Origin of the sequence: Flavobacterium algoriphilum (assembly GCF_048158655.1) — a bacterium.
Classification (GTDB): domain Bacteria; phylum Bacteroidota; class Bacteroidia; order Flavobacteriales; family Flavobacteriaceae; genus Flavobacterium; species Flavobacterium algoriphilum.
In genome coordinates, this window is sequence record NZ_JBLNKY010000007.1 from 115,343 (window position 1) to 173,013 (window position 57,671).

At 32.8% G+C, this 57,671-nt stretch carries 56 protein-coding genes (2 of these 56 running past the window's edge); 26 read left to right on the plus strand and 30 right to left on the minus strand.

Annotated elements, in window-relative coordinates; translation table 11 throughout:
• The 3 genes from ACM55G_RS12545 to ACM55G_RS12555 form a co-directional block, all read left to right on the plus strand.
• Positions 1-706 carry the final stretch of a glycoside hydrolase family 28 protein gene (locus ACM55G_RS12545; protein ID WP_416844282.1) on the plus strand. The gene continues 983 nt to the left of window position 1, outside the view, so the window shows 706 of its 1,689 coding nt (coding positions 984-1,689); the start codon falls outside the window, past its left edge; its stop codon occupies positions 704-706.
• A 177-nt stretch (positions 707-883) separates the two neighbouring features.
• Positions 884-1,771: a carbon-nitrogen hydrolase gene (locus ACM55G_RS12550; protein ID WP_416844283.1), complete on the plus strand. Its 888-nt coding sequence runs from the start codon at positions 884-886 to the stop codon at positions 1,769-1,771.
• A gap of 2 nt (positions 1,772-1,773) precedes the next feature.
• Positions 1,774-2,817, plus strand: coding sequence for an agmatine deiminase family protein (locus ACM55G_RS12555; protein WP_416844284.1), 1,044 nt, complete (start codon positions 1,774-1,776; stop codon positions 2,815-2,817).
• Between the two features lie 75 nt (positions 2,818-2,892).
• Here ACM55G_RS12555 and ACM55G_RS12560 read toward each other — a convergent pair whose 3' ends face one another.
• Complete coding sequence (locus ACM55G_RS12560) at positions 2,893-5,160, minus strand: M1 family metallopeptidase (RefSeq protein WP_416844285.1); 2,268 nt, start codon at positions 5,158-5,160, stop codon at positions 2,893-2,895.
• Positions 5,161-5,333: 173 nt separating this feature from the next.
• Here ACM55G_RS12560 and ACM55G_RS12565 point away from each other — a divergent pair, with 173 nt between their 5' ends.
• The 3 genes from ACM55G_RS12565 to ACM55G_RS12575 all read left to right on the plus strand — a co-directional run bounded on the left by ACM55G_RS12565 (position 5,334) and on the right by ACM55G_RS12575 (position 7,423).
• Positions 5,334-6,185 carry an aldose 1-epimerase family protein gene (locus tag ACM55G_RS12565; protein ID WP_416844286.1) on the plus strand — a complete coding sequence of 284 codons (852 nt, stop codon included), beginning with the start codon at positions 5,334-5,336 and terminating at the stop codon, positions 6,183-6,185.
• A gap of 18 nt (positions 6,186-6,203) precedes the next feature.
• Complete coding sequence (locus tag ACM55G_RS12570; RefSeq protein WP_416844287.1) at positions 6,204-6,755, plus strand: GNAT family N-acetyltransferase; 552 nt, start codon at positions 6,204-6,206, stop codon at positions 6,753-6,755.
• A gap of 116 nt (positions 6,756-6,871) precedes the next feature.
• A complete protein-coding gene (locus ACM55G_RS12575) occupies positions 6,872-7,423 on the plus strand; it encodes a DUF3575 domain-containing protein (RefSeq protein ID WP_416844288.1) in 552 nt (183 codons plus the stop codon).
• Between the two features lie 2 nt (positions 7,424-7,425).
• Here the strand turns inward: ACM55G_RS12575 and ACM55G_RS12580 are convergent, their stop codons facing one another.
• Positions 7,426-7,656, minus strand: coding sequence for a VF530 family protein (locus ACM55G_RS12580; protein WP_416844289.1), 231 nt, complete (start codon positions 7,654-7,656; stop codon positions 7,426-7,428).
• Positions 7,657-7,725: 69 nt separating this feature from the next.
• Between ACM55G_RS12580 and smpB the strand changes: the two genes are divergently transcribed.
• Complete coding sequence (smpB, locus tag ACM55G_RS12585) at positions 7,726-8,178, plus strand: SsrA-binding protein SmpB (RefSeq protein WP_035671685.1); 453 nt, start codon at positions 7,726-7,728, stop codon at positions 8,176-8,178.
• Between the two features lie 82 nt (positions 8,179-8,260).
• Positions 8,261-9,310: a Fic family protein gene (locus tag ACM55G_RS12590; protein ID WP_416844290.1), complete on the plus strand. Its 1,050-nt coding sequence runs from the start codon at positions 8,261-8,263 to the stop codon at positions 9,308-9,310.
• Between the two features lie 28 nt (positions 9,311-9,338).
• Here the strand turns inward: ACM55G_RS12590 and ACM55G_RS12595 are convergent, their stop codons facing one another.
• Positions 9,339-9,980: a protein-L-isoaspartate(D-aspartate) O-methyltransferase gene (locus ACM55G_RS12595; RefSeq protein ID WP_416844291.1), complete on the minus strand. Its 642-nt coding sequence runs from the start codon at positions 9,978-9,980 to the stop codon at positions 9,339-9,341.
• A 144-nt stretch (positions 9,981-10,124) separates the two neighbouring features.
• Here ACM55G_RS12595 and ACM55G_RS12600 point away from each other — a divergent pair, with 144 nt between their 5' ends.
• The 8 genes from ACM55G_RS12600 to ACM55G_RS12635 all read left to right on the plus strand — a co-directional run bounded on the left by ACM55G_RS12600 (position 10,125) and on the right by ACM55G_RS12635 (position 17,401).
• On the plus strand, positions 10,125-11,090 hold the full coding sequence (locus ACM55G_RS12600) for a Gfo/Idh/MocA family oxidoreductase (RefSeq protein WP_416844292.1): 966 nt from the start codon (positions 10,125-10,127) through the stop codon (positions 11,088-11,090).
• A gap of 6 nt (positions 11,091-11,096) precedes the next feature.
• A complete protein-coding gene (locus ACM55G_RS12605; protein ID WP_416844293.1) occupies positions 11,097-11,693 on the plus strand; it encodes a hypothetical protein in 597 nt (198 codons plus the stop codon).
• A 1-nt stretch (position 11,694) separates the two neighbouring features.
• Positions 11,695-12,582 carry a 3-hydroxyacyl-CoA dehydrogenase family protein gene (locus ACM55G_RS12610; protein WP_416844294.1) on the plus strand — a complete coding sequence of 296 codons (888 nt, stop codon included), beginning with the start codon at positions 11,695-11,697 and terminating at the stop codon, positions 12,580-12,582.
• Between the two features lies 1 nt (position 12,583).
• A complete protein-coding gene (locus ACM55G_RS12615) occupies positions 12,584-13,240 on the plus strand; it encodes a YggS family pyridoxal phosphate-dependent enzyme (protein WP_416844295.1) in 657 nt (218 codons plus the stop codon).
• Between the two features lie 93 nt (positions 13,241-13,333).
• Positions 13,334-14,695, plus strand: coding sequence for an exonuclease domain-containing protein (locus ACM55G_RS12620; protein ID WP_416844296.1), 1,362 nt, complete (start codon positions 13,334-13,336; stop codon positions 14,693-14,695).
• 27 nt (positions 14,696-14,722) lie between these two features.
• Positions 14,723-15,550, plus strand: a complete 828-nt coding sequence (locus ACM55G_RS12625; protein WP_416844297.1) for an ion transporter — start codon at positions 14,723-14,725, stop codon at positions 15,548-15,550.
• Between the two features lie 157 nt (positions 15,551-15,707).
• Entirely contained in the window at positions 15,708-16,625 is a 918-nt protein-coding gene (miaA, locus tag ACM55G_RS12630; RefSeq protein WP_416844298.1) for a tRNA (adenosine(37)-N6)-dimethylallyltransferase MiaA, read from the plus strand.
• A gap of 35 nt (positions 16,626-16,660) precedes the next feature.
• Entirely contained in the window at positions 16,661-17,401 is a 741-nt protein-coding gene (locus ACM55G_RS12635) for an acyl-[acyl-carrier-protein] thioesterase (protein ID WP_416844299.1), read from the plus strand.
• 138 nt (positions 17,402-17,539) lie between these two features.
• Here ACM55G_RS12635 and ACM55G_RS12640 read toward each other — a convergent pair whose 3' ends face one another.
• From ACM55G_RS12640 to ACM55G_RS12710, 15 genes are all read right to left on the minus strand, one after another.
• The gene (locus ACM55G_RS12640; protein ID WP_416844300.1) at positions 17,540-18,256 is read right to left on the minus strand and encodes a response regulator transcription factor; all 717 of its coding nucleotides are present in this window, start codon (positions 18,254-18,256) and stop codon (positions 17,540-17,542) included.
• Positions 18,257-18,260: 4 nt separating this feature from the next.
• Positions 18,261-19,844, minus strand: a complete 1,584-nt coding sequence (locus ACM55G_RS12645) for a sensor histidine kinase (RefSeq protein ID WP_416844301.1) — start codon at positions 19,842-19,844, stop codon at positions 18,261-18,263.
• 59 nt (positions 19,845-19,903) lie between these two features.
• Complete coding sequence (gene coaE, locus ACM55G_RS12650) at positions 19,904-20,500, minus strand: dephospho-CoA kinase (RefSeq protein WP_416844302.1); 597 nt, start codon at positions 20,498-20,500, stop codon at positions 19,904-19,906.
• A gap of 1 nt (position 20,501) precedes the next feature.
• Positions 20,502-21,500, minus strand: a complete 999-nt coding sequence (locus ACM55G_RS12655; RefSeq protein ID WP_416844303.1) for a glycosyltransferase family 2 protein — start codon at positions 21,498-21,500, stop codon at positions 20,502-20,504.
• A gap of 396 nt (positions 21,501-21,896) precedes the next feature.
• Positions 21,897-22,721: a bestrophin-like domain gene (locus ACM55G_RS12660; RefSeq protein WP_416844304.1), complete on the minus strand. Its 825-nt coding sequence runs from the start codon at positions 22,719-22,721 to the stop codon at positions 21,897-21,899.
• A gap of 94 nt (positions 22,722-22,815) precedes the next feature.
• Complete coding sequence (locus ACM55G_RS12665) at positions 22,816-22,953, minus strand: hypothetical protein (RefSeq protein ID WP_416844305.1); 138 nt, start codon at positions 22,951-22,953, stop codon at positions 22,816-22,818.
• A gap of 6 nt (positions 22,954-22,959) precedes the next feature.
• The gene (locus tag ACM55G_RS12670; RefSeq protein WP_416844306.1) at positions 22,960-23,121 is read right to left on the minus strand and encodes a response regulator; all 162 of its coding nucleotides are present in this window, start codon (positions 23,119-23,121) and stop codon (positions 22,960-22,962) included.
• Positions 23,122-23,651: 530 nt separating this feature from the next.
• Positions 23,652-24,842 (minus strand): enoyl-ACP reductase FabV, encoded by a 1,191-nt coding sequence (gene fabV / locus ACM55G_RS12675; RefSeq protein WP_416844307.1) that lies wholly within the window; start codon positions 24,840-24,842, stop codon positions 23,652-23,654.
• 91 nt (positions 24,843-24,933) lie between these two features.
• Positions 24,934-26,586 carry a DNA repair protein RecN gene (gene recN, locus ACM55G_RS12680; protein WP_416844308.1) on the minus strand — a complete coding sequence of 551 codons (1,653 nt, stop codon included), beginning with the start codon at positions 26,584-26,586 and terminating at the stop codon, positions 24,934-24,936.
• 56 nt (positions 26,587-26,642) lie between these two features.
• Positions 26,643-27,527, minus strand: coding sequence for a type IX secretion system protein PorD (gene porD / locus ACM55G_RS12685; protein WP_416844309.1), 885 nt, complete (start codon positions 27,525-27,527; stop codon positions 26,643-26,645).
• 73 nt (positions 27,528-27,600) lie between these two features.
• On the minus strand, positions 27,601-28,818 hold the full coding sequence (gene coaBC, locus ACM55G_RS12690; RefSeq protein ID WP_416844310.1) for a bifunctional phosphopantothenoylcysteine decarboxylase/phosphopantothenate--cysteine ligase CoaBC: 1,218 nt from the start codon (positions 28,816-28,818) through the stop codon (positions 27,601-27,603).
• Between the two features lie 8 nt (positions 28,819-28,826).
• A complete protein-coding gene (locus ACM55G_RS12695; RefSeq protein ID WP_035671643.1) occupies positions 28,827-29,144 on the minus strand; it encodes a DNA-directed RNA polymerase subunit omega in 318 nt (105 codons plus the stop codon).
• 8 nt (positions 29,145-29,152) lie between these two features.
• Positions 29,153-29,947 (minus strand): outer membrane protein assembly factor BamD, encoded by a 795-nt coding sequence (locus tag ACM55G_RS12700; RefSeq protein WP_416844311.1) that lies wholly within the window; start codon positions 29,945-29,947, stop codon positions 29,153-29,155.
• Positions 29,948-30,078: 131 nt separating this feature from the next.
• Positions 30,079-30,966, minus strand: coding sequence for a 4-hydroxy-tetrahydrodipicolinate synthase (dapA, locus tag ACM55G_RS12705; RefSeq protein ID WP_416844312.1), 888 nt, complete (start codon positions 30,964-30,966; stop codon positions 30,079-30,081).
• Between the two features lie 6 nt (positions 30,967-30,972).
• Positions 30,973-31,491, minus strand: coding sequence for a DUF6913 domain-containing protein (locus ACM55G_RS12710; protein WP_416844313.1), 519 nt, complete (start codon positions 31,489-31,491; stop codon positions 30,973-30,975).
• 47 nt (positions 31,492-31,538) lie between these two features.
• On the opposite strand from ACM55G_RS12710, the gene ACM55G_RS12715 reads away from it, so the two are divergent.
• Positions 31,539-32,348, plus strand: coding sequence for a 5'-nucleotidase C-terminal domain-containing protein (locus ACM55G_RS12715; protein ID WP_416844314.1), 810 nt, complete (start codon positions 31,539-31,541; stop codon positions 32,346-32,348).
• A gap of 141 nt (positions 32,349-32,489) precedes the next feature.
• Positions 32,490-33,401, plus strand: coding sequence for a bifunctional metallophosphatase/5'-nucleotidase (locus tag ACM55G_RS12720; protein ID WP_416844315.1), 912 nt, complete (start codon positions 32,490-32,492; stop codon positions 33,399-33,401).
• Positions 33,402-33,708: 307 nt separating this feature from the next.
• Here the strand turns inward: ACM55G_RS12720 and ligA are convergent, their stop codons facing one another.
• The 6 genes from ligA to rpsF form a co-directional block, all read right to left on the minus strand.
• Positions 33,709-35,712: an NAD-dependent DNA ligase LigA gene (gene ligA / locus ACM55G_RS12725; protein ID WP_416844316.1), complete on the minus strand. Its 2,004-nt coding sequence runs from the start codon at positions 35,710-35,712 to the stop codon at positions 33,709-33,711.
• A 76-nt stretch (positions 35,713-35,788) separates the two neighbouring features.
• Entirely contained in the window at positions 35,789-36,262 is a 474-nt protein-coding gene (locus tag ACM55G_RS12730) for a DUF6495 family protein (protein WP_416844317.1), read from the minus strand.
• A gap of 108 nt (positions 36,263-36,370) precedes the next feature.
• Positions 36,371-39,535, minus strand: coding sequence for a TonB-dependent receptor (locus ACM55G_RS12735; protein ID WP_416844318.1), 3,165 nt, complete (start codon positions 39,533-39,535; stop codon positions 36,371-36,373).
• A gap of 95 nt (positions 39,536-39,630) precedes the next feature.
• Positions 39,631-40,074, minus strand: a complete 444-nt coding sequence (gene rplI / locus ACM55G_RS12740) for a 50S ribosomal protein L9 (RefSeq protein ID WP_416844319.1) — start codon at positions 40,072-40,074, stop codon at positions 39,631-39,633.
• A 66-nt stretch (positions 40,075-40,140) separates the two neighbouring features.
• Positions 40,141-40,437 carry a 30S ribosomal protein S18 gene (rpsR, locus tag ACM55G_RS12745; protein WP_331577917.1) on the minus strand — a complete coding sequence of 99 codons (297 nt, stop codon included), beginning with the start codon at positions 40,435-40,437 and terminating at the stop codon, positions 40,141-40,143.
• 5 nt (positions 40,438-40,442) lie between these two features.
• Positions 40,443-40,784 carry a 30S ribosomal protein S6 gene (rpsF, locus tag ACM55G_RS12750; RefSeq protein WP_035671622.1) on the minus strand — a complete coding sequence of 114 codons (342 nt, stop codon included), beginning with the start codon at positions 40,782-40,784 and terminating at the stop codon, positions 40,443-40,445.
• A gap of 166 nt (positions 40,785-40,950) precedes the next feature.
• Between rpsF and ACM55G_RS12755 the strand changes: the two genes are divergently transcribed.
• Entirely contained in the window at positions 40,951-41,646 is a 696-nt protein-coding gene (locus tag ACM55G_RS12755) for a LytR/AlgR family response regulator transcription factor (RefSeq protein WP_416844320.1), read from the plus strand.
• Between the two features lie 8 nt (positions 41,647-41,654).
• Here ACM55G_RS12755 and priA read toward each other — a convergent pair whose 3' ends face one another.
• Positions 41,655-44,105, minus strand: coding sequence for a replication restart helicase PriA (priA, locus tag ACM55G_RS12760; RefSeq protein ID WP_416844321.1), 2,451 nt, complete (start codon positions 44,103-44,105; stop codon positions 41,655-41,657).
• Positions 44,106-44,164: 59 nt separating this feature from the next.
• Positions 44,165-44,599 carry a DUF2147 domain-containing protein gene (locus ACM55G_RS12765; RefSeq protein ID WP_416844322.1) on the minus strand — a complete coding sequence of 145 codons (435 nt, stop codon included), beginning with the start codon at positions 44,597-44,599 and terminating at the stop codon, positions 44,165-44,167.
• Positions 44,600-44,861: 262 nt separating this feature from the next.
• On the opposite strand from ACM55G_RS12765, the gene gcvT reads away from it, so the two are divergent.
• The 3 genes from gcvT to ACM55G_RS12780 all read left to right on the plus strand — a co-directional run bounded on the left by gcvT (position 44,862) and on the right by ACM55G_RS12780 (position 48,796).
• On the plus strand, positions 44,862-45,944 hold the full coding sequence (gene gcvT, locus ACM55G_RS12770) for a glycine cleavage system aminomethyltransferase GcvT (protein WP_416844323.1): 1,083 nt from the start codon (positions 44,862-44,864) through the stop codon (positions 45,942-45,944).
• Positions 45,945-45,950: 6 nt separating this feature from the next.
• Complete coding sequence (locus ACM55G_RS12775) at positions 45,951-47,981, plus strand: S41 family peptidase (RefSeq protein WP_416844324.1); 2,031 nt, start codon at positions 45,951-45,953, stop codon at positions 47,979-47,981.
• A gap of 101 nt (positions 47,982-48,082) precedes the next feature.
• On the plus strand, positions 48,083-48,796 hold the full coding sequence (locus ACM55G_RS12780) for a YebC/PmpR family DNA-binding transcriptional regulator (RefSeq protein ID WP_416844325.1): 714 nt from the start codon (positions 48,083-48,085) through the stop codon (positions 48,794-48,796).
• 178 nt (positions 48,797-48,974) lie between these two features.
• Here ACM55G_RS12780 and ACM55G_RS12785 read toward each other — a convergent pair whose 3' ends face one another.
• Both ACM55G_RS12785 and ACM55G_RS12790 read right to left on the minus strand, forming a co-directional pair.
• Complete coding sequence (locus ACM55G_RS12785) at positions 48,975-50,015, minus strand: PLP-dependent cysteine synthase family protein (RefSeq protein WP_416844326.1); 1,041 nt, start codon at positions 50,013-50,015, stop codon at positions 48,975-48,977.
• Positions 50,016-50,086: 71 nt separating this feature from the next.
• Positions 50,087-52,147, minus strand: coding sequence for a S9 family peptidase (locus ACM55G_RS12790; RefSeq protein WP_416844327.1), 2,061 nt, complete (start codon positions 52,145-52,147; stop codon positions 50,087-50,089).
• Between the two features lie 138 nt (positions 52,148-52,285).
• Between ACM55G_RS12790 and ACM55G_RS12795 the strand changes: the two genes are divergently transcribed.
• The gene (locus tag ACM55G_RS12795; protein WP_416844328.1) at positions 52,286-52,606 is read left to right on the plus strand and encodes a YbaB/EbfC family nucleoid-associated protein; all 321 of its coding nucleotides are present in this window, start codon (positions 52,286-52,288) and stop codon (positions 52,604-52,606) included.
• Positions 52,607-52,672: 66 nt separating this feature from the next.
• Here ACM55G_RS12795 and ACM55G_RS12800 read toward each other — a convergent pair whose 3' ends face one another.
• Positions 52,673-53,695 (minus strand): threonine aldolase family protein, encoded by a 1,023-nt coding sequence (locus ACM55G_RS12800; RefSeq protein ID WP_416844329.1) that lies wholly within the window; start codon positions 53,693-53,695, stop codon positions 52,673-52,675.
• Positions 53,696-53,887: 192 nt separating this feature from the next.
• Here ACM55G_RS12800 and prfB point away from each other — a divergent pair.
• Positions 53,888-54,986 (plus strand): peptide chain release factor 2 gene (prfB, locus tag ACM55G_RS12805; protein WP_416844330.1). Its coding sequence is split into 2 segments (ribosomal slippage): positions 53,888-53,950 and positions 53,952-54,986, totalling 1,098 coding nucleotides; the frame shifts between segments, so codons are not numbered across the junction.
• Between the two features lie 180 nt (positions 54,987-55,166).
• Here the strand turns inward: prfB and ACM55G_RS12810 are convergent.
• Positions 55,167-55,856, minus strand: a complete 690-nt coding sequence (locus tag ACM55G_RS12810) for a L,D-transpeptidase family protein (protein ID WP_416844331.1) — start codon at positions 55,854-55,856, stop codon at positions 55,167-55,169.
• A gap of 255 nt (positions 55,857-56,111) precedes the next feature.
• Between ACM55G_RS12810 and lpxD the strand changes: the two genes are divergently transcribed.
• Both lpxD and ACM55G_RS12820 read left to right on the plus strand, forming a co-directional pair.
• A complete protein-coding gene (gene lpxD, locus ACM55G_RS12815; protein WP_416844332.1) occupies positions 56,112-57,110 on the plus strand; it encodes a UDP-3-O-(3-hydroxymyristoyl)glucosamine N-acyltransferase in 999 nt (332 codons plus the stop codon).
• Positions 57,111-57,277: 167 nt separating this feature from the next.
• Positions 57,278-57,671, plus strand: the 5' portion of a protein-coding gene (locus ACM55G_RS12820; protein WP_416844333.1) for an acyl-CoA carboxylase subunit beta. It continues 1,235 nt past the right edge of the window; only the first 394 of its 1,629 coding nucleotides appear in the window; it begins with the start codon at positions 57,278-57,280; its stop codon lies off the right edge, out of view.

A 57,671-nucleotide genomic window follows, 5' to 3' on the forward strand; every position in this document is an offset into this window, starting at 1 on the left:
TATTATTATAAGAAACAATATCGTGTATCATGGACACGGAGGTGTTACTGTAGGTAGCGAAATGTCTAGTGGTGTAAAAAACATGCACGTATCGAATTGTTCTTTTATGGGAACTGACGTTGGATTGCGTTTTAAAAGCAACCGTGGACGTGGCGGTGTTGTCGAAAACATCTTTATCTCGGATATTTTCATGACCGATATTCCTTCACAGGCGATTTCTTTCGACCTTTATTACGGCGGGAAATCCATTGCAGAAACTTTGGCTGAAGGAGGAAATAAAATTAGTACCAAAATGGTTCCTGTTGATGAAAAAACGCCACAGTTCAAAAACATTTCTATCAAAAACATAACCATTTCCGGAGCGTATCAAGCCGTTTTTTTACAAGGTTTGCCTGAAATGAACCTTGAAAACATCGAAATATCTAATTTGACAGCAAAAGCAGATAAAGGTTTTTCAATCATTGATGCCAAAGGAATAAAACTTAACAATATCAAATTGGACATAAAAGAAAGTAATGTTTTTGACATTTATAATGGTAAAAATATGTCCTTAAAAAATATTGAATTTAATTCGACATCAGCTAAAGCGGTTACTATTAATGGAGCGGCTTGCGAGAAAATTGAATTAGTTTCTTCGCCTAAGTTGGATTATTCCAAAACAACCAGCATTGGAGACACAGTTCCTAAAGGAGCCGTAAAATTATAAACTAATAAAAATTATTTAATAACTTCATGGATAAAGCAACTCCGATTTCTACTGACTTCGGAGTAGTTCTTAAAATCTATTGGGATTACCCTGAAGCAATTTAAAGTTAAAAAACACAGTATCGCTATTTTCTACTCTTTATAAAATTCACTATTTTTGCAGTCTAAAATTTTAGTCATGCCAAATAAGAAATACAAAATAGCAGTCATTCAATTGAATCTTAATGATATTGCCGAAAACAACTTAAAAAAATGTTTAAGTTGGGTTCGTGATGCCGCTAAACTTGGTGCCGAAGTTATTTCGTTGCCGGAATTATACAGCAGTCATTATTTTTGTCAAAGCGAAGATGTAGATAATTTTGCTTTGGCAGAACCATTGTACAGCACTTCTTTTATTGCTTTTAGCGCTTTGGCAAAAGAATTAGGCGTAGTGATAATTGTTCCTTTCTTCGAAAAAAGAATGGCAGGAATTTACCACAATAGCGCATACATCATTGACACGGATGGTTCAGAAGCAGGATTGTACCGCAAAATGCACATTCCGGATGATCCCCATTTTTATGAGAAATTCTATTTTACACCTGGTGATTTAGGTTTTAAAACTATTCCAACTAAAAAAGGAAAGGTTGGAACGCTGATTTGTTGGGATCAATGGTATCCGGAAGCAGCTCGTTTGACGGCTCTACAAGGTGCTGAAGTATTGTTTTACCCAACAGCAATTGGTTGGCATCCAGCAGAAAAAGAGGAATATGGTGTAAACCAACATGGCGCTTGGATGAGTGTAATGAAAGGTCACGCAGTTGCCAATGGCGTGTATGTTGCAGCAGCAAACAGAATTGGTTTAGAACAATACCTTCCAGATACAGCAGGAATTCAGTTTTGGGGATCTTCGTTTATTGCGGGACCACAAGGCGAAATTTTGGCACAAGCCTCACACGATAAAGAAGAAATTCTTATTGCAGAAGTAGACTTGGACTTACAAGAAAATGTGCGTCAGAACTGGCCTTTCTTTAGAGACAGAAGAATAGACGCTTTTGGTGACATAACAAAAAGAGCGATTGACTAACTATGAGTACTACAAATAATAGAAGATTTCCTGCTGAGTGGGAAAAACAACAAGGCATATTGCTTTGTTTTCCACACAATGGAAAAGATTGGCCAGGGAAATACGAAGCTGTTCAATGGGCTTTTGTAGAATTTATAAAAAAAGTGGCCACTTTCGAGCCAGTCTTTTTAGTAGTTGCCGATGAAAACCAAAAAGAAAAAGTCACTACAATGCTAGAAACAGCTGATGTTAAACTGACTAACGTTTCGTACATCATTCATAAAACCAATAGAAGCTGGATGCGTGATTCGGGTCCAATAATCGTTAAAAACGGTGCCGAAAGAGAAGCTTTAAACTTTAATTTTAATGGTTGGGCAAAATATAAAAACATTCAATTAGACAAATTTGTTCCTGCCAAAGTAGGTGAATTTCTAAATATTCCTGTTACTCAAGTTTTATACAAAGGAAAACCGGTTATTGTAGAAGGTGGCGCTATTGACACCAATGGACGCGGTACTTTACTGACTTCGGAAGAATGTTTAATGCATCCTGATATTCAGGTTCGAAATCCAAATTTCAGCAAAGCAGATTACGAAGCCGTTTTTAAGGAATACCTTGGAATTACCAATGTGATTTGGTTAGGCGACGGAATTGAAGGTGATGATACCCACGGTCATATTGATGATTTGTGCCGATTTGTAAATGAAGATACAATTGTGACTATTGTAGAAACAGATCCAACGGATACTAACTACAAACCATTACAAGACAACTTAAAACGTTTGCAAAACTCCAAACTAGAAAATGGAAAATCACCTGTTATTGTGGTTTTACCAATGCCAAAACGCTTGGAATTTGATGGCTTGCGATTGCCTGCCAGTTATGCTAATTTCCTGATTTTGAATAATTCTGTTTTGGTTCCTACTTTTAACGACAGCAATGATAGAAAAGCTTTAAATATACTTTCAGAATGTTTTCCTGATAGAGAAATCATCGGAATTAGCGCTACTGATTTTATTTGGGGTTTTGGAACATTACATTGCCTAAGTCAACAAATTCCTGAATAAAAATTCAAGTTTTTATTTTTGCATAAAAAAAACACCAACATTATGCTGGTGTTTTTTAGTATTAAAACTGTTTAATTACTCTTTAGTAAAAGGTATTTTTCTACCATCACTCAAAATCATTTCTAGGCCATTTTTACTTTCATTAAATTGAAATTTAATTTCCGCTTGTTTAGACTCGAAAGTATCTTTTGCAATTCGTTCAACAGAAAACTTAGGATAATCCGTTATTGCAACATTTAGAATACTGTTCTTTTCTGAAAACACAATTTTCATTGGTGAATTTTTATTAGAATAAGTTCCTAAATATTCATCTAAGACAATGTCAACATCAATCATTCCATTGGTAGAAGTCCAACTATTATTACTTTCATTACTATCTGGAAGTACATGATCAGGATCTATTGTTATACTTTCAATTTCCTCTGTAGAATTATGTTTGAATGACCACTCAATATTTTTTTGCCAAACTTCTACAGGTAACTTAATTCGAGTTATTTTTCCATTTTTAGTTTTTATATCTAAAATTACTGGCATTGCCATCTTTTCGAAGTTTTCAATTGAAATTATAACTCCTTGTTTTGGATCATTTTTTATATATTTAATGGAGTTAATCCCTTGGTCTAAACGCCAGTTATATTGAAACCAACCTCTCCAAAACCAACTTAAATCTTCTCCTGCAACATTTTCGATAGTTCTAAAAAAATCATCGGGAGTTGGATGTTTAAATGCCCAACGTTCTACATACGTACGAAAAGCCAAATCAAAACGCTCCGGACCTAAAACTTGCTCCCGCAAAATCACTAATCCTGAACTCGGTTTTGAATAACATAAAAGGCCAATATTAGCTTCTTTCATGTTATCTGGCGAACTCATAATCGTTTCTAACTTTGGATTGGTATACCTTTCTGCTCTTTCGTGTAAATCAGTAATTTTTTCTTTGTATTCCCCATTATTAAAATCAACAGAACTTAGTGAATTAATAAAGGTATTGAATCCTTCATCCATCCAAGCAAACAAGCGTTCGTTTGAACCCACTACCATTGGGAACCAGTTGTGACCAAATTCATGATCTGTAACTCCCCATAAATCAATACCTTTTGATTCCCATCCACAAAAAACGATTCCTGGATATTCCATTCCACCTTCATTTCCAGCCACATTTGTAGCGACAGGATAAGGGTATTCTAACCATCTTTTCGAATAATTTTCGATAGATGATTTTGTATATTCGGTTGCTCTTCCCCAAGCATCATTACCGGCACTTTCTATAGGATATGCTGAAAGCGCTAATGATTTTTTACCACTTGGTAAATTAATTTTTGCACCATCTAATATGAAGGCGCCAGAAGAAGCCCACGAAAGATCACGTGCATTTTTAATTTTATAATGCCAAGTTTTTTCTGTTTTGAGAGCAGTGCTATTTGCAGCAGCGACAACTTCATCCCCAGAACGAATTAGTACCGTTTTATCACTTTTTGAAGCTTGTGACAAACGTTTTTGTTGCTCAGCAGAATATACTGCTGTGGGATTTAGCAATTCGCCGGAACAAACTACAATATGATTCGAGGGAGCAGTAATATTTACATCTAAATCGCCATACTCTAAATAAAACTCCGAAGCTCCTAAATAAGGGTTCGTGTTCCATCCACGTACATCATCATACACACACATTCTTGGATACCATTGTGCTATTGTGAATATTTTGCCATTTTTAGTCTCCAATACCCCCATTCTATCTGAACCTTCATTAGGAGCTATAAAAGAAAAATCAATTTTAATTTTTACAGTTCCTCCTTTAGCATTCAATCCTTGAGGGATAAAAACTTGCATTCTGGTATCAGAAATTACATATTTAGCAACAATTTCAGTCGCCTTTCCATTACTTGTCGCAATAACTTTAACCGATTTAATTTTATGACCTCCGTCAAAAATTTGACCCTGAGCGCCATTTCGACTTCCTGTAATGGGAACAAGTGCGTTTCCTCTTGAATCTGATTTAAATAAATTTTGATCTAAATTCATCCAAACAAAATTCATTTTGTCCGGACTATTGTTTGTGTAGGTTATAATTCCGGATCCGGTAATTTCATTATTTTGGTCATTCAGTCGTGCCGTTAATTGATAATCCGCTCTGTTTTGCCAATATTCTGACCCAGGCTGACCACTTGCTGAACGCGTAGTTGTTCCATTTTTGGTATAAAAAAACGGGGCAAAGGCATCATGGTAATCATACTTTGATTCTTCGTTAATGGTTGCAGTGATCGGAGTTTGTTGTGCCCAAATAGACGAAACTCCCAATAATAAAGTCAAATTTAATAGGACTCTGAAGTGGCTTTTTTTCATTTTCATTTTATTTATATCACAAATAAATGAAAAAAAAGAGAATTTAAAACTAGTTTCAAGAAAATTAGCTGAATTTTAAAGAAAATAAAATTAATTTCAATCCCAATTATTATTAAAAATTATAAAATATATTTACCATCTAAAATCAATTTTTAAATTAACTGGAACCTATTTTGACTACAACACTTAAAAACTCGAATCTAACCGCTGAAATAAAACACTTTGGAGCCGAATTATGTTCTTTAAAAAATAATAAAAATAAAGAATATATCTGGGAAGGAAATCCTGCTTTTTGGGGCAAGCACTCTCCTCTTTTATTTCCTATTGTCGGTACGTTAAAAAACAATTCTTATCAGTATAATGATACAGAATATCATGTATCCCGACATGGTTTTGCCAGAGATATGGAATTTGAATTAATTGATAAAAAAGAAAATAGTGTTACTTTTTCAATCCACTCTTCTGAAGAAACGCTAAAAGTGTATCCATTTGCATTTGAATTACAACTCATTTACACATTGAATGAAAAAAGTTTACACATTGAATATAAAGTTATCAATAAAGGAGCATCCCAAATTCCATTTTCTATAGGGGCACATCCAGCATTTGCTTTACCCGGAAATTTCGAGAACTATTCTATCGTATTCGAAAAGGAAGAACCGTTAGAATATTATCTTCTTGAAAATGATTTGATTTCAAATAAAACTAAAAAATTAGATGTTCAAAACAACCGAATTCCATTGACCTATCAATTATTCGAAAATGATGCGTTAATTTTTAAAACATTAAAATCAAATTCATTGACTATATTAGAAAATAAAAATCCTGTTTTGAGAGTAAATTTTAAAGATTTCCCAAGTTTAGGTATTTGGACAAAAGTGAACGCACCATTTCTTTGTATAGAACCATGGTTTGGTTATTCGGATACTGCCGAAAATTCTAGAAATCTATTTGAAAAAGAAGGAATTCAAATTCTGAACGCAAATCAAACATTCCATTCTGAATTTAGCATCGATATCCTTTAATTTATAAAGCAACGAAATATGTTATCCATAAATTTTAACCCCTTTCCGAATCTGGAAACCGAGCGTTTACTATTAAGACGTGTAGATGCAAGTGATGTAAATGAAATTTTCGATTTACGCTCTAATTCCGAAACTATGAAATACATTCCCAGACCTTTAGTAAAAACTATTGAAGATGCCTTGGAACACATTGATATGATTGACAATAAAATTGAAACTAACGAGGGAATCAATTGGGCAATTACGCTTAAAAATGACCCAAAACTCATTGGTATTATTGGACATTACAGAATAAAACCGGAACATTTTCGAGCCGAGATTGGTTATATGCTACTACCTGAATTTAATGGAAAAGGAATCATGCCTGAAGCAGTAAAAGAAGCTGTTCGATATGGTTTTGAAGTAATGCAACTCCATTCAATTGAAGCTATAATTGATCCGGAAAATTTTGGCTCTGAAAAGGTATTACAAAAAAGTGGTTTTGTAAAAGAAGCACATTTAAAAGAAAATGAATTTTATAATGGGCGTTTTTTGGATACTGTCATTTATTCAATTTTGAATAAAATCTGATTTATATTTTCAATATCTAATTCAGTATAAAATGATTTAGTATTTTTTTTGAAAGAATAATCTTTATATTTGCCTCCAAAATAAATGCATCTCCTAAGTATCGCGCAAACTTTATCATGAAAAAATTATTAGTAATTACAATTCTTATCTTTTCAATTCATTCACAAAGTCAAACCTATGTTAAGGTTAATGCATTAACTACTATGTTAGCAATTCCAAATGTAGGTATTGAAACTAGTATTGGAAAAAAATCTACTTTTCAATTTGACGTTTTAGCTTCTCCCTGGAAATCGATAGCTGGAAAGCCAAGAGAGTTTTACACATTTACCCCAGAATATCGGTACCATTTTAAAGAAAAACACAACGGATTTTATGTTGGAGCACATATTGGCGCCAGCATATTTAATTTTCAAAAATGGAATTATTTAAATACTAATCAATATGAAAAAGGTGTAGGCTATTTTGTAGGTTCAACTCTAGGATACCAAGTGAAAATCAATGACAAATTTATGTTAGATTGTTTCTTGGGTGGTGGATGGCATCAAGGTTTTTATAAAGGATATTATATAGGTACTAAAGAACGCTATGAAACTGCTGAAAAATACAACAAAAGCGGCGAATGGATCCCATATAGAGGAGGCGTTATGGTTTCTTATAAATTAAACTAAACTTACTTCAGCAATTTAGGCAATACTTTTAGGTATAAGTCTTCTACTTGTTTTCTAGCCCAATCCGTTTTTCGTAAAAAAGTCAAACTGGATTTTACAGTTGGATTATCTATAAAACATTTAATTTTTATAAGTTCCCCCAAAGTATCAAAGCCATAATATTCCACTAATTGTTCCACAATTTTTTGGAGTGTTATTCCATGAAGCGGGTCTTTTGATTTTGAATTTTCCATTTTGCAAATTTAAGTATTTATATAAAAACAATTGGTGTTTCGTAGATTTGTTTCTACCTTTGTATTCCTATGCTGAAAACAATAAATATCTACAATAAAAGAGCCAAATTCGACTATGAAATAATCGAGACATTTACTGCTGGAATTGTTTTGGCAGGAACTGAAATTAAATCCATTCGATTAGGAAAGGCTAATATTACAGAGAGTTTTTGTGAATTTAGTAACAACGAACTTTTTGCTATCAATACTTACATTGAAGAATATACTTTTGGAAATCAATTCAACCATAAAGCCAGAAGTGAACGTAAATTACTTTTGAATAAAAGAGAATTGAAAGGATTAATCAAAAGCGTTCAAGCCAAAGGACTAACCATTATTCCTTTGAAATTGTTTACCAATGAAAAAGGAATGGCTAAACTGCAAATTGGTCTTTGTAAAGGGAAGAAAACCTATGACAAACGCGAATCGTTAAAAGAACAAGATACTAAACGCGACCTTGACAGAATAAAAAAATCATTTTAAATTAAATTTTAAGTCAGATTTGTATTTTTCAACAAATATAAATGACTAAATTAGTCAAGACAATTTAAAACATTTTTATGAAATGAAAACACTACTCAAGAATGCAAGAGAACAAAAAGGACTCAAAACTAGAGAAGTGGCTCAACTTTTAGGAATTGATCAAGCCTTAATCAGTAAATTTGAAAGTGGTACCAGAAAGCCTACTAGAGATCAAGTTTTGAAACTTGCAGCTTTACTTGAAATCGATTTAGAAACAATAATGGTAGCTTGGCTTAAAGAAAAAATTCTTTATGAAATTGGTCATGATGAATTTGCATTAAAAGCTTTACTGGTTGCTGAAGAAGAAATAAGATACCAAAGTAAATCTGCGAAGAAAAAGGTATCTCCAACATTGCAAAAAATTTTAGATGAAATAGATTCCTTAAAGAAAAAATTAGATTCTTTTAGAGCTTTTGATAGTTCTCGAATTACTCAGGCATTAGAATTAGAATACACTTTTGAAAGTAATCGTATTGAAGGAAACACAATGACCCTTCGTGAAACTGATTTGGTCATCAATGAAGGTTTAACTATTTCAGGAAAAAGTATGCGGGAACATCTTGAAGTCATTAATCATCAGGAAGCGATTGCTTATATCAAAGATTTGATGAAAAAAAACGCTCCTATAAATGAACGAGAAGTGCTGTCCATTCACAATCTTATTTTAAGAGGGATCCATCCAGAAGATGCTGGTCGCTATAGAAAAATTCAAGTGATGATTCAGGGGAGCAGCCATATACCTTCACAGCCTCTTTTGGTTGCCAAAGAAATAGAAGATTTTTTCATTTGGTTTGAAACCAATAAAAACAACCTTCATCCTATAGTCTTGGCTGCTGAAATGCACGAACGTTTAGTTACTATTCATCCTTTTATTGATGGAAACGGAAGAACTTCACGCTTGGTGATGAATCTGATTTTGTTGCAACATGGCTATATAATTGCTAATATAAAAGGTGATTATGAAAGTAAAATGCAATATTACCAAGCACTTGAAACAGCTCAAACCAAAAATAACAACGATGATTTTTTACTGTTTATAGCTAAAATGGAAAAAGAAAGCTTAGAACGATATCTAAGTATTATTGGTCAATAAAAAACCCGCTATTTAGCGGGTTCCAGTATTAATTTCTGTCTTCTAATAGCGGTACAAATCGGAATTCTCCAAACTCATGTTTCTCGAATTGCGTTTCATTTTTTCTGATTAGTAAAGTCATAATTTGAACATCTTCCCCTAACGGAATCACCAGCCTTCCTCCTATTTTTAATTGCGCCATCAATGGCTGGGGGATAAATGGAGCTCCCGCAGTTACAATAATACTATCAAAAGGCGCGTAACTTGGTAATCCTTTGTATCCATCTCCAAAAGAAAGATGTTTGGGACGAATACCTAATTTTGGAAATAAAATAGAAGTTTGTTTAAATAATTCATTCTGTCTTTCTACGCTAAAAACTTTTGCTCCCATGGTACATAAAACAGCCGTTTGATATCCTGAACCTGTTCCTATTTCTAGAATTTTATGCTCTTTTTTAACTTCTAATAATTGGGATTGAAAGGCTACTGTGTAGGGTTGAGAAATGGTTTGACCTGCACCAATAGGAAATGCTTTATCTTGATAGGCATAATCTTCAAAACTGGAATTTAAAAACAAGTGTCTTGGTATTTTTTTTATTGCATCCAAAACACTTTTATCCGTAATGCCTTTTTGTTCTAAAACGCTTACTAACTGATTCCGAAGTCCTTGATGTTTGGCTGTGTCTTTCAAAATTTACTATTTTATTTTGGCAAAAATAGAAAACAATTTCTAATTTTAAATATTGAAAATTGAATTTAAAATACATTAAATAATTGTTCATTATCAATAAAAAATTAATCATTTTATTGCTATTTTTGTACAAATTACATAATTATGCTGAAAATTGGAGTATTAGGTGCAGGTCATCTAGGAAAAATACATTTGCGTTTATTACAACAATCAGAAAAATATGAATTGGTTGGTTTTTATGATGAAAATCTTGAAAATGGAGCTAAAATCGCTTATGAATTTGGCTACAAACAATTTGATACTATAGCCAAATTAATTCATGCTGTTGACGTTATAGACATCGTCACTCCAACGCTTTCTCATTACAAATGTGCTAAAGTTTCTATTAAGTCAGGAAAACACGTTTTTATTGAGAAACCCATTTCTACAACTGTTGAAGAAGCCGAAGAAATAATTGCTTTAGCCAAAGAATACAATGTCAAAGGACAAGTAGGACACGTAGAGCGATTCAATCCAGCGTTTATTGCTACCAAAAACATGATTGAGAATCCTATGTTTATTGAAACACACCGTTTGGCGGAATTCAATCCTCGTGGTACGGATGTTCCTGTAGTTCTTGATTTGATGATTCATGATATTGATGCCATCTTGAGTGTTGTAAAATCCAAAGTAAAAAATATTAGTGCCAGTGGTGTTTCAGTTATAAGTGAAACTCCGGATATTGCTAATGCCCGAATCGAATTCGAAAACGGTTGTGTTGCTAATTTAACTGCGAGCCGAATTTCGATGAAAAACATGCGCAAATCCCGTTTCTTCCAAAAAGATGCCTATATCTCCGTTGATTTCCTTGAAAAGAAATGCGAAGTGGTGAAAATGAAAGATGCTCCGGAAGTTCCTGGGGATTTTGATATCATTTTACAAAATGCAGAAGGTGTAAAAAAACAAATCTACTTCTCAAATCCTGATGTGGAACAAAACAATGCTATTCTTGACGAATTAGAATCATTTGCGAATGCTATCAACAACAATACTACTCCAGTTGTAACATTAGAACAAGCAACCGAAGCTTTAAAAGTGGCATACCAAATCATTGATTGTTTTAAGAAGTAATTATTAATGGAAAACAAATTAGAAATTAAGTTCAAAAATCAAAAACAATCTTTTGAAGTTTTAGAAAATGAAATTATTGTTGATTTAGATACTGCAAAACATAAATTAAAGTATAATATTCCATTAGAAGAAATCAAAACGACACAATATATCAATAAGACTAAAGAAGACTCAAGATCGATGTTATTCTATTTTTCTTTGTTTTTAAATACAACATTAATTTTATATTTAATTTCAGATTATTTTAAGTTTAGTCCAGTTTTGATACAAAGTATTCTTTTATCAACTTTGCTAACATTTGTAGCAATTATAAAGGCTTTTTTTGATGGGCATAATGAAAAGCATATCGATTCATCAAAACTTTTTTATTTTATATATACCAAAAAGAATGCTTTAGAAATAGATAAATTCATTGAATTAGTATACAAAAAACAAATAGAATTTTTTAGAAGAAAATATTTTTTGATTGATCCAATCTTACCATACAATGTTCAATATGAAAGATATATTTGGCTTTACAGCAATAAATATATTAATGAAAATGAATATGAAGTAATAAAAGAAGATTTAGATAAATACTTCAGCTTTAATCCAACCCTATAATATGAAAACAATAGCCGTAATCGGAGCAGGAACAATGGGTAACGGAATTGCCCATACTTTCGCCCAAAGTGGTTTTACCGTAAAATTAATTGATGTTTCCGAAAAATCTTTGGATAAAGGAATGGCAACAATTGCTGCTAATTTAGACCGAATGTTAACCAAAGGGACCATCACTCAAGAAGATGTAGCCAAAACAATTACCAATATAATCACGTATACAGATATTAAAGATGGCGTCGTAGGTGTTGATTTAGTTATTGAAGCAGCTACGGAAAATGTTGAATTAAAACTGAATATTTTCAAGCAATTAAACGAAGCTTGTTCTCATAATACAATTTTGGCAACTAATACTTCTTCTATTTCCATTACACAAATTGGAGCGGTAGTAGTACATCCGGAACGTGTTATTGGAATGCATTTTATGAATCCGGTGCCTATTATGAAATTGGTGGAAATCATTCGTGGTTACAATACGAGCGATGAAGTGACTAAAATCATCATGGACTTATCCGAGAAATTAGGAAAAACTCCTGTTGAAGTAAACGATTATCCTGGTTTTGTTGCCAATAGAATTTTGATGCCCATGATTAACGAAGCCATCGAAACGTTATACAACAAAGTGGCAGGTGTTTATGAAATTGATACGGTTATGAAATTAGGAATGGGTCACCCAATGGGACCTTTACAACTAGCTGATTTTATTGGACTTGATGTCTGTTTAGCCATTCTAAATGTAATGTACGACGGATTCAAAAACCCCAAATATGCACCTTGTCCCCTATTGGTAAATATGGTTCGTGCAGGAAAAATGGGGGTAAAAACTGGTGAAGGTTTCTACGATTATTCGGAAAGCAAAAAAGCAGAGAAAATTGCTAAACAATTTATTTAATATGTCAATACCACAAAACCTTCTCAAAATAAAATCCACATTACCGGAACATGTAACCCTTGTTGCGGTATCAAAAACCAAACCTGTTGCAGATTTGATGGAAGCTTATGAAGCGGGACAACGCATTTTTGGAGAAAACAAAATCCAGGAAATGGCTGAGAAATGGGAACAAATGCCTAAAGATATTCAATGGCATATGATTGGCCACGTTCAAACCAATAAAGTCAAATTTATGGCACAATTTGTGAGCTTGATTCATGGCGTGGATAGTTTGAAATTAGTACAGGAAATAAACAAGCAAGCACAAAAAAACAATAGAATTATTGATTGTTTGTTGCAAATGCATATTGCAGAAGAGGAAACCAAATTTGGACTTGACCAGGTAGAACTTACTTCTATGCTATCTTCAACTGAATTTCAGGAAATGAAAAACATTCGGATTGTAGGACTAATGGGAATGGCAACTTTTACTGATAATAAAGAACAAATCAAGAAAGAATTCACTCATTTGAAATCGATTTTTGATTCGATTAGTACAGACACGATGAATCACATCTCTACATTGTCAATGGGAATGTCTGGCGATTACCAACTTGCAATTGAGTGTGGTAGCACGATGGTTCGAATAGGAAGTAGTATCTTTGGGGGAAGAAAGTAATTTTTGATTGAAAAATTAACGATTTTTGAACCAAGCGACAGCGAAGCATTTCACCTGTTTCATAACTTCAAAATTAAACATTAAACAAAAAATTTGTACGCAATACTTGACATAGAAACCACTGGAGGACAATTCAACGAAGAAGGAATCACCGAAATCGCCATCTATAAATTTGATGGTCATGAAGTTGTAGATCAATTCATCAGTTTAGTCAATCCTGAAATTCCAATTCAGCCTTTTGTTGTAAAATTGACGGGGATTAATAACGCCATGTTGAGCTCTGCACCCAAATTTTTTGAAGTGGCAAAGCGCATAATTGAAATGACAAGTGATTGTGTCATAGTCGCTCACAATGCCTCTTTTGATTATAGAATCTTAAGAACCGAATTCAGACGATTAGGATACGATTTCGAAGCCAGAACACTTTGTACTGTTGAATTATCAAAAAAATTATTACCAGAGCAACCTTCCCATAGTTTAGGAAAACTCGTTCGCGCTCTTGGAATCCCAATGGCAGACCGACATAGAGCCAGTGGAGATGCTTTAGCGACGGTAAAATTATTTAAAATACTGTTGGATAAAGATTTAGAAAAAGAAATTGTAAAAGACTTCATAAAGTTAGAAATCGAAAAAGGAATCGCTCCAAAATTACTGGATATTGTTGCAAACTTACCTGCCAAAACGGGGATTTATTACATTCATAATGAAAAAGGAAATCTTATTTATATTGGCAAAAGCCGAAACATAAAAAAGCGCATCAACCAACATTTTACAGGAAGTTCAACTAAATGCAAGAAAATCCAAGCTGAAGTTTTCACGGTAACTTATGATGAGACAGGAAGCGAATTGATTGCTTTATTAAAAGAAAGCGAAGAAATTAAAGTCAATAAACCAATTCATAATCGAGCGCAAAGAAAAAGCCTTTTCCAATTGGCTTTGTATGCCGAAAAAGACGAAAAGGGATACCTCAATCTAAAACTTCAAAAAGCGGACGGTCGAAAAAAAGAAATAACTTCCTTTTCTTCATTACAAGAAGGAAAAGACGCATTGTTCAGAATCACTTCCCATTATAATTTATGCCAAAAATTAACCGGTTTGTATGTTTCAAAAACGAACTGTTTTCAATACAATATAAAAGAATGTGATGGTGCTTGTATAGGCAGTGTTTCTGCTGAAGAATACAACGCAAGAGTTCAGGGATTCATCGACAAAAACAGTTTTGAAAATCAAAATATGGTGCTTATCGATAGAGGAAGAACCATCAACGAGCGTTCTGCTGTTTTGATAGAAAATGGGATTTACAAAGGTTATGCTTTTTATGATTTAAATTATCAAATTAACAATATCGAAATCCTTAAAAATATTATAATCCCAATGCAAAGTAACCGTGACACCCGAAATATTATCCAAAGTCATGTTCGAAAAAGCAAAACATTGAAAATTATACGATTTTAATCATATTCTATTTATTATCAATTTAATATGAAAATAATAAAATCGAAATTTGATAGTTTTAGACATCAAACCAATATTATAATCTACGGAACAAATACGGCTTCCGGACGTCTGTTTGACCTTATTCTTTTAGGAGTTATTGTACCGAGTGTCTTCATAGTTATACTAGAAACAGTCAAAGGTTTTATTGAAAAATACCACCATGAACTCATTGTGCTGGAATGGATTATTACCATTTTTTTTACATTAGAAAACCTTCTTAGAATTCTGTCCATAAACAAACCTCTAAAGTACATCTTTAGTTTCTATGGCATCATTGATTTAATGGCTATTTTACCTATGTATTTGTCCTTTATTTTGACAGGAGCAAGTGTTCTAACGATCATTCGAGCCATTAAATTCTTGCGATTATTTAAGATTTTAAAACACCCGAAATTTTCTAGCCAATCCATTCGTTTAAAAGAAGCATTGATTACGAGTAAAGGCAAAATTCTTATTTTCATCTACTTTATGGTAATCAGCAGTATAATAATAGGTTCCGTAATGTATGTTGTTAAAGAGGAAGAAATCGGTTTCACTAGTATTCCCACCAGTATTTACTGGACTATTGTAACTCTTACAACAGTTGGTTACGGTAATATTTCACCTATTACACCTTTGGGACAATTCATTGCCTCCATCGCTATGATAATGGGATACAACGTTATTGCGGTTCCCACAGGAATTGTCACAGCACAATTTACTAATAATTTCCATAGAAAAACGGTCTCTGATAGAATTAATCCTTGTCCGAATTGTGGAACAGAAGGGTATAATAACGCAAAATACTGTTACCATGGTACAGTTTTAAAATAATACTAATTGAAGCTAATTCCAGCTGTACACTGCAACTCCTCGTTATCAAGTTGTTTTTCTAAGGCATAAAAAGAGCTTCCTTTGGTCGCTCTTTTACACCAAGAAAAAATAACTTTTACAACTCCGGGGTTTTCGTTTCCATCTGGGCTAAAAAAATATGAAGTACTTAATAACCATAATCGGACCAACGGCAATAGGAAAAACATCCTTGAGTATTGTATTAGCCAATTATTTCAAATGTGATATTCTCTCCTGCGACAGCCGACAATTTTTCAAGGAAATGACTATCGGTACAGCTGTGCCGAACAAAACAGAATTGGCGGCAGTTACACATCATTTCATCCAAAATAAATCCATATTCGAGAATTATACTGTTGGTGATTTCGAGAAAGAAGCCATTACCAAACTCGATGAATTATTCCTGACCAATGACTATGCGATTCTGGTTGGTGGTTCCGGATTATATGTAGATGCAATTCTGAAAGGTTTTGATGAATTTCCTGAAATCGACCAAGCAATACGCGCCGAAATAACTACTAATTATGAAAAATTAGGAATTGGATATTTACAACAAAAACTACAAACACTAGATTCCGATTATTACAAAAGTTTGACAATCGAAAATCCGCAAACTTTGCAAAATCCACAACGAATGATGCGTTTTGTTGAAGTGTGTTTGGGCTCTGGAAAACCATATTCATCTTTTTTAAACCAGAAGCAAAACACCCGCAAATTCACTCCTATTTTAATTGGTTTAGAAGCTGACAGAAAGATAATTTACAACCGAATCAATCAACGTGTTGACATAATGATGAGTGAAGGTTTATTGGCTGAAGCAAAAACAGTATTCCCCAACAAAGAATTGAATGCTTTACAAACAGTAGGTTATAGAGAAATATTCAGTTATTTTGACAGAGAAATTTCATTAGAATTTGCCATTGAAGAAATAAAGAAAAACACCAGACGATTTTCTAAACGACAACTCACTTGGTTCAAAAAAAATGAAAACACCAAATGGTTCGATTTTGAAACTCCGTATGAAGTAATTGTTGATTATATCACTTCCAAAAAATAAAACTTAAATCTAAGAATACTTTCATAATTATTTATATGCCAATAGCACCAAATTTCACTTCTATTTTAAGCAAAGATTGGGAAATCAATTTCACGCAATGCGCGCCAAATGGATTTTTAAAATATACTGATTTGTGTAATCTTTTACAGTTAACGGCTGCGGCACATTCGGAAATTGGCGGGATTAGTTTTTTGGATATGCAGGAATTCAACCAAGCTTGGGTTTTGAGCAGAATGCGTGTTGAAATCACTAAACTACCCAAATGGGGTGATCTAGTAACCGTAAAAACGTGGATCAATTCGCTAGAAAATTCCCGTTCAGTGCGTGCTTTAGAAATGCATGTGAATGGAGAAAAAATTGTAGGTTCAGAGACTTTTTGGGCCGTTTTCAACACTAAAACCCGCAGACCGGAAGGCTTAGCCTTGCCGTTTGATCATTTTGAATTATATCCGGAAAAAAGAGCCACAGACGAAGGATTTTCTAGAATTAATTTCAATCACGAAAAAGAGATTGTTTTTGAAAAAACCGTGTTTTTATCAGATTTAGATATTGTGAATCATGTGAATAATGTAAAATACCTAGAATGGTGTTTGGATTTGGTTGACGAAAAACTAACGCTGAATCAAGCCGTTAAAAGTTTTGAAATGAATTTCCTAAAAGAATTATCTTTAAAAGATAAAGTAATCATTCATGAAAATAGTTCTGAAAACGAAACTATTTTTAGCATTACTAAAGAGGATAAAAATTGTTATGCCTTACAGCTGAATTGGAGATAAATAGTTTCTACCGATTATTATTTTATAATAAAAGATAAAATTCTTCCTTCTCGGAATGTAAAGTTACTTACTTTGGTAACGGAAGGCATGAAATAGTTCTTAAGACAAAAAGGCTTCGATTTCTCGAAGCCTTTTTGCTTATACTGCTTTTTTATTTTTTACTACTAATCTAAATCCTTCACCGTGAATATTTAATATTTCAACATCTTCATCTAGTTTCAGATATTTTCTTAACTTAGCGATGTAAACATCCATACTTCTGGAAGTAAAATAGTTATCATCCCTCCATATTTTTGTTAAAGCCAATTCTCTTGGCATTAAATCATTTTCGTGAAGAATCAACATTTTCAATAATTCATTCTCTTTTGGAGACAATTTTATCGGTTCTTCATTATCAAATGTTAGAAAACGAAGTTTAGAATTCAAATGGAATTTACCAATATTAAATTCAAATTGTACTTGTTCCGCTTTTGTATCAGACGATTTTCTTTGAATTATAGCTTTGATTTTCATCAACAATACTTCAGAATCAAAGGGTTTATTCAAATAATCATCCGCACCAGCTTTATATCCTTTCAATACATCCTCTTTCATAGATTTTGCTGTCAAGAAAATAATAGGCACCTCATTGTTCTTCTCTCTGATTTCTTTAGCTAACGTATAACCATCTTTATATGGCATCATTACATCTAGAATACACAAATCGTAAGTATCTTTTTTGAACTTTTCAAATCCTTCCATTCCATTCTTAGCCAAAGTGACATCAAAATCATTTAGCATTAAATAATCTTTTAGTACTGCACCAAAATTAAGGTCATCCTCCACTAAAAGTATTTTTTTATTTATATTTTCCATATTCCTAATTTATTAATGGTAATTTTATAATGAAGGTACTTCCTTTTCCCTTTTCACTTTCTACATAAATTTGACCGTTATGGTCTTCAACTATTCTTTTTACATACGCCAAACCTAATCCGTGTCCTTTCACATTATGTATATCTCCAGTATGTTCTCTATAAAATTTTTCAAAAATTCTTTTTTGAGCCACTTTACCCATTCCCAAACCATGGTCTTTTACTTTGATAATAACCATGTCTTTAACGTTTTCGGTATAAATATCAATCACCGGAACATTTGGGGAATATTTTATTGCATTTTCTAAAATATTAACAAGCACATTCGTAAAATGAACATCATTAATTAAGACAGTGGTTCTATTAGCGTCAAAATGACTCGTAACGGTTCCTTGTCGGTCTTCTAATATTAAATTAACATGCTCAATTGCATCATTAATAACCTCATGAATATTATTAGAATCTTTATTAATGTCTAATTCTTTTTTCTCCAGTTTAGAGATTCTTAAAACATTTTCAACCTGAGCGTGCATCCGTTTATTTTCATCTCTGATCATTTGGAGGTATCGAAACACTTTTTCTTTATCATCAATAATCTTTGGATTTTTAATGGCATCCAAAGCTAAATTAATCGTCGCTATAGGAGTTTTAAACTCATGCGTCATATTATTAATAAAATCCGTTTTTATTTCAGATATGTGACGTTGACGAATCAATTGGTTCAATGCACTTGAATAAGCTATAATAATAATAAGCGTAAAGATGATTGAAAGGATGGTTATGCTAACGAGTTCCGATAATAAAAATTTTTTTTTATGAGGGAAAGTAACCAATAATTGGTATTTACAATTTCCCTCATTATCAGTGAGTATAGGAATCGAATATGTGGCTACTTTATCATATTTAAAATCATTTGACTTAATTTTAGTTGCCAAATTATTACTATATATACCAAACTCAAATTTTGTATTTACACCATATTCCTCTAATTCTTTTTTTATAAGTTTGTTTAACGTTTCTTTTGAAACTCTTTCTTCTAGAGGCATTGCAGATGCAATATCTTTGAAAAAAATTTCAAATTGCGCATTATCTAAAACATCTAAATTTCCAGATTTTTCAATCCTGACATCTGGTATCAAACTTTGTTGAACACCAGGATTATCTACATTATTATTGTTATAAACTTCAGTAACCCTTTTAGAATTGAAATTTTTAAACCTTTCACTGTCAAATTTTTTATCAAAGAGCGTCGAAGATATATTGTAATCCTCTGATATGATACTATTTGAATATATTATGGTTTTGTTTGTTTTCGGATTCTTTTGAACGTAATAAAACTCTAATAAATCATTCTTTTTTGGAATCTTTCCAGTACTGTCTTTATAATGATTGTATTTATCATAAAAACTGTATGCTTCGTGTTGTTGCAATTTATCGGCTACGTTACCAATAACCTGCTTGACATGAAATTTAAATTGTTCATCATTGTTTTTAAATGAGGTATTAAACCAATACACCTGAACAAGAATTATTCCTATAAGGGATAAACTCATCAACAATACAAGTAATCTAAAAAAAAGTTTATTCATCGAGACAAAATTAGTATTTTAACAATATATTAAATAATACATTAACCAAAGATTAACATCTAAGACTCGTTTTGTTTAATCTTTAAAATTTTAAGAATTTTAACAATTTCTAATTTTGCCGCTTCAATTGAAATATTTTCTATGACAAAATCACTTTTTGAAATGCGCTGTTCGTCAGTCCATTGTGAATTTATTCGCTTTAAAACAAGTTTGCGTGTAGTTTTATCGCGCTCCATTACCCTTTGAATCCTTGATTCAACTGGTGCAGTAATCGATATAATTAAATCACAATTTTTATAACCACCGCTTTCAAATAAAATGGCAGCTTCATAAATAACATATGGTGCAGCTGCATGTTGCAAAATCCATTGATCAAAATGTCTTTTTACCGCTGGGTGGACTATTTTATTGAGTTCTTTTAATTTTTCAGGGGCATTGAATACGATCTCAGCTAATTTTTCTCTATTCAACGCATCATTTTCAAAAATAGAAGTACCAAATACTTTTTTAACAGCTTCAATAATTGCTGCTGATTGCATAATTTTCCTAGCTTCATTATCGGCAATGTAAACTGGAATGCCAAATGATTGAAAATAATTTGCAATAGTTGATTTTCCACTACCGATACCGCCTGTTAAACCAATTATTTTTGTCATATTATTTTTTGAAAAATAGCCCAGGAAAAGCCTCTTGTGGTTTTTGCTTCAGAATGATAATTTTTATAAATGATTCTAAAAATCCTATTCCGTAACCATAAAATTGTTTCCAAACGGCTATCAATGATAAAAATCCAATTTTGACACTCTTGTTCTGATATGTAGACACCATAAACAGTAACAAAAAATAAAAAAAATACAACTGAAGTAGCTGATCGAAATTGAAAACTAATAATAGTAAGGATATGAAAAATCCTAATATAAAAACAGAAGGAAAGAAAAAAGTGAGTTTATTGTATTGTGGATACCAACTGTTAAGAATAGGTCTTGCTTTACCAAATTTATTCACCTGAACAGAAAATTTATCCCAATCAATTCTTCGCTTGTGATATACAAAGGCTTTAGGAAAAAGTTTAGTATCAAAACCTAAATTCCACAAACGAATTGATAGATCCGGATCTTCCCCAGGATGAATGTTTCCAAAACCTTTCGACGCTTCAAAAGCTTTACGAGACAAGCCCATGTTAAAACTTCTAGGTTGAAACTTATCAATTTTTTCTGAACCACCTCTAATTCCTCCAGTAGTAAGAAAAGAAGTCATTGCAAAATTGATTGCTTTTTGAATATCTGAAAAATTATCTAAAGCTTTATCTGGACCTCCAAAACAATCTATATAATTTTGATGTAATGCCTTGTCTACTTCATTTAAATACCCTTCTGGAATAATGCAATCTGAGTCAAAAATGATATAGTAATCTCCTCTAGCTTTAGTCATTCCGTAATTTCTAGAATCCCCTGGCCCTGAATTTTCTTTATAATAATAGGAAATATCGAGTCTGTTGCCATATTTTTGAGCAACATCCTTACAAGTAAAAGTGGAGCCATCTTCAATTATAACAATTTCAAAAATTTCGTTGTAGGTTGAACGAGCCAAACTTTCTAAAAGTTCATCAACTTCGTCCGGGCGATTGTAAACCGGTATGATAAGGGAAAATAACATAAATTAAGAATGTGGTATTAAAGATGTTTTTTAGACTCAAATAATTTTAACAAATATAATCTTTATCTATTGCAGATTCAATACACAAAGGCAACTTTTAGGGAATGATTTCATTTCATAATTTAGATAATCATTTCTTTTTAATGACGTTTGTTTAACTTTTTGTATTAAAACTAGAAATTAAAAAGGAAACTAAAATCTATGTTGTTAGATTTGTGTTAGTTACATATTGAAATGGGTACGAAGTCAAGAGACATTCGCCCACAGCAGGGGTTCTCAATATTTTGAATTTCAATTATTCATTGTTCATCTGTCAATTCTCCTTTATTAACTTCTATCTAAAAGACATCAAATTGGGAATAGCACTAATAGGAATTCCTATTTCACTGATATAATTTATTTTTTTTGATGAAGCCCTTTATCCGATTGTTTCGTCGGTTGTTCCAAAGTCAATATACTCTTATACTCTACGGGCTTAATACGTATTGTACCCACAAATGGATTATCAAGAAGAATTATGCTGAAGAATAACATCCCAATGAAAAGACCTATTAGACAATTTAGTATAATGTGCATGCGAGCATTTTTAATATCCATCCATGAGCCACAAATTATAATGATGATTCCCCCTAGTATCATTGGTAACCACAAGGGAGGAGAAATTTCTGTATCTTTAGATGAAATTCTGAGTCCCCTATACAAATCTAATTGATTCAAATGATTGTACATTTCCGCTACCAACTGAATCTGAAATTGATTTTTCGGATTTAAGCGTTCCATTTTATAAAAAATGTCGTTAAGTGATTCCTTTGTTTTTGGACTAGGTCGCGTGTTTTCCATATTAGGAAATTCTTCATGTATTACATTGTTCACAAAATCAAGGTAAGGAGTCATGAGTTGTTTTGATTCAGCACTGTCAGGATAAAATTTAATATCGCGGTACAAGCCTAAAGCAAAATTGCCTTCTTTGCTAACATTACTGTACGTGTCATTAAATTGGTCCCAAACCAAAAATAAAACAAAACTCATCAGTAAGGAATAAAAACTGGCAATAGCTAAAAAAATAAATCCTGTTACTTCATTGTGAGACTTCATAATTTTTATTGGTTTGTATTTGCGAAAAATAAATGTGCTGAACCCGCCTATAAATGCACCAAAAAAACTCATCAAAATAAAAAACAAAACCGAAGGAAGATTAAGTAAATACTGAATTGTTGTCATTACTGTTTTTTTTATAAGTTAGAATTAAAAAATTTATTAATCCAAATCCATAGTTTTTTAAATGTCTTTTTTGTGAGGGAGTCTGCTAATTATCTTATAATTTAGAATTATAACACATTTCTGCTTGTTTTTCAATGCTCATTGGTTTCTTGAAAAAACCTTGTACTCGATATTCGTATGCTTCGGTTACTTGCTCCTTTATCGCTTCATTGCTATCAATGATAAGTGGCATAACTTTTTATCTTAGAATATCGTCATTGTCTATTGCTCTTTTTAATTCCAGTCCAGTCATTTTTGGCATAATCATATCTGAAATAATAAGGAATAGATCATCTTTAGTTTTTTTGGTATATTCTAAAGGGTTTTCAGTGTTATTAAAGTATTCCACTTTAACGTCCAATTCTTTTTTTATTTAAAGCCCCTTCCAAAAAGCCGCTCCTCATATTTTTTGATCATCTATGAGGATGATTTTTCCAGATTAATTACCGTTGAAAGTTGCCGTCGGGTAATTCCATTTTGAAGATATATTATTTAATTGTCATAAAATTAATGTCAAAAAATGCCCAATAAGTTTAGTGTATAAAGATAAGTTTTTTTGAACAAAAATTATTTTAAATCATTGAAATTTATATACTTATGTGTTAAATATTCATTGTTCACGCTGTGCGAAGTCTCTCGACTTCCTACCCATTCCAATGTGCTACCACAATTTTATTACGAATGCGTAGGAACTAATGTTAATTTAATATAGTAATGGCAACGAAGTCGGGAGACTTCGAACAGCATCGTACTCAAGAAGACTTCGGGGATCGAGGGAACTGGGTAATAAAGATTTTTTAGACTTAAATAATTTTAACAAATATAATCTTTACATAAAAAAACCATCAACTATTAATTGATGGTTTTATAAATATTTAATTTGGTATGGGATTACGTAATACTTTCGATGTTGACCACTTCGTTTGCATCTGCTTTATAATCTACTCCTTGAACGTCAAAGCCAAATAGATTATAAAAATCTTTTCTGTAACCTTCTAAATCACCTATTTCAGCTAGATTTTCAGTAACAGCCTCAATCCATAATTTAGCTACTTTTTCTTGCACATCAGCACGCATTTCTAAATCATCAATACGAATTCTTCCCTTCTCATCTACAGGAACTTCAGATCCAGTATATAATCTGTCTTGGTATAAACGTTGAATTTGCTCAATACAACCTTCATGAATTCCTTCTTCTTTCATTATTTTGTACAATAAAGAAATATACAATGGAATAACAGGAATCGCAGAACTTGCTTGGGTTACTAATGCTTTATTTACGGAAACAAATGCTTTTCCATCAATATCAATTAAACTCTCAGTAATAGCAAATGCAGTCGCTTCAAGATGATCTTTAGCACGACCTATTGTTCCTTTTCTATAAACTGCCTCAGTCAATGATGGTCCAATATAAGAATAAGCAACAGTTGTAGCTCCGGGTGCCAATAAATTTTCTGCTTTTAAAGCGTCAATCCACATTCCCCAATCTTCACCGCCCATTACAGCAATTGTATTTTCAATATCATCGCCACTACAAGGCTCTATAGAAATTTCAGAAACTTTACCCGAATGAAAATCAACAGTTTTGTTCGTATAAGTACTTCCAATTGGTTTCAAAACAGAACGATGCATAACACCAGTAACCGGATGAACACGAACAGGGGAAGCCAAACTATAAATAATTAAATCAATTTGACCTAAATCAGCTTTAATAAGATCTAATGTTTGTTTTTTTATTTCATTAGAAAAGGCATCTCCATTGATACTCTTTGCATATAAACCTGCTTTATGAGCTTCATTTTCGAGAGCTGCAGAATTATACCAACCTGGTGAAGCCGTTTTACCTTCAGAAGGCGCTTTTTCAAAAAACACACCAATCGTTGCTGAATTAGAACCAAAAGCACTTGTAATTCTGGAAGCCAACCCAAAACCGGTTGAAGCTCCAATTACTAAGACTTTTTTAGCCCCGTTAATATTTCCTTTTGATTTTATATATTCTATCTGATTTTTAACATTTTGCTCGCATCCTTTTGGGTGAGATGTCGTACAAATAAATCCTCTCATTCTAGGTTCTATAATCATATTTGGTTATTCTTTAATTTATTTTTTTGTATAATAGTTTTTAAGCTTTCGCAAAATGCTTCCTAAAAGAAAACAAATATAAAGCAAAATATTAGTTCAACAAGGCTTTTGCGTGATTTAAGGCTGATTCAGAAACGATTGTTCCTGATAACATTTGAGCTATTTCTACTACTCTATCTTCTTCGTTTAATAACTTTAGTTCCGATTGTGTATCGTCACCAACGGTCGATTTAAATACTTTGAAATGTGCATTCCCTTTTGCAGCGATTTGAGGTAAATGCGTAATGGCAAAAATTTGCATTTCCTGACTCATTTCCTTCATAATTTCACCCATTCTGATGGCAATTTCTCCGGAAACACCAGTATCAATTTCGTCAAAAATTAGTGTTGGTAATTTTGAATATTGCGCTAATATAGCTTTAACAGCCAGCATAATTCTAGACATTTCCCCACCGGAAGCCACTTTTTTCAATAAACCAAAATCAGTTCCTTTATTGGCAGAAAATAAAAATTGAAGTTCATCTTTCCCATTTTGAAAATACGTTTCAGCAGCATTAATGTCGATTTTGAAACGGACATTAGGCATTCCTAGAGTTTCTAAAATAGCAATCAACTTTTGTGATAAAATTGGAATAGATTCAAATCTATTATCATGAATTATAGTCGACATAACGTCTAATGTGGTTGTTTTTTGTTCTATCGAATGCGTCAATGCTATAATTTCTTCTTCGATATTTCCTAATTCTAAAACTGAATTTTCTAAGTTAGTTTGAATTTCCAGTAATTCATCAACCGTAGTAACCTGATGTTTCTTTTGCAAATTAAAAAGAATTTGCAGTTTTTGGCTAATTAAGTCCAATTGCTCCGGATCATTAATTAGTTTTTCTGAACAACGATTCATCTCTTCTGAAATATCATCAAACTCAATCGTTAAACTTGTAATTCTTTCCAACAAAGAATGGTAATCCGCCGAAAAAGGAGCTATTTTTTGTAATGAAATTTTAATTTCTTTCAAATTATTCAAGACTCCTATTTGTTCTTCATTGGCAATAGCCAAAGCTTTATCAATAGACTCTTTAATAATCTCAACATTATTCAATTTTTCAAAATCAGCTTCAAGAGTTACTTGTTCACCTGATTTTAATTGAGCCGCAACTAATTCTTCCAATAAAAAAGTATTGTATTCCTGTTCCTTCTTAGATTCGTTTTGTTTTTTCAGCAGCGAATTCAATTTGGACTTATCCGATTTATAACTTTTCAAAAGCAATTGATAATCCAAAATCTTTTCTTTGTTATTGGCAATGGCATCGATAATATCGAATTGAACATTTTCATCCGAAAGTTCTTGGGTTTGCTGTTGCGAATGAATATCAATTAAGAACAAACTCAATTCCTGAAGTTCCTGAAGATTTACGGGGCTGTCATTGATAAAAGCCCTGGATTTACCTGAAGGCAGGATTTCGCGTCTAATTATAGTTTCATTTTCATAGTCTAAATCATTGGCGTCAAAAAAAGGCAACAAATTATACTTTGAAATTTCAAAATGAGCTTCAATGATGCATTTTTCTTCCTTGTTCTTCAAAGAAGTCAAGTCGGCTCTTTTTCCTAAAACTAGTCCTAATGCTCCTAAAATTATTGATTTACCAGCTCCAGTTTCTCCTGTTATTGTTGAGAAACCTTTTGAAAAATCGATAGTCAATTTTTCTATTAAAGCATAGTTTTTTATCGAAAGTGACGTTATCATTTATATATTGTTTTGGGATGAGGAGCTAAAGATTAATTTAAAAAATTGAAAACTAATTAATATTTTATTAGCACCCATTTACTTGAATTCAAAGGAGAAATTTTATTCAGATTATCAACTAAATCTGATATAGTAATACTTGGTCCGCCAGAAAATATAGAAACAATTTCATCTGATTTGGCATCAAAAAAGACACGTGTTAAAAAGGCATTAGGCCTTGAAGCACTTAATTTTGCTAAATTAATTAATGATTCTTTTATTTTTCCTTTTGAAGCTTTTAAATCCTGACTCATCAAGTCTAATCCGGTATGATAATCATACATGGTTTGTCTGACTTGTTTGAATGCCGGTGATAACATATCGTTTATCAAAAAATATCGATTTTGATTTCCATCCGTTTGTCCCCACCCTTTCGAACCTCCTTGTTGCGCCACATTTGAAATGTTTTGGGCTATATCAAAATTTGGATTTCCAGATTCCAAAACAAAAGTATCCGAATCCATTCCTAAAATCACATAACTGTAAAAAGCAAGTACTGAAACTAAATTAGAATCGAAAGTAGTTGGATTAAAAATTAAATTTTCAAATTCAGTATACCTAAAACTAAAGTCTTTATCATTAAAATTTAATACTGGAGATGCGTAAGATGAATTAAAAACTGGTCGTGATGATTGTACCTGAATGGTGGCTGTAAATTGGTCTGCGCTATTTGATGAGACGGTAATGTACATCGAGCAATTAATCTTTTCGTTTTGCTTAAAAGTTTGCCCACTCCAATCTGTTTTGTTAACAAATTCACTTATTGATGTTTCTAGTGTCTTGAAAACTTGCAGGTTTGAATTACTTAATTTTTGTGCATTTACTGTCACGGTACAATTTAACTGTTGCGCTTGAGTAAGCCCAAAAGCCAGTAGTAAAAGAAAAGTAATTATTTTATTCATCTGTAGCTTTCTATTGTTTCTTATGGGCCATTTCTAAATCACTTACTAGCATTGACGTTTGAATTACAACCCGCTAGCTCATTTCATAAAAGTGTGCTATTACTTTATTTAGAATATCATCAGCAACTGCTTCTTTGGATTTCAATTCCATGGCTTCTATAGTAAAAAACTTATCTATAAAAGTAACTTTATTTGTCGCCTTTCCAAAACCGGCTCCTATATCCTGCAATGAATTTAGAACTATCAAATCTAAGTTTTTTTTCTGAATTTTCAACTTCGCATTTTCAATTTCATTTTCTGTTTCCAAAGCAAAACCAATTAGAAACTGATTTTTTTTACTTTGACCTAAAGAAGCTAAAATATCTTTAGTTTTCTCTAATTCAATAGTGAAATCATCTGTATTCTTTTTTATCTTTTGTGAAGCTACATTTTTAGGCTTATAATCCGCTACTGCAGCAGCAGCAATTGCTACATCTACATTAGCATAATAAAGATGACAGGCATCGTACATTTCCTGAGCAGATACCACTGGAATCACTTTTATTGATGGATTAGTAGCTTTACAATGTGTAGGTCCAGTAACTAATACTACTGAAGCTCCTAGATTTGCAGCACTTGAGGCAATATCAAAACCCATTTTCCCTGAAGAATGATTTCCTATAAAACGTACGGGATCTATAGCTTCGTATGTGGGACCGGCAGTAATTAATATTTTTTTTCCTTTTAATGGCAATCTGCTTTCTAAATCTGCTTCTATAAAACCTACAATATGTTCCGGTTCAGCCATTCTTCCTTCGCCTGAAAGTCCACTGGCTAATTCTCCGCTTTCCGCAGGAATTATAGTGTCTCCAAATTCAGTAAGCGAGAAAAAATTAGCAATGGTGGAGGGATGTTTGTACATATCCAAATCCATTGCAGGAGCATAATAAACGGGACATTTTGCCGATAAATAGGCTGCAATCAAAAGATTATCACAAGTACCATTTGCCATTTTTGACAAGGTATTTGCAGTTGCTGGAGCAATAACCATCAAATCAGCCCAAAGTGCTAATTCAACATGATTATTCCATTTCTCATTCGCATCGTCTTGATTGTAAAAGCTGGAAAATACAGGATTTTTAGATAACGTAGATAACGTTAATGGAGTTATAAAATCCTTAGAAGCAGGTGTCATTATCACTTGGACATGTGCACCTGCTTTTATGAAAAGTCGTACTAATGAAGCGGTTTTATAGGCTGCAATTCCACCAGAAATTCCTAGTAAAATTTTCTTACCGTTTAAAACTGACATTACTACTATTACTTATTTGAATCTCTGTGGTAAATTTTACCATCTAACCATTCTTGAACTGCTAAAGCGTGAGGCTTAGGCAATTTTTCGTAAAATTTTGAAACCTCAATTTGTTCTTTGTTTTCAAAAACTTCTTCAAGACTGTCATTATATGTAGCAAATTCTTCCAATTTCTCAGTCAATTCTTTTTTGATTTCAGAATTGATTTGGTTTGCTCTTTTAGCCATAATGGTTATCGCTTCATACACGTTTCCAGTAGGTTCCTCAATAACATTCTTGTTGTATGTTATTGTATTTACCGGAGCATTCGTCTTTTTTAAATCCATGACTTTATTTATTTAGTAAATTTTTGTAAATCTTTTTCAATTCTAGCGAACATTTCGCCTGCTTTATTTTTGTATTTTGTATTGGCATCAAATTTAACCAAATTTGAATGTGCCACTTTCGCAACATTTAATCGTTCTTCCATTTTTGCAGGAACACTATTGATTGCCAACTGATAAGCGGAATCATATTTGTAAAACAAGGCATCTTCCTTGAATTTTGTTCCGGGATAATCAGCTATAAAATTATCAAAAGCAACTATCGCTGATTTAAAATCGGAAATAGTATTATACCCTTTTGCATTTTCATATACTTTTTTCTCTATTTTATCACTTAACACTTTCAAAGTTGTATTCGCGTCTACTAAGTATTCCGAATTAGGATAAGTATCAATAAATGCTTGTAGTTTATCTATCGCTTTTACTGTATCTGCCTGATCCAAACTATAAACAGGTGACAACATTGAATAACTTTTTGCACCTAAATAAGCTGCCTCTTGAATTTTTTCACTTTTAGGATAACCAGAAACAAAACTTTCAAATTGATATCCTGCTAAATAATATTGTTTGGTTTTGTAATATGATTGTGCAAACATGTAAAACAATTTTTCCGCTTGAGGTTTCCCTCTGTATGCCGGTGCAATTTGTTCAAAAAGACGAATCGCTTTTGAGTATTTACCTGTGTCGTACAATTTAGTAGCTATGTCAAATTTTACAGCAACATCTTCGGTTTTTAGTGCTTTTTGATATTCGTTACAAGAACAAAAAACGGTAACAAGAAGCAATAGAGATATTATTTTTTTCATTTTTTTACTTTTTTTATAATTTCTGTGTTGCGTTCAATCTACAAGAAATCATACCGAAGTTTCGGTGGCAAATTTAGTTATTAATTTAGCTACTACAAAATATATTTTTGCATAAAAAAAGACATTGCTTTTTACGCTTGTTTATTCATTTTTTTAACAAATTGTCCAATTCTGTCAGCCAATGATTCATCAACTTTTACTAATGGCAAACGCACTGTGTTTTCAGCGATTCCCAGTGATAGAAACACTTGTTTGATTCCTGCAGGATTTCCTTGTTCAAAAATCATATCGATACAGTCCGACAAAAGGTATTGTGATTTGAATGCTTCCTCTACTTTTCTATTTAAACCCAATCGAATCATTTCAGAGAATTCTTTTGGAAAACCTTGTCCAATTACAGATATAACGCCAGATCCACCAGCCAAAATCATTGGCAAGGCAATCATATCATCGCCAGAAATCACAAGAAAATCCTTTGGTTTGTTTTTCAATATTTGCATCGCCTGAACAATATCACCAGCCGCTTCCTTAATAGCAACTACATTTTCAAAATCATTTGCTAAACGCAAAACTGTTGATGGCAACATATTACTTGCTGTTCTGCCTGGAACATTGTATAAAATTACAGGAATCGGAGAAGCTTCTGCAACAGCTTTAAAGTGTTGGTAGATTCCTTCCTGAGTTGGTTTACTATAATATGGTGAAACCGAAAGTATTGCAGCAAATTTTGACAAATCTCTCGTTTTAAGCTCCTCTACAACTTTCATTGTATTATTACCTCCAACACCTAAAACCAATGGCAATCTTCCATTATTAGTTTCTATTACCGTCTTGATAACTAATTCTTTTTCGTCATGAGACAATGTTGAATTTTCAGCAGTTGTTCCAAGTACCACGAGGTATTCAATTCCATTATCAATTGAGAAATTCACAATTCTTTTTAACGCTTCAGTATCAATTGAAAAATCCTCGTTAAATGGTGTCACAAGGGCAACACCTGTTCCTATTAATGATTGCATATTGGATTATAATTTGTTTAATATTTTTAAATATCTAAATAATTCGTGAGTGAAAACTTTATAATTTTCGGCATTCGTATTAATCATCAAGTGATTTAATCTTTTATCTATTGATGAAAATCCAACTTTAAATTGTGCTTTTGAATTGTGAGTAACTACCATTAAAATTGCTTTTTCAACATCGTAATAATTAATGAGCAAATCAAATTTTTCGTTTACAAAATCATTCACCTGTTGATCCGTAATTTCCCCTTTCCAATTGATATGTTTCGCTCCAAATGCAGGATGATTATGTGCATCACTTTTTCTAAATTTATCTTTGTAAACAATAATTTTAATATTGTCTGCTGAAATTCCATTTGCTATTAACTCCTTAACCAAGGCCTCTTTTTCCGAAAAATAACTGGCATCTATAAGCAAACCTACAGTTTGTACCAAAGTTGATAGCGAGCTGCTTTTAACATTTTGCAAGCTGCTTTTTAATATTTTTTTTACAGAAAAATCTTTTATGTAATTTAAAAACATATTACTTTTACTTGATTACAAAATTAATTAATTAAGTCGCATTTGAAATGGTAAATCTAAAAAAGTATAACGATGTTTTAAAACTTTTTGTTATATTCTTAACATTTATTTTAATTACTTCCTGCAGTAAGCAAAATTACTACATTAAGAAAATAGAAGGTAAAAAAATTCCAATTACCGAAAACGAAAACCAAGTTCCTGACCCGAGCCTAGATGGCGAACAGATAAAGCAAATTGAAAACTTTATCAAACCCTACCGTGAACACATTAATAAAGATTTAGACAGCGTTCTGGCGTATTGTCCGGTAACTTTAGATAAAAGCACTGGTAAATGGCAGACTCCTATTGGTAATTTACTAGCCGATGTTACCTTGATGCGCGGTAATTTAGTCTTTAATGCGCGAGAAGAAAAGAATATCGATATCTGTTTACTGAATCACGGTGGTATTCGTTCTATTCTTCCAAAAGGAAATATTACGACAAGAACGGCTTTTGAAATCATGCCTTTTGAAAACACCATGGTTGTTATCGCTTTAAAAGGACTGCAAATTTTAGAATTAGTTGATTATTTCATTGCCGAAAAAAAACCACATCCTTTATCTGGTATAACTTTTACAATTGACAAAAATAATACCGCCAAAAACATCTTAGTTCAAGGAAAAATAATTGAAAAAGACAAAATTTATTATGTAGGTACCAATGATTATCTATCCAATGGTGGGGACAATATGGATTTCTTTAAAAAAGGCGTTCAGAAATATGTTTTGGATTATAAGTTACGAAATATTCTAATTGATTATTTCAAAGAAGTGGATACCATCCCTGTTGTAAATGATATCAGGATTACTGTTGAATAGAAAAGGTTTCAGTTAAAAAGAAGAAAATAGTTTCCTAAATATATAGCCCTAGCCCTAATGGAAGCGGCATGCTTATGTTTTTTCTTTAAAAACATAAAGATTAGCGTACAGCAGGAAATAGCTCCAAAAAAAAAAACAAAAATGAAAAGAAGAGATTTTATAGAGAAAACCGCTGCAAGTACCGCACTATTGAGTTTAGGATTGCCATTAACCAGCTTTACATGCAGAGAGACGAAACACTTGACAATTCTACATACGAATGATGTTCACAGTTATATAGATCCTTTTCCGGCGGATCATCCCAGAAATCCTAATATGGGCGGCGTTGTACGAAGAGCGGCTCTTATAGAATCAATCCGAAAAGAAAATCCAAATGTATTGCTGCTTGATGCCGGTGATATTTTTCAGGGAACCCCCTATTTTAATTATTACGGAGGTGAATTAGAATTTAAATTGATGAGCATGATGCAATATGATGCTTCCACGATAGGAAATCATGATTTTGATAATGGCGTTGAAGGTTTGTATGCACAAATGCCTCATGCCATGTTTGAATTTCTATCGGCAAACTATGATTTTAAAAACACGGTAATGGATGGTTTTGTAAAACCATATAAGATATTTAATAAAAACGGAATTAAAGTGGGTGTTTTTGGCCTTGGAATAGAACTCAATGGATTAGTGGATAAAGGAATGTATAAAGAGACTGTCTACAACGATCCTATTGAGACCGCACAAGATATGGTACGGATTTTAAAGAAAGAACAGCATTGTGATTTAGTGATTTGCCTATCGCATTTAGGGTATCAATACAAAAACGAATCCAATAAAATTTATGATTTAAAACTAGCGGAACTGACCCAGGATATTGACTTAATAATAGGCGGTCACACGCATACTTTTCTAGACAAACCAACGGTTGCAAAAAATATTATTGGCAAAGAAGTTTTGGTAAATCAAGTGGGTTGTTACGGAATTAATTTAGGTCGAATTGATTTTTATCTGGATAATAACAAACAGAATTCATCCAAAGGAACATCAATTATTGTGTGATTTTTCGGAATCTGAAATCAAGTTGAAATACTCCACATAGACAACAAATTTATAAAAAAAAAAATGTAATGTTGTGTTGCAATCAGTAAGAGAATGAAATCGGTAAGTTTTGTCAATTTAATTATGTGAATAAATTATCAATGCTGAGTGTATTAAAAAGGCAACTAATCCTAAAAAAAGTATCTTTCAGTATTTAGAATAAAAAAAAGTAATTAATGAAAAGAATATTGTTGCAAAAAATAGTTTAAAAAAAGTACTAATTTATTTTTCAAGTTATCCTTAATTTTCACTATTGCATTTACACTTTCTAGCTTTCATTTATCAGCTTCATAAAATCATCTTCAGAAATTATCGGAACATTTAGTTTATTGGCTTTTTCAAGTTTAGCCGGCCCCATATTATCTCCGGCAACAACATAATCTGTTTTGGCAGAAATAGAACTTCCTACTTTGCCTCCGTTATCTTCAATAGCTTTTTTTAAATCGTCTCTTGAAAATTTCTCAAACACTCCTGAGACCACAAAAGTCTTTCCTAAAAGTTTATCCGTGGCATTTGGATTTATTTTTTCAACAATTTCAAATTGTACCCCATGTTTTTTTAATCTTTCAATGATAATTCTATTTTCTTGATTTTCGAAAAAATCAATCACGCTTTGTGCAATTCGATCTCCGATTTCATCCACTAAAATCAAATCCATCAAAGTCGCCTGACTCAATGCATCAATGTTCTTATAATGCTTCGCTAATTTCTTAGCTACCGTTTCACCAACGAATCGGATTCCAAGAGCAAATAAAACACTCTCAAAAGGAATGTGTTTTGAATTTCCTACCCCTTTCACTAAATTTTGGGCAGATTTTTGAGCCATCCTTTCTAAAGGAAGAATTTGTTCAACCGTCAATTCATATAAATCTGCATAATTATGAACCAATCCATTATTAAAAAGTAACGCAACTGTTTCACCACCAAGACCCTCTATATCCATCGCTTTTCTGGAAATATAATGTTGTATTCGTCCAATAATTTGCGGAGGACAACCATAAAAATTCGGACAATAATGATTTGCCCCGCCTTCGGATCTGACCAATTCTGTATTGCATTCCGGACAATGCGTGATGTATTTGGTTGGTTCTGTATTTTCTGGACGTTTACTTAAATCAACAGCAATAATTTTGGGGATTATCTCTCCTCCTTTTTCAACAAAAACAGTATCTTCAATACGGATATCCAGTTTTTCAATTTGATCAGCATTATGTAAAGAAGCACGTTTCACTATGGTTCCTGCCAATTGTACCGGCGCTAAATTAGCCACTGGTGTAATGGCTCCAGTTCGTCCTACTTGATACGAAATCGAATTTAATTTTGTTGAAACTTGTTCTGATTTGAATTTATAGGCAATTGCCCAACGCGGAGATTTGGCAGTATAGCCCAATTCATCCTGATAGTGAAAAGAATTTACTTTTACCACTACACCATCTGTTTCATAAGGAAGAGTATGCCTATGAGTATCCCAATAATCAATAAATTCAAAAACTTCTTCTAGATTACGAGCCAGTTTTGCTTCTTTGGGTGCTTTAAATCCCCATTGTCTGGCCGTTTCTAATCCTTCATATTGTGATTTGAAAGGCAGATTATTTCCAATTAAAAAATATAATAAACAATCCAATGGTCTTTTTGCAACTTCGGAGCTGTCTTGTAATTTTAAACTTCCCGAAGCTGTGTTTCTGGGATTTGAATACGGTAATTCACCAATTTCGATTAAATCCTGATTCATTTTTTCAAAACCGGCAAAGGGCAAAATGATTTCACCACGCACATCAAATGTAGCAGGGAAATTTCCTTTCAACTTAAGCGGAATTGATTTTATGGTTTTAATATTATTAGTCACATCGTCCCCTTGAAAACCATCGCCACGAGTAACGGCGCGTTTTAATTTTCCGTTTTCATAAGTAATACTGATTGATGCACCATCATATTTTAATTCACAGGTATATTCTAATGGAACTTCTCCAAGAACTTTTTGAATACGCTTTTCCCAATCAGCTAATTCTTCTTTAGAATAAGAATTATCAAGAGAATACATTCGGTGTTCATGAGGAACGGTCTGGAAGTTTTTCGTAATTGTACCACCTACTCGTTGCGTAGGAGAGTTTTCATCAAAATATTCTGGATATTTATTTTCTAAATCTTGGAGTTGCTTTAATTTCACATCAAATTCATAATCGGAAATTATTGGTTTATCCAGCACGTAATAATTATAATTGTGCTGATTTAATTCCTCTCTTAAAGTTTGAATTGTATTTTGAATATCCATAGAAAATAAAAATTGGCTATTTTAGTTTTTGAAAAAATGTACTAAAATAACCAAATTAAAAGAAACCGCAATACAATTATGACTCTATAATTGTATTTATTTGTTGGTACAATAGACCATCACTTAAAAACGAACCTTGTTGTATTAATTCAAAAATTGAAGTATTTCGTTCTTCTGTAAACTCTTTTTTTCCCACTTTCATTTCAATAGTATCCGTAAACATATTATCGCTAAGCCATTGCAATCCTTGTTTGGTCAAGAAATCAGTTTCTGGAACTAAAGATTTCAAGACAATTGATTGCACATGAGTATCAAAACAATGAAAAAGAAAAATATGATTTTTAGAAAAATGTTCTAAGTAGGTTGCTTTTGAAAGTACTCCTTCCCAAACCAAATCAGAAAACACATCAAGTTCTTGTTCGGCAACTTCTGGTTTTTCTGCTTTTATTTTATCCCACTCGGCTTTATCGATAGTCTGCGTTGCTAAAAAAGTACTGAATTCCTGATTCAATTCCTCAAATTGTTCTTTTGTTAATCTTGAGTATTTCATTATTGCGTTTTAATATTTAACTTTTTTTTAGCTGTTTTTTGAATTTATAAAACAAAAAAAACCCTCTCAAACGAGAGGGCAAATTTAATCTATATTTTTTATCTTTTTTTAGAAAATATATCTAATTCCAAACTGTGCCTGCCATCTTGATAATAAACTTGCATCATAGTTGAAGGTTTTGGTTTGAGTACCGTTAAAAGTATAGGTTGGTATTTTTGTGGTTTGATTGACTGACACTCCAATTGGCTGTACACTTGTTGGTACTTGAACCAATCCCCAATCCGAATTAATCAAATTACCTAAGTTCAATACATCAATACTAAATTGAATTGTATTGGTTTTATTAGAAGCTGAAGAAATTTTAAAATTATAATCTTGCATTATTTTAAAATCCCATTTTCCTCTCCATGGAGATAGCGCACCATAACGTGCTGCGTACTGACCTCTTCTATCACTCAAATAGTTGTCTTGCTTGATAAAGGCATCAAATGCTGCACCTTGACTAACTCCACCTGTAAATATCATAGTACTAATTTCGGCTGAAGTTGGTATATAAATTAAATCATTTCCACTTGCCCCATCATTGTTAATATCTCCACCATACGTATAATTAAAACGGCCTCCTTGAGCGTATTCAAAGAAAGTCGATACAGTAGTAGCCCATTTGTCATTAGTACCATACTTCCATTTTTTTGAAGCTACACCTATAAAACGGTGCGTATCGCCATACTTAGAATCAGATAAAACTGCATCATTCACGTTCCCTAAAGCCGGATTAAAAGCAAAAGCATCACCCGTAATTTCTGCTTCAATAGAATTAACATCTTGTGACTTCAAATAGTTGTAGGCCAAACTTGCAAACAATCCATTATCAAAAGTCTTTTGTACTTTAATAGAAGAGTTGAATGCACTTCCTTTATTGGTATTAGTCAATACATATCCATTAGTTCTCGCTGGAAAACCATAATCTGTCCAAGTACCATAATCCGCATTACCGTATATTGCTCTATTATCTGCACCTGTCAATTGACTTGTTGGTCTTTTTAACCCCCAATTTTGTATATGAACCCCATTTAAATCTTTATTATAAGACATGTCTATGGTTACAATATAATCATTTTCGAATTTGTGATCAAATCCTAAACTCGTTCTCCAAACCTGTGGAAATTTAAAATCTTCGTCTACTACTTGATAGAAAAATGGATCTATACCGCCTACTTGATTTCCAATCCATACAAAAGGAAGTTTACCGGTAAAAATTCCAGTACCTCCACGCAACTGTTGTTTTTTATCTCCATTAATATCCCAATTGAAGCCAACTCTTGGCGACCAAAGTAAATTATTATTGGGTAATTTAGTTGAATCAAAATTCTTTACACTTCCATCAGCTGGGTTATAATAATCAATATTTGGCAAATATCCTTCTGAATTATCTGTGTCAATAAATTTTTGAGCTAATTCAGATGTATTAAAATACAATGGCTTATCAGCTCTTAATCCATAAATTAATTTAAAATTATCACTGATATTCCACTCATCCTGAACGTAAAAAGCTAATTGTCCTACTGTCGTTTCAGCTAAATTCCACCCCCCATCAACACCGTCTTTCAATGCATTTTTTGTATCAAAAGTTGTCTGTGCGTTTTTTATTGCAGTGCTGTAATACCCATTTGCAATATTCGCATCAAAACCAGCCATATTTGTACTTCCAAAAACATCAAAACCATACCCTTTTAAGTTAAATGAATTTTTGAAAATGAACTTTTCGAATGAGAAACCTAATGTATAGGTATGATTTCCTCTAACAATATTCAAATTATCTGTAATTTGAATTACTTTTTGATCTAATTTATTATTGATAGAGAAAGGCTCATGACCTGCTATAATGTAAGGCGAACCATCTTTAGTAATTGTAATTACAGGCGCAGGAGTAGAAAACGGATTTCTAAAATCATTAAAATGAGTATAACCAGCTTGTAATTTATTAGAAACCGTCTCACTAAATTTAGAATTTAATTCTACTAAAAAAGAGCTAATTTGGTTGTTAATTTGGTACCCTGAATTTTCAAATTGTAACGTATTTGCATCAATTCCTCTACGAATAATAGCGGTAGGATGTGCAGGTTTATCTTTTGAAGCATCTAAAAAATTATAAATAACAGCTAGTTTATGGTTGTCATTAATATTCCAATCCAACTTTACAATTCCTTTACTTGAATTAGAATTGTGTGTAAATCCTTGATAAGCACCTGTATTATATCCTAACTTACCTAACTCAGTAGATACATGCATTAAATCAGTTTCTAATACTCTGGATTCATTCACTCCAGTTGTTCCATTTCCATCATTAGCAACAAAATTTGATCCTGAATCGCTTCTTTTATCAATTTCAAAATTGGTAAAGAAAAACAATTTGTTTTTAATAATTGGACCACCAAGACTAAAACCCGTTTGTTTTTGCTCTAATGAGGGTACAAATATTTTTTCACCTTTAATTTTATTACCTGTCATATCCTGATTTCTATAAAAACTATAAGCAGTACCATGGAATTCATTTGACCCTGATTTAGTGACTGCATTTACAGAAGCTCCCGTAAAACCAGATAATGTTACATCATAAGGAGCAGTGGCAACTTGAATTTGCTCGATTGCATCCAATGAAATAGGCTGAGAGCCAGTTTGTCCACCCGGAGTTGCTGCATCTAATCCAAAAGGATTGTTAAAAACTGCACCATTTAGTGAATAACTATTGTATTGATCGTTTCTACCTCCAAAAGAACCTCCACTTGCTGTTGGTTCTAAGCGGGTAAAATCATCAGCTGATCTAGAAATAGAAGGCAACGCTGATAATTCTCTTCGACCGATAGTGGTTTCCGCACCGGTTCTTCCACTTTGAAAAACTCTGTTTTTAGAACCAACTACTTTTACTTCCTCTAATTTTTGACTTTCATCTTTTAAGACAACATCTAAACTGAATACTTTACCTAAATCTAGGTAAACATCATTGTATTCTTCACTTCTATATCCTACATAGGTTACGACAATTTTGTAAGGACCACCAATTCTCATATTCAATAAACTGATTCTTCCATCCGCATTAGATAACGCTGAATACTTAGAACCTGTCGGAATATGGATTGCCTGAACCGTCGCTCCAGGAAGCGTCTCATTGTCAGAACCTCGCACAATCCCTTTGATGCTTGAAGTTGTAGTTTGCCCAATGACAGCGCTGAAACTACATAAAATTAATAATAAAGTAATGATTTTTTTCATTTGTATAAATGTGTTATATTGGGGTGCAAAAATAAACAAAAAAAAATCACTCCTAAGAGTGATTTTAATAATTTATTAACAATATGTTAACAAATTTATGCTTTTTCAGCAACAATTTCATAAGGTAATTCAATAATTACATCTCTGTGCAATCTAACGTTAGCAGCATATTTTCCTGTACGTTTAACGATTCCACTAGTAATAAATTTTCTGTCAATTACTTGACCACCTTTAGCTAAAGCTTCAGCAATATCAATATTTGTAATTGAACCGAATAATTTTTCACCACCTGCTTTTGCGAAAATTTTAATTTCGATAGCTTTTAAAGTTTCAGCCAATGCTTTTGCATCGTTTACAACTTTTGCTTCTTTATGTGCTCTTTGTTTTAGGTTTTCAGCTAATACTTTCTTTGCAGAAGAAGTTGCTAAATGAGCGTGACCTTGTGGAATTAAAAAGTTACGACCGTATCCGTTTTTCACATTTACTACATCATCTTTAAATCCTAAATTTTGAACATCTTTTCTTAAAATAAGTTCCATGTTGTTGTCCTTTATTTGAGAAGTTAGGTTTCATATTTCAGAAAACCAACAACTGTTAATTTTTAATTATTTTAATAAATCCGCCACATATGGCATTAAAGCTAAGTGACGTGCTCTCTTAACTGCAACTGAAACTTTTCTTTGGTATTTTAATGAAGTTCCTGTTAAACGACGAGGAAGAATTTTTCCTTGTTCGTTTACAAATTTCAATAAGAAATCACCATCTTTATAATCAATGTATTTGATACCTGATTTTTTAAAACGACAATATTTTTTAGTTTTGTTTGTTTCTATGTTTAAAGGCGTTAGATATCTGATATCTCCGTCTTTTTTTCCTGAAGCCGATTGTTGTAATGTTGCCATGATAATTAAGCTTTTGTAGATTTTAATTTAGTTCTTCTTCTTTCAGCCCAAGAAATAGCGTGTTTGTCTAAACTTACAGTCAAGAAACGCATTACTCTTTCGTCACGTCTAAATTCAGTTTCAAAAGCAATAAGAACTTCTCCTGCTACTTTGAATTCGAATAAATGGTAAAAACCGCTTTTTTTGTTTTGAATTTCGTAAGCCATCTTTTTAAGACCCCAGTCTTCTTTCGATACCATTTCAGCTCCACGACTAGTAAGAAAATCTTCAAATTTGCTTACTGTTTCCTTTACCTGAACTTCAGATAAAACGGGATTTAAAATGAAAACAGTTTCATAATGATTCATAAATATTTTATTTATTTGTTAATTTGGCTGCGAAAGTAATCAATTATTTTAAATAAACAATGATAATTTCACTTTATTCGTTGTATGGTAAAAAAAACCGATGAAAATTAGTTTTTTAAAAAAATGATTAGTAAATTTACTATTCCAAATCTTAAAATACAAAATTATGAAACTTAATTGTGTAGTAGTTGACGATAGTTCAATTCAAAGAATGATTATTGCAAAGTTAGTGAATAATCATCCCAATCTGCATTTAATTGGTGATTTTTCTAATGCAATTGAAGCTAGAAGTTGCATGTCCGTACACAATGTGGATTTAATATTTCTAGACATTGAAATGCCTGTAATTAGCGGTTTTGATTTTTTAGACGGTTTAAAAATTAAACCACAAATTATCTTTATCACTTCTAAAGCTGAGTATGCCATGAAGGCATTTGATTACGATGCTACCGACTATCTGCAAAAACCTATTGCTATAGATCGATTCAATGCATCAGTTAGAAGAGCAATGGATTTATATTCTCTTAAAAAAGAAAATAAAGAAGAAGAAGGGGAACATATTTTCATTAAGAGTAATCTTAAAAAATTAAAAATCTTCACTTCTAAAATTAAATGGATTGAAGCTTTTGGCGACTATGTTAGAGTTGTTACAGAAGAAGACAGCAACTTAGTACTTTCTACGATGAAATCTTTTGAAAATGATCTATCTAAAGAAAAATTCATCCGAGTTCACAAGTCCTATATTATAAATATAGACAAAGTAGAGCGCTTCAACAGTAAATTTGCCGAAATTGGAGTTACCAAAATACCTTTAAGCAGAAATAAAAAAGAAGATTTAGTTAAAGCCCTATCGTTTGCATAAAACTACTTTTAATAAAAATCAACGTTTAGCGTAACTTTTATAGCTCTGTATTGAGCAACAGCCTCAAAACTATTCAATATCTTTTGGATAGTTTTTTTTGTGCTTACTACAGACACATTTTGTGGAATTTTAATAATGATTGTTCGTATGTATTCATTTCTGATTCTATTTATAGCAGGTTCCTCAGGGCCTAATACTGGCATAGTAAGATTTTGACTCATTACTTGATACAACCACATAGCACCTTCCTTTAGTTTATCAAAATCGCGTTGTTTCAATGTTAGTTTTATGATTCTGAAATAAGGAGGATATTTATAAATTTGCCTGTCATACAATTGCTCCTTATACATTCCAAGATAATCATTATTGGTTACCTGCTGTATAGTATTATGATTGGGATTGTAGGTTTGAATAATAACTTTTCCTTGTTTCTCCGAACGCCCAGCCCTACCCGCTACTTGAGTCATCATTTGGAAACTTCTTTCGAATGCCCTAAAATCAGGATGATACAACATATTATCCGCATTCATGATTCCTACCAAACTTACATTGTCAAAATCCAATCCTTTGGCAAGCATTTGCGTTCCCACTAAAACATCAATTTCTCTATTCTTAAAACTATCGATAATTTTCTCAAAACCAAATTTACCACGTGTGGTATCCTGATCCATTCTTCCTATTTTTGAATTTGGAAAAATAGAAATCAATTCTTGCTCTATTTGCTCTGTTCCAAAGCCCTTTGTAGTCAAATCTACACTGGAACACGAATGACAATGCGTCGGTTTTGCCATCGTATACCCACAATAATGGCAACGCAACTGATTTTTATGTTTGTGATAGGTCAAACTCACATCGCATTGCTGACATTGAGGAACATTGCCACAAGTGATACATTCTATGATAGGAGAATACCCCCTTCTATTTTGAAATAAAATCACTTGTTCACCTAATGCCAAAGCCGTATTGATTTCTTCAATTAAAACATCACTGAAATGCCCCGTCATTTTTTTGCGAAAGTATTTGTCTTTCAAGTCCACCAATTCAATATTTGGCATCATTACGTTTCCAAATCGTTTCGAAATTTCGACTAAACCATATTTCTCTGATTTTGCATTAAAATATGTCTCAATACTTGGTGTTGCCGAACCTAATAAAACTTTTGCTTTATGCGAATGAACCAAAACCACCGCAGCATCACGCGCATGATAGCGTGGCGCTGGATCTACTTGTTTGAAAGTTTGTTCGTGCTCTTCATCAACAATAATAAATCCCAGATTATGAAAAGGCAAAAACAAAGCTGATCGCGCTCCTATTACTACTTGCGCTTTCTCGGAATTTACCAAAACTTGATTCCAAACCTCAATACGTTCATTATTGTTATATTTCGAATGAAAAACGGCGACTTTATTTCCAAAATAAGTTCTCAACCTTCCCACTAATTGTGTGGTCAAAGCAATTTCAGGCAATAAATACAACACTTGTTTTCCTGTTTCCAGATATTCTTCAATAAGCTTAATATAAATTTCAGTTTTCCCACTGGAAGTTACACCGTGTAACAAACAGACTTCTTTTTTAGTAAAACTATCTTTAATTTCCTCAAAAGCAGTTTGCTGCGCTTGACTTAATTGCAATTGATCTTCTCTTATTTTTCCATTGAAATTCACTCGGTCTTCCTGAAGAAAATAATCCTCAAATATTTCTTTTTCAATTAATGCTTTTATAATTGCCGAAGAGGAATTAGCCGCTTCGACTAGTTTTTTAACGGTTATCGGTTTTTTTTCGGTAGCACTCAATTGAAAATAAGTCAGTACAATTTCCTTTTGTTTGTTGGCGTTCTTCAAAGTTTCCAACAATTCGCCCAAACCTGCATTCGATTCGTATTTAGAATCCAAACGCACGTAACGAACTAACTTTGGCTTGTAACTTTCTGAAATTTCTTCCTCAAGGACTAATATATTTTTGTCAATCATTTTTTGAATAACAGGAAAGATATTTTTCTTGTTTAAAATGGCTATAATGTCTTGAACCTTAAGGGAACTTTGCTGTTGCAAAGCTTGATAAACCAGATATTCATCATCAGAAAGCAAACTTTCATCCACAAATAAATCTTGCTTTTGAGAAATTATGGTTTCGCTTTCCAGCAAAAGCGCGCTTGGCATAGCGCCTCGATACACATCACCAATAGCACACATATAATAAGCAGCTATCCATTGCCAATGCACAATTTGGATTTCAGTAACGATGGGTTTTTCATCCAGAATTTGGTGAATTTCTTTGGCTTCGTATAAAGTCGGTTCATTTTGATGAATTTCAATAACTAGCGCCGTGTAAATTTTACTTTTACCAAAAGGCACCGCCACACGCATTCCTTTCTTTATATAATGAAATTCGGCTTCAGAAACGCTGTAAGTAAAGGTTTTGGCAAGAGAAAGTGGTAAAATTACTTCGACGAAATGCATTTTTAGGTTTTAGGTATTTATTATTATTTGGGCATGTATTAAAGTTATTCCGTTTGCAATTAACTTTTTACTCGGTACCAATATTGTGTTCGACCAAACAATGAAATCCCAATAAAACCGCGAACTTTAAGTTTATCTTTTGATTCTAATGTAATGTAACATTTATAAAGCTTGCCGTTTTTAGGATCTAAGATTTTACCTCTTGTATATTGATTTCCTTCTTTTGTCAACCCCTTTATTACTGTCATTCCAAGAATAGGTTTGTTTTTATCCTCGCCTGAACAATTAGTACAAACTTTTTTTCTATGTTCTTCTTCCAAAATTTCAATTACTTTACCATAAATTTTTCCTGATTTCTCATAGATTTCCACTATTGATTTGGCTTTTCCAGTTTCGTCATCAATAGTTTTCCATTTACCAATAACCGTTTGATTTTGACCATAAAAAATAGTAACAAAAAACAGCGCTATAATAACTAATCTACTTTTTTTCATGATAGTTGATTTATACTCTCGCAAATTAGAGCCCTCAAATTAATTAATTGTAAAATTAAACATTAAAAAGGAAAAGATTGTAATGAATAGCAGGAAATAGCTTGCTAACTTCATTGGATTAAATCCTGAAAATTATTTTAAAAAAAATTGTTCCGTCTGTTGTTACGAAAACGTTTGAAGCTTTAAATTTTGCATATATACACCTTTGTCACCCGAAATAAAATCAATAAATTAGCCACTTGAAATCTTATACAAAATAACAATGAAAAATACTGCGCTTACGCACATACACGAGAGTTTGGGAGCAAAAATGCTTCCGTTTGCCGGATACAATATGCCTATTTTATATGAAGGTGTGAATGCAGAACATGAAACGGTTCGAAATGCTGTGGGTGTTTTTGATGTTTCTCACATGGGTGAATTCTTGCTTACGGGACCAAATGCGTTGGCATTAATACAAAAAGTAACTTCTAATGATGCCTCCACTTTGACAATTGGAAGGGCACAATATTCTTGTTTACCAAACAATGACGGTGGAATTGTAGATGATTTGATTGTTTACAAACTGAAAGAGGAACAGTATTTATTAGTCGTAAATGCTTCTAATATTGATAAAGATTGGGAGTGGATTGCTGCACATAACGATTTGGCTGTAGCAATGGAAAATATATCTGATGATTATTCGCTATTGGCAATTCAAGGCCCAAAAGCTGTTGAAGCCATGCAATCATTATCTTCTAAGGATTTATCAGCTATTCCTTATTACCACTTTGAAGTGGGTGATTTTGCAGGGATTTACAACGTAATTATTTCAGCAACAGGCTATACAGGTTCTGGAGGATTTGAGATTTATTGCAAAAATTCAGACGTAGAACAAATTTGGAATAAAGTTTTTGAAGCAGGCGCTCCTTTTGGAATCAAACCAATCGGTCTTGCCGCTCGTGATACGTTACGATTAGAAATGGGATTTTGTTTGTACGGAAATGACATCAACGACACTACTTCTCCTTTGGAAGCTGGTTTGGGATGGATTACTAAATTTACGAAAGAATTCACGAATTCAGAAAACCTTAAAAAACAAAAAGAAGCGGGAGTTTCCAAAAAATTAGTGGCTTTTGAAATGCAGGAACGTGCCGTTCCAAGGCATGATTATGAAATCGTGGATGCTTCAGGCAATACAATAGGAATTGTAACTTCGGGTACCATGTCGCCATCCATGAATAAAGGAATTGGTTTAGGCTACGTTACCATTGAAAACAGCGCTTTAGACAGCGATATATTTATTAGAATACGTAAAAATGATGTTCCTGCCAAAGTGGTAAAATTACCTTTTTACAAGAAATAAAAATAAATGAAGAAAATTTCACTCGTATTATTCTTGACTACATTTTCACTATTTGGTCAAAATGATGCCAAAACTTGTGAAATACTCTCTAAAATAAATGTTTTAATTCAGCGTGAGCATATTAATCCAAAACCGGTAGACGACAGTTTATCGGTTTTTGTTTTTGATAGTTTTATTGACCAACTTGATCCTTCAAGAACTGTTTTTCTGAAATCAGAATATAATGTTTTATCTCAAAAATACCGTTTGAATATTGACAATCTCATTAAAGATAAAGATTGTACTTTTCTAACCGATATTGCTTCGGTTTACGAAAAAGATCTTTTAAGAAATAAGAACATTTTAGAAAAAATCGATAAAGAAACCATCGATTATGAAGAGAAGGATACGATTCAGTTTTATAAAAAAGCATTTCCAATCTATTTGGTAGACAATCAGGTGGAGAAAGTTTGGAGAAAAAAAATTCGATACGAAATTCTGGATGATATTGCTCAAGTAAGCAAAAAAATAGATTCTATTAAAACCAATTTTAATGTATTGGCCATTCATTCGAAAAACACTATTATTCAAAATGAACTCTGTAGAATAAATAGCATTTTACAAAATGAATCGCTCTTAGCTGAAAGCCTCTACAATCTTTTTTGCGGATACTTCGACCCACATACTGCTTATTTTAGTGATGATTCCAAGTCAAGTTTTGTAGCTTCGTTATCCAAGGAACATTTATCAATAGGACTGAATGTAAGTTTAAACGAAAAAAGTGAAATTATTGTAGATGAATTAGATCCAAATGGTCCCGCATTTCTAACTGGAAAAATAAAAAAAGGAGATCAGATTGTTTCGATTTCAAACCTAAAAGAGACTTTACTGGTTTCTTGTGCTTCACTGGAATCCATTTCGAACATGATTCTCTCAGAAGCCAATAAAAACATTGTATTAACACTGCGCCGTAATTCTGGAAAAAATTTTGAAGTACTAATCGAGAAGCAAGTCATAAAAGATGAAGAAAACACTGTTTATAGTTTTATTGTTGAAAAAGACACCAAAATAGGATATATAAAAATCCCTAGTTTTTATGCTGATTTAGAGGGCTATAGCAGTAAAGGTTGTGCGCAAGATGTTGCTAATGAAGTAATCAAATTAAAGAAAGATAACATTAAGGGATTAATTATTGATTTAGTGGATAATGGGGGCGGATCGATGGAAGAAGCGATAAAACTAGCCGGAATGTTTATTGATACCGGTCCAATATCCGTAGTAATTGATAATAAAAAAGGACAAACTACAATTAATGATCCTTATAAAGGAATGATTTACAAAGATCCAATTGTACTTTTAATAAATGGTAATTCTGCATCAGCGAGTGAATTTTTCGCATCGGTTCTTCAAGATTATCATCGGGCATTATTAATCGGCAGTACTACTTTAGGAAAAGCAACTATGCAAACCATAGTCCCTTTAGAAGAAAATGATACTAAAAATTTTATAAAATTAACCGTCAATAAATTTTACAGAATAACTGGTGAAAGTCATCAAAGTGTAGGTGTTTTTCCAAATGTTCAAATCCCGGAAATCTATGAAAAAATCTTTCAAAAAGAAAATGACTTTCCTACAGCTTTCAAAAATGACAGTATTAATACTTTTATTAAATTTAAACCTTATGTGAAAAATCATTTAATTCAAAAAGTAGCAGAAAACAGCAAACTCCGAATCATTAACGATTCTTATTTTAATGCTATAAAAACGATTAATAGACGAATCGATGATTTAGTAAACCAACCAAAAAAAGCAATACCATTGACAATTGATATGGTTTTTGAGGAACAAAATGAAGTCAGTAATTTATGGGCCGATATTAATTCTTTTGATTCCGGAAATATTAATTTAAATGTTTACAATTCAAATTTCAATAAATTTCTTCTGGCCATTCATCCATTAGAAAAAAGTAACAATCAATTCCAGTTGGATGCATTAAAAAAGAATCATTATTTAAATGAAGCCATTACGATAATTGAAGATTTTAATACTTTGAAATAAAATAATACTACTAATTTATTTAATTAGATAAAAGAATTTAATTTGATTTTGGTAAAATAAGGAATAACTGTATTTTTGCAGATCAAAATAATAAACTAGCAATGGGAAGAGCGTTTGAGTTCAGAAAAGGAAGAAAAATGAAACGTTGGTCAGCTATGGCCAAAGCATTTACCAGAATTGGTAAAGATATTGTGATGGCTGTAAAGGAAGGTGGACCTAATCCTGATGCCAACTCAAGATTAAGAGCTGTTATTCAGAATTCCAAGGCAGTTAATATGCCGAAAGAAAATGTAGAACGCGCGATCAAAAAAGCAACCGATAAAGACACCGCTAACTATAAAGAAGTTTTATTTGAAGGGTATGCTCCTCATGGAATTGCAATTCTGGTTGAAACGGCTACTGATAATAATAACAGAACTGTTGCCAATGTCAGAAGTTATTTTAACAAATGTAACGGAACAATGGGAACACAAGGTTCGGTTGAATTTATGTTCGACCATACGTGTAACTTTAGAATTCCAGCAAATGGAACCGACCCTGAAGAATTAGAATTAGAATTAATCGATTTTGGTGCAGAAGAAGTTTTTGAAGACGAAGACGGTATATTAATTTATGCCCCGTTTGGGAGTTTTGGAACTATTCAAAAAGAATTAGAAAACAGAGGATTAGAAATTCTTTCTTCTGGATTTGAAAGAATTCCTCAAATAACTAAAAAACTGTCTGAAGCTGAAGCTTCCGATGTGGAAAAACTAATTGAAAAATTGGAAGAAGATGATGACGTGATGAACGTGTATCATACAATGGAAGAAGAATAGCTATCAAATCGCGCTTTTAAATATTAGCTTTAACTCCAGAGTAATCTGGAGTTTTTGTTTATATACCTTTTAATTTATTTATAACTAAGAAACTGAATATCCCTTAAACTGAAAAACTCCATCAACTTAAAGCTGATGGAGTTTTTTATCTTACTACTTGATTCTAAAATCTCAGTACTTATTTTATAAATTCAATTTTTTGCGCTTCTTCTTCGTTAATACTGTCAAAGAAACCTTGTTCATTCATCCAGTCATCACTAAATACTTTACTCATGTATCGAGAACCATGATCAGGGAATATAGCAATCACATTACTGTTTTTATCAAATTCACCTTCGTCAGCATATTGTTTTATTGCTTGCATTACTGCTCCAGAAGTATAGCCTACAAATAAACCTTCTTTCTTTACAATTTCTCGGGCAGAATGCGCACTTTCTTCATCAGTAACTTTCATGAACTTATCTATAAGGTCAAAATCAGTTGCAGATGGAATTAAATTTTTACCTAAACCTTCAATTCTATAAGGATAAATTTCATCGTTATCGAATTCTCTGGTCTCATGGTATTTTTTTAATACTGAACCAAAAGCATCCACTCCAAGAATTCTAATATTAGGATTTTGTTCTTTTAAGTATTTTGCTGTTCCAGAAATGGTTCCTCCTGTTCCGCTACATGCGATAAGGTGGGTGATTTTACCATTTGTTTGTTTCCAAATTTCAGGACCAGTAGATTTATAATGTGCATCAATATTCAATTGATTGAAATATTGATTGATATAAACCGAACCTTTCGTTTCTTCGTGCAAACGTTTGGCTACATTATAATACGAACGCTCATCATCAGCGGAAACATGTGCAGGACAAACATAAACTTTTGCTCCCAAACTGCGTAACATGTCTATTTTATCTTTAGATGATTTAGAACTTACCGCTAGAATACAGTTGTATCCCTTTATGATACTTACCATTGCTAAACTAAAACCAGTATTCCCGGATGTAGTTTCAATAATGGTGTCACCATAAGATAGAATCCCCCTTTTTTCAGCTTCTTCGATTATGTATAATGCTATTCTATCTTTAGAAGAATGCCCTGGATTAAAAGCTTCTACCTTTGCATAGAAATTACCTTCTAACTCTTCGGCGACTTTATTTAGCTTAATAAGTGGTGTGTTACCTATTAATTCTAAAACATTATTATAAGCGTTTATTTCTTCTTTCATAAAAAAATAGTTAGTCGCAGGCAATTTTTAATTTAGCCACGAACGTTGCAAATTTAACAAAAAAATTCTAATTACTTTTTAATTTTCTCTAAATCTAATAAAAAACTAAATTCTTTTGCTAATTCCTTTATAGCTTCAAACCTCCCGGATGCTCCACCGTGACCTGCCTCCATATTGGTATCCAGATATAAGACATTTACATCTGTTTTCATCGTTCGCAATTTTGCGACCCACTTCGCTGGTTCCCAATATTGAACCTGTGAATCATGAAGACCCGTAGAAACGTACATATTAGGATAATTTTGTTTTTTTATATTGTCGTAAGGAGAATACGACAACATGTATTTATAATATTTCTTTTTATTTGGATTCCCCCATTCATCATATTCTCCAGTTGTAAGCGGTATGCTATCATCAAGCATGGTAGTAATTACATCCACAAAAGGTACTTGTGCTATTATTCCATGATACAATTCAGGTGCTAAATTCACCACAACTCCCATTAACAATCCTCCGGCAGAACCCCCTTCGGCATATAAATGTTCTGGCGAAGTGTACTTTTGATCAATCAGAAATTTAGAACAATCGATAAAATCAGTGAACGTATTTTTCTTTTTCAACAATTTTCCGTCTTCATACCATTGTCTTCCTAAATCTTCACCTCCTCGAATGTGTGCTATCGCAAATACAAATCCTCTATCCAATAATGTCAATCGTGTCGAAGAGAAAGTGGCATCCATAGAATGTCCATAAGATCCATACGCATATTGCAATAAAGGGTTTGTACCGTCTTTTTTCAACTCTTTTCTATAAACTAAAGAAATTGGCACTTTTTCGCCGTCTTTAGCAGTTGCCCAAAGGCGTTCTTCTTTATAATTATTTTTATCAAATTTGCCTCCAAGAACCTGTTGTTCCTTTTTAATTTCTCTTTCTTTGGTTCGCATATTGAAATCAATGACCGAAGAAGGTGTTGCCAATGATTGGTATCCGTATCGCAAAATTTCTGTCTCAAAATCTACATTAGCTGTGGTATAGGCGGTATAAGTTTCGCTTTCAAAAGGCAAATAATACTCCCCTTCCCCATTCCAAGGCATAATCCTGATTTTGTTCAAGCCATTAGCACGTTCTTCAACTACTAAATAATTGGCGAAAATTTCGATATCTTCCAGCAAAACATCTTCTCGATGCGCTATAACTTCTTTCCAATTTTCTTGTGATGTGGCTGTTTCCAGCGTTTTCATCAATTTAAAATTTTCGGCATCATCTTTATTGGTTAAAATATAAAAACTGTCTTTATAATGATTGATGCTATATTCAACACCCCTGATTCGTTTCTGAAAAATTTCAAATTTTCCGTCAGGATTGTCTGCATTCAGAATTCTATATTCGGTAGTAAGGGTACTTCCAGATTCAATTGCTAGGTATTTTCTAGATTTAGATTTTGCAACTTCAACATTATACGTATCGTCTTTTTCAAAATAAACTAAAACATCTTCCGCTTGTTTAGAACCTAATTTATGTTTAAAAACTTTATCAGATCGCAATGTAACTTCGTCTTGACTGGAATAAAAAATGGTTTTATTATCATTTGCCCAAACTGCAGTTCCGGTAACTTTTTCTATTTTATCTTCAAGAATTTCATTGGTTTCTAAACTTTTTACTTGAATGGTGTATATTCTTCTTCCTACCGTATCAGTACTAAAAATAGCTGATTTATTATCCGGACTAATGCTCAAACCGCCCAATTGAAAATACGATTGCCCTTTGGCCAACTCATTACAATCGAACATAATTTCTTCTTTTGCCGAAAGGCTTTCTTTTTTTCGGGAATAAATAGGATAATCTTTTCCAGTTTCAAAACGAGTGATATAGTAATATCCATTATATAAATAGGGAACTGACTCATCATCTTCCTTAATTCTGCCCTTCATTTCTTCAAATAATTCCTTTTGGAAATCTTTGGTATGATCCGTCATTTTATGATAATACTCATTCTCTTTATTCAGGTAATCAATAACTTCTGGATTTTCTCTATCATTCAACCAAAAGTAATTATCAACTCTTAAATCACTTAGGTTTTCTAATGTTTTTGGAATTATTTTGGCAACTGGTGGTTGTATATTTTCTGGCATCGTTTCCTCTTTATATTTAAGTGAAGCTACAAAAATAGCACAAAGACATTTTAAAACGATTCAATTTTCTATCTTATTTAACATGCTTATTACCCCGAATGTAGTAATTTCGTAGTTCAATATTTAAAATTTATCAAAATGGATTTAATGGGAATGATGGGAAAACTTAAGGAAACCCAACAAAAAATAGAAGACACTAAAAAACGTTTAGACACAGTTCTTATAGATGAGCAAAGTACCGATGGTTTATTAAAAGTTACTTTGACAGCCAATAGAAAAATAAAATCAATCACAATTGAAGATTCTCTTTTAGAAGACAAGGAACAATTAGAAGATTATTTGATTCTGACTTTAAACAAAGCGATTGAAAAAGCGACTAAAACAAATGAAGCTGAACTTGATGCTGTTGCAAAAATGGATATGCCAATGATTCCAGGAATGGACAATCTTTTTAAATAAAAAAATCACGTTTAAGGTTTTTGAGAATACTAAAAACCTTAAACGTGAAACAAATATTTTAAACTACTATACTAATTTCTGCAGAGTTTCCAGAACATAGGTATGCATCACTTCACGATAATCAAGATGCGTTACTATCCGCAACTTTCCATGTCCCATAGAACTAATTGAAATATTTTTTTGTTTTAACAATTCAATTAAATTCTTTTCAATGCAATTTGGAACCAATGAAAAAATCAAGATATTAGTCTCCACCGGTTCTACCGAAGCTACCCAACTTACGTTTTTTAACACTTCGGCAATTTCTTTAGCTCTTCGATGATCATCGGCAAGACGCTCAATATTATTATCTAAGGCATAAATTCCGGCTGCCGCCAAATAACCTACCTGACGCATTCCGCCACCTAATATTTTTCGTATTCGCAACGCTCTGTGAATCGTAGCTTTATCACCCAATAAAACCGAACCTATTGGTGCTCCCAAACCTTTGGACAAACAAACCGAAATCGTATCGAATAGTTTTCCAAATGCTTTAGGATCTTGCTTTTTGGCTACCAATGCATTCCAGATTCGGGCGCCATCCATGTGAAATTTCAAATTATTTTCATCGCAAACCTGCTTTATTTTTTGTAAATCTTCCAATTCATAACAAGCACCACCGCCTTTGTTAGTCGTATTTTCTACACAAACCAAACTCGTCAATGGACTGTGATAAAACTCCGGATCATTAATTGCTCCAGCCACTTGTTCCGCTGTTATCATTCCGCGATTCCCGTCTAATAAACAGCAGGAAACACCACTGTTGAAAGAAACGCCACCGCCTTCATAATGATAGACATGCGCGTATTTGTCTGCAATCAATTGTTCGCCCGGTTGGGTATGTAATTTTATAGCCGTTTGATTTGCCATAGTTCCTGATGGGAAAAAAAGCCCTGCTTCCATCCCGAACATTTCGGCAACTTTAGCTTCGAGCTCAATAACAGTCGGGTCTTGTTTGTATACGTCATCTCCTACTTTGGCATTCAACATGTGCACTAACATTTCGCGAGAAGGTTTGGTAATCGTATCGCTAACTAAATTTATTTCCATATATATATTTATTTTCAGTACGGACAATTCTCGAATTGTCCCTTCGTAAAATTTTTCTACTTTTGTGCCACAAAATTACATAATACCATTTGTTAATTCAAACTAGTTCAGTTAAAAACTAAACTAAATGAATGATATAACGGCATTTTATATAAATATTGAAAAACAGACCTATTTAATTTAATATAATTTATGACAACTACCGAACAAATAAAGGGTATTGTAGAGCGCCTTGGTGCGTTGAGGAGGTATCTTTGACGTTGATGCTAAACTAATTGAAATTTCAAACGAAGAAGAGAAAACTTTTGCGCCTGACTTTTGGAACAATACAAAAGAAGCCGAAGTCATTGTAAAAAACCTTAGAAATAAAAAAAAGTGGATTGAAGATTACAACAAAGCTGTCGAAATGACTGACGAGTTGCAACTGGCCTATGATTTTTATAAAGAAGGACAACTTACGCCCGAAGAATTAGACGAGCATTACGCGACTACTGTCAATCATATAGAAGCGATTGAATTCAAAAATATGCTTTCTGATGAAGGCGATACTCTGAGTGCTGTTGTACAAATAACAGCTGGTGCCGGTGGAACTGAAAGTTGCGATTGGGCCGAAATGCTGATGCGCATGTACATGATGTGGGGCGAAAAATATGGCTACAAAATAAAAGAACTGAATTTCCAAAAAGGAGAATCTGCGGGTATAAAAACCGTAACACTCGAATTTGAAGGCGATTATTCTTTTGGCTATTTAAAAGGAGAAAACGGTGTACACCGATTGGTTCGAATATCCCCTTTCGACAGTAATGCCAAGCGTCACACTTCATTTGCTTCCGTTTATGTTTATCCGCTGGTAGATGACAGTATCGAAATTGATATTAATCCTGCCGATATTGAAATTACAACTTCGCGATCCAGTGGCGCGGGAGGACAAAATGTAAATAAAGTGGAAACTAAAGTTCAATTGTTTCATAAACCAACCGGAATTCAGATACAATGTTCCGAAACACGTTCCCAACAAGATAACAGACAACGGGCTATGCAAATGTTACGCTCTCAATTATACGAAATTGAGTTAAAAAAGAAACAGGCACAGCGTGCGGATATCGAAGCTGGGAAAATGAAAATTGAATGGGGTTCCCAAATCAGGAATTATGTGATGCAGCCTTACAAACTGGTAAAAGATGTTCGAACAGGTTACGAAACCAGTAATGTTGACGGTGTTATGAATGGAGAAATTGATGAATTCTTGAAAGCCTATTTAATGATGATGGGACAACGGGAAGAGGAATAGTTTGCAGTGTTCAGTCGCCTTTTAAGCCTTAACTTGTTATTTCTCCCGAAGCTTCAAGAAAAAGAAGAAATCCCAAATTTTATAAAAAAACCCTCTCCACTTTCGTTTATCGAAATGTTTGAGAGGATTTTTTTTTCATAATTATAACAGCTTATTTTCAGACGTTTAATGTTGCAATATTCACAAACCCCTTTTCAAAACATTAAAATTCCCCATGATAATTGTTGGATTTTGTTTAGGATCCAACCAATTTACCATCAGCTTCATATTTTCTTCATCAATAGCAACACAACCAGCAGTAAAAGAAGGTTTTTTTACTGCCAAATGAAAAAATATTGCACTCCCTTTTCCTTTTATAATTGGGTTTGTATTGTATTCTATAACCATACAATACTTGTAAGCATCCGTCTTTAATAATATTTTTTTATACGATTTTGCATTGGTAGCACCTTTCACATACGTATTATAATGCTCTGAATTGGGATCATCAATCCATTTATCTTCGGCAGTGGTTTGTTGGTTTTCCACTAGTGTATTTAGTTGTTTTTCATACGTATATAATTTCCCTAACCGAAATATTCCAGTTGGGGACTTGCCGTCACCTTCAATTTTTTTAAGCGGCGCTGCAAAACCATTTTTACCAATACCCACTTTTACTGGACCATATTTTATCAACCACTTCTTATCTTTTTTCTCTAATGCTACAAAAAAAGCGCTATGACTTTCTGGCTGATAATTGTACACCACCAATAATTGTTTACTATTTTCTAACTTACTTTTATTATACTCAGCAATTAATAATGCATTTTCAATCGTAGTATTATTTGTTTGAGCCTTAAGGCTAATGGATAAAAAAAGTATTGCAGCCAAAAACAAAAAACGTTTTAAAAAATTCATTTTATTATGGATATTTTATTTAATGGCTAGTAAGAAAATCACATTCGCATTCTAAATTCGAATTGTATTCTTACTTACAAACGTAGTAATTTTATCGCAAAACTATTCTGCTACTTAACCCCAACTTTATTGTACAAATTTTAAAACTTAGTACTAAATAAAGCATTAGGAATTTTAACTCTAAATTGCTTTATTTGATAAAATTACCAAATTCAAATCTAATACATAATGAAATCCTATTCCATCCAAGAAATAAATGAAATTTTAAAAGGAGTTATTGTTGGAAGCACTGCACAAAATATCACAGCTCCTGAACAACTTGAAGCAGCTAATGAATCCGAAATTTCTTTTATAGGAAACAAAAAATACGAAAAACTTTGGGTAACTTCTAAAGCAGGGGTTGCAGTTGTAAACGAAGATATTTCAATAGAACCAGGAGAAAACAGAGCTTTCATTAAAGTAAAAAATGCTGATTTGGCCATGTCACAGGTATTAACACTTTTTGCACCTCCAACCCCGTTATTCGATATTGATATTCATCCCACTGCAGTTGTCGATCAAACCGCGATTATTTGCAATGGCGTTAGAATTGGCGCAGGTTGTTATGTAGGACCTAAAGTTGTCCTGAAGGATAATACCACACTATATCCAAATGTTACTATTCTGGATGAATGTACTATAGGAAAAAATACTGTAATCTGGTCTGGAACTGTAATCAGAGAGCGTTGTCACATAGGAAATGATTGTATAATACATCCCAATGCGACAATTGGAGCAGATGGTTTTGGTTTTCGTCCTGATCCCGAAAGAGGTTTGGTGAAAATCCCACAAATTGGAAATGTGATTATTGGTAATAGTGTTGAAATTGGTGCTAATACCTGCATTGACCGAGGAAAATTCAGTTCTACTGTTTTAGGTGACGGTTGTAAAATTGATAATTTAGTCCAAATTGGGCATAACAGTAAATTAGGCCGTTTTTGTATCATGGCCGGAAATAGCGGACTGGCTGGTTCAGTAACGCTAGGAAACGGAGTAATCATTGGTGGAAGCGCTTCTATAAAAGACCACACCACTATTGGCGATGGAGCCATTGTAGGTGCTGGATCCGGTGTTACGGGAGATATTCCTGCAGGAAAAACCATGTTAGGTTATCCCGCTGTTGAAGCTCGTGATGCATTAAAACAATGGGCAATCTTGAAAAGACTCGTAAATGATTCAAAAAAATAAATCATCACTTTTTTATTAAATTCATAAAAAAACAGGAGTTACCTTCTGTTTTTTTGTTTTAACACCAAACATAAGCTTCATTTTCTTTCTAAAACGATTAAAATAATAAAATTTTATTTAGTTGGATTTTGTATTTTAGCACAAACTATTTTTAATATTCTTTCATCATGGATTTGAATTTCAACAAAAACGAAGACCACAATAAACTTTTACTTTCGGCATTGCGACAAAAATTAAGCTTGGTTAAATTGGGTGGTGGTGAAAAACGCATCCAAAAACTACATGGTGAAGGCAAAATGACCGCTAGAGAACGCATCGATTATTTGCTTGACGCCAAAGCTAAAAGTATAGAAATTGGAGCATTTGTTGGTGAAGGAATGTATGCAGAACATGGCGGCTGCCCATCTGGTGGTGTTGTGGTTAAAATAGGATATATCAAAGGAAAACAATGTATTGTTGTAGCCAATGATGCTACCGTGAAAGCGGGTGCTTGGTTTCCTATTACCGCAAAGAAAAACCTACGTGCGCAGGAAATTGCAATGGAAAATCGACTGCCAATCA

Coding starts and splice junctions, on each gene's coding strand:
- ligA (WP_416844316.1), bottom strand. CDS start 35,712: ATGGATATTCAAAATACAATTCAAACTTTAAGAGAGGAATTAAATCAG.
- ACM55G_RS12615 (WP_416844295.1), top strand. CDS start 12,584: ATGTCAATACCACAAAACCTTCTCAAAATAAAATCCACATTACCGGAA.
- smpB (WP_035671685.1), top strand. CDS start 7,726: ATGCTGAAAACAATAAATATCTACAATAAAAGAGCCAAATTCGACTAT.
- ACM55G_RS12550 (WP_416844283.1), top strand. CDS start 884: ATGCCAAATAAGAAATACAAAATAGCAGTCATTCAATTGAATCTTAAT.
- ACM55G_RS12635 (WP_416844299.1), top strand. CDS start 16,661: ATGCCAATAGCACCAAATTTCACTTCTATTTTAAGCAAAGATTGGGAA.
- ACM55G_RS12560 (WP_416844285.1), bottom strand. CDS start 5,160: ATGAAAAAAAGCCACTTCAGAGTCCTATTAAATTTGACTTTATTATTG.
- fabV (WP_416844307.1), bottom strand. CDS start 24,842: ATGATTATAGAACCTAGAATGAGAGGATTTATTTGTACGACATCTCAC.
- rplI (WP_416844319.1), bottom strand. CDS start 40,074: ATGGAACTTATTTTAAGAAAAGATGTTCAAAATTTAGGATTTAAAGAT.
- ACM55G_RS12625 (WP_416844297.1), top strand. CDS start 14,723: ATGAAAATAATAAAATCGAAATTTGATAGTTTTAGACATCAAACCAAT.
- ACM55G_RS12570 (WP_416844287.1), top strand. CDS start 6,204: ATGTTATCCATAAATTTTAACCCCTTTCCGAATCTGGAAACCGAGCGT.
- ACM55G_RS12765 (WP_416844322.1), bottom strand. CDS start 44,599: ATGAAAAAAAGTAGATTAGTTATTATAGCGCTGTTTTTTGTTACTATT.
- dapA (WP_416844312.1), bottom strand. CDS start 30,966: ATGCAATCATTAATAGGAACAGGTGTTGCCCTTGTGACACCATTTAAC.
- ACM55G_RS12735 (WP_416844318.1), bottom strand. CDS start 39,535: ATGAAAAAAATCATTACTTTATTATTAATTTTATGTAGTTTCAGCGCT.
- coaE (WP_416844302.1), bottom strand. CDS start 20,500: ATGACAAAAATAATTGGTTTAACAGGCGGTATCGGTAGTGGAAAATCA.
- lpxD (WP_416844332.1), top strand. CDS start 56,112: ATGAAATCCTATTCCATCCAAGAAATAAATGAAATTTTAAAAGGAGTT.
- ACM55G_RS12755 (WP_416844320.1), top strand. CDS start 40,951: ATGAAACTTAATTGTGTAGTAGTTGACGATAGTTCAATTCAAAGAATG.
- rpsR (WP_331577917.1), bottom strand. CDS start 40,437: ATGGCAACATTACAACAATCGGCTTCAGGAAAAAAAGACGGAGATATC.
- ACM55G_RS12660 (WP_416844304.1), bottom strand. CDS start 22,721: ATGACAACAATTCAGTATTTACTTAATCTTCCTTCGGTTTTGTTTTTT.
- ACM55G_RS12700 (WP_416844311.1), bottom strand. CDS start 29,947: ATGAAAAAAATAATATCTCTATTGCTTCTTGTTACCGTTTTTTGTTCT.
- ACM55G_RS12655 (WP_416844303.1), bottom strand. CDS start 21,500: ATGTTATTTTCCCTTATCATACCGGTTTACAATCGCCCGGACGAAGTT.
- rpsF (WP_035671622.1), bottom strand. CDS start 40,784: ATGAATCATTATGAAACTGTTTTCATTTTAAATCCCGTTTTATCTGAA.
- ACM55G_RS12610 (WP_416844294.1), top strand. CDS start 11,695: ATGAAAACAATAGCCGTAATCGGAGCAGGAACAATGGGTAACGGAATT.
- ACM55G_RS12575 (WP_416844288.1), top strand. CDS start 6,872: ATGAAAAAATTATTAGTAATTACAATTCTTATCTTTTCAATTCATTCA.
- ACM55G_RS12665 (WP_416844305.1), bottom strand. CDS start 22,953: ATGCCACTTATCATTGATAGCAATGAAGCGATAAAGGAGCAAGTAACC.
- ACM55G_RS12780 (WP_416844325.1), top strand. CDS start 48,083: ATGGGAAGAGCGTTTGAGTTCAGAAAAGGAAGAAAAATGAAACGTTGG.
- ACM55G_RS12790 (WP_416844327.1), bottom strand. CDS start 52,147: ATGCCAGAAAATATACAACCACCAGTTGCCAAAATAATTCCAAAAACA.
- gcvT (WP_416844323.1), top strand. CDS start 44,862: ATGAAAAATACTGCGCTTACGCACATACACGAGAGTTTGGGAGCAAAA.
- miaA (WP_416844298.1), top strand. CDS start 15,708: ATGAAGTACTTAATAACCATAATCGGACCAACGGCAATAGGAAAAACA.
- recN (WP_416844308.1), bottom strand. CDS start 26,586: ATGATAACGTCACTTTCGATAAAAAACTATGCTTTAATAGAAAAATTG.
- porD (WP_416844309.1), bottom strand. CDS start 27,527: ATGAATAAAATAATTACTTTTCTTTTACTACTGGCTTTTGGGCTTACT.
- ACM55G_RS12645 (WP_416844301.1), bottom strand. CDS start 19,844: ATGAATAAACTTTTTTTTAGATTACTTGTATTGTTGATGAGTTTATCC.
- ACM55G_RS12730 (WP_416844317.1), bottom strand. CDS start 36,262: ATGAAATACTCAAGATTAACAAAAGAACAATTTGAGGAATTGAATCAG.
- ACM55G_RS12590 (WP_416844290.1), top strand. CDS start 8,261: ATGAAAACACTACTCAAGAATGCAAGAGAACAAAAAGGACTCAAAACT.
- ACM55G_RS12775 (WP_416844324.1), top strand. CDS start 45,951: ATGAAGAAAATTTCACTCGTATTATTCTTGACTACATTTTCACTATTT.
- ACM55G_RS12710 (WP_416844313.1), bottom strand. CDS start 31,491: ATGTTTTTAAATTACATAAAAGATTTTTCTGTAAAAAAAATATTAAAA.
- ACM55G_RS12695 (WP_035671643.1), bottom strand. CDS start 29,144: ATGGATTTAAAAAAGACGAATGCTCCGGTAAATACAATAACATACAAC.
- ACM55G_RS12580 (WP_416844289.1), bottom strand. CDS start 7,656: ATGGAAAATTCAAAATCAAAAGACCCGCTTCATGGAATAACACTCCAA.
- priA (WP_416844321.1), bottom strand. CDS start 44,105: ATGCATTTCGTCGAAGTAATTTTACCACTTTCTCTTGCCAAAACCTTT.
- ACM55G_RS12800 (WP_416844329.1), bottom strand. CDS start 53,695: ATGGAAATAAATTTAGTTAGCGATACGATTACCAAACCTTCTCGCGAA.
- ACM55G_RS12720 (WP_416844315.1), top strand. CDS start 32,490: ATGAAAAGAAGAGATTTTATAGAGAAAACCGCTGCAAGTACCGCACTA.
- ACM55G_RS12600 (WP_416844292.1), top strand. CDS start 10,125: ATGCTGAAAATTGGAGTATTAGGTGCAGGTCATCTAGGAAAAATACAT.
- ACM55G_RS12555 (WP_416844284.1), top strand. CDS start 1,774: ATGAGTACTACAAATAATAGAAGATTTCCTGCTGAGTGGGAAAAACAA.
- ACM55G_RS12640 (WP_416844300.1), bottom strand. CDS start 18,256: ATGGAAAATATAAATAAAAAAATACTTTTAGTGGAGGATGACCTTAAT.
- coaBC (WP_416844310.1), bottom strand. CDS start 28,818: ATGTCAGTTTTAAACGGTAAGAAAATTTTACTAGGAATTTCTGGTGGA.
- ACM55G_RS12795 (WP_416844328.1), top strand. CDS start 52,286: ATGGATTTAATGGGAATGATGGGAAAACTTAAGGAAACCCAACAAAAA.
- ACM55G_RS12785 (WP_416844326.1), bottom strand. CDS start 50,015: ATGAAAGAAGAAATAAACGCTTATAATAATGTTTTAGAATTAATAGGT.
- ACM55G_RS12605 (WP_416844293.1), top strand. CDS start 11,097: ATGGAAAACAAATTAGAAATTAAGTTCAAAAATCAAAAACAATCTTTT.
- ACM55G_RS12715 (WP_416844314.1), top strand. CDS start 31,539: ATGGTAAATCTAAAAAAGTATAACGATGTTTTAAAACTTTTTGTTATA.